The sequence below is a fragment of the Aureimonas ureilytica genome, assembly GCF_001475935.1.
In the GTDB taxonomy this organism is placed as follows: Bacteria; Pseudomonadota; Alphaproteobacteria; order Rhizobiales; family Rhizobiaceae; genus Aureimonas; species Aureimonas ureilytica_A.
This window is the reverse complement of sequence record NZ_LDQA01000019.1, coordinates 56,444-111,698: the sequence shown is the minus strand read 5'-3', so window position 1 is coordinate 111,698 and position 55,255 is coordinate 56,444. Positions and strand designations below refer to the sequence as shown.

The window sequence follows — 55,255 nt, the reverse complement described above, 5'->3', positions numbered from 1 at the left end:
CTGTGCCGGCGGCTCGCCGGAGGCGTGGCACCGGCCGCTCGTCCACGCCGCGCTGCGCCAGGCCGCGAGCGAGGGCGTGCGGCTCGGCGGCATTTCGGGCGGCTCCTTCGTGCTGGCGGCGGCAGGCCTCCTGCGGGGCCGGCGCTTCACCATCCATTGGGAACACACGCCGGCGCTGCGCGAGGCCTTTCCCGACCTCTCGCCCGAGCAGGCGCGCTTCGTGATCGACCGGGATCGGCTGACTTGCGGCGGCGGCGTCGCGCCACTGGACATGACCCATGCGCTGATCGCCGAGCGCATGGGCGCCGATTTCGCGCGGCGTGTCTCGGACTGGTTCCTCCACACCGAGATCGGCGCGGCGGCCGGGCCGCAGCGCGGCTCCCTGCCGGAGCGATACGGCGTGCACCATCCCGCCCTCGTCGCGATCCTCGGCCAGATGGAGGCGAGCGTCGAAGCGCCGCTCAGCCGGCAGGCCATGGCGCGGCTGGTGGGCCTGTCCACGCGGCAGGTGGACCGCCTGTTTCGCGAGCATCGCGGCACGACCTTCGCGGCGGAGTATGGCCGGCTGCGGCTCGACCATGCCGCGCGCTTGCTTCGCGAAAGCCCGCTGTCGGTGGCCGAGATCGCGTTCGCCACCGGCTTTTCCAGCGCGAGCCATTTCTCGCGCCGCTTTCGCGAGGCCTTCGGCCGCAGCCCGGCCGAGGCGCGCGCGGCCCATCGCCCGGCCTGACGCTTTTTCTGGACGCGGCCGCCCATCCCCTCCATGTGGAAAGGGGAACGAGTTGGAAAGGCGGGCGGATGGCGGGGTCGGACAGGCGGGACGAAGGCGGGTCTTCCGAGACGATGCGCGTCGAGGCGGCGCCCGTCCTGGCGCAGGATCCCCATGCCGTGCGCGAGCCCCGGCAGAACAATCTGGAAATGGCGATCGGGCTGGAGGTGCGCGCGCGGCGCAAGGACCTCGGCATCACCGTGGCGGATCTCGCCAGCGCCACGGGCCTCTCACCCGGCATGCTCTCCAAGATCGAGAACGGCAATATCTCGCCCTCGCTGACCAGCCTTCAGGCGCTGGCGCGGGCTCTCGGCCTGCCCATCACCGCCTTTTTCCGCCGCTACGAAGAGGTGCGCAACGCCGTGTTCGTGCGCGCGGGCGAGGGGGTGGAGCTGGAACGGCGCGGCACCCGCGCGGGCCACCAGTACAACCTTCTCGGCCATATCCACGAGAACACGAGCGGCGTCACGGTCGAGCCTTATCTCATCACGCTCACCACCGATTCCGACGTGTTCCCGACCTTCCAGCACGCCGGCATGGAGTTTCTCTACATGCTGGAGGGCGAGGTCGTGTACCGCCATGGCGACCAGCTCTTCCACATGCGTCCGGGCGACAGCCTGTTCTTCGACGCCGATGCACCGCACGGGCCGGAACAGCTCGTCACCCTGCCGAGCCGCTATCTCTCGATCATCGCCTATCCACAAAGCGCCGCCGCGCCCTGACGCCAGCAGGCTGCCTATGAAGAAGGCAATTGCCCAATATTTCTTCTGAGGAATTTTTTATTCTTCTTAGTTGATTCCCGCCCGCGTCTTGGCTTACGTTCCGTCCAACGAAAGACGGAGACCGGCCATGTGCGGCATCGTTGGATTGTTCCTGAAAGACCCGGCCCTGGAGCCCCAGCTCGGCGCTCTCCTGTCGGACATGTTGATCACCATGACCGATCGCGGGCCGGACTCGGCCGGGATCGCCATCTACGGCGGCGAGGCGGAGGGGCAGGCCAAGCTCACCGTGCAGTCGCCCGAGCCCACGAGCGATTTCGCCGGGCTTGAGGAGAAGCTGGCGGAGGTCTCCGGCGGCTCGGCCCGGGTCGCCGTCAAGAGCACCCATGCCGTGATCACGGTGGCGGAAGACAGGCTGGAGGCCGTGCGCGAGGCGCTGGCGGGGATTTCTCCGTCGCTGCGCGTCATGGGCGCGGGCACCAGCGTCGAGATCTACAAGGAAGTCGGCCTGCCCAAGGATGTGGTGGCCCGCTTCGGCGTGTCGGGGATGCGCGGCACCCATGGCATCGGCCACACGCGCATGGCGACGGAATCGGCGGTCACGACCATGGGCGCGCACCCCTTCTCGACCGGGGCCGACCAGTGCCTCGTGCACAATGGCTCGCTCTCCAACCACAACAATCTGCGCCGCGAGCTGGTGAAGAAGGGGATGCGCTTCGAGACGACGAACGATTCCGAGGTCGCCGCCGCCTATCTCACCGCCGAGATGGAGACGGGCAAGGATCTGGGCGAAGCGCTGACCGGCGCGCTCGACGATCTCGACGGGTTCTTCACCTTCGTGGTCGGCACGAAATCGGGCTTCGGCGTGTTGCGCGATCCGATCGCCTGCAAGCCCGCCGTGATGGCCGAAACCGATCAATATGTCGCCTTCGGCTCGGAATACCGCGCGCTCGTGAACCTGCCGGGCATCGAGACGGCCCGCGTCTGGGAGCCCGAGCCCTCCACCGTCTATTTCTGGGATCACGACAAGGCCGCCGCCTAAGGCGCGCCCGTTCCAGGCTTTTGTTTTTCGCATTGTCCGGGCGCGAAAGCCGACCCGGCTTTCGCTGGAAATGCTCTAGCTCCATCGAAGGATCATTCCATGCCCGTCTTCGACTTGGCTGTCACACCGCTGCGTGAGCTGAACCAGGCGCTTCATGCCGTTCCGGCCGGCACCAACGACACGGCGTTCGAGGTGGTGAACCCGCGCGGCGCCCATTCCGTGGCAGTCGGCATTGACAGCCCGCTCGCCGTGCAGGTGAAGGGCTCGGTCGGCTATTACTGCGCCGGCATGAACGACGGCGGCACCGTCACCGTCGAGGGCTCGGCCGGGCCGGGGGTCGCCGAGAACATGATGTCGGGCACGGTCGTGATCGAGGGCGACGCCTCGCAATATGCCGGCGCCACCGGCCGAGGCGGGCTTCTTGTCATCAAGGGCAATGCCGCGTCCCGCTGCGGCATCTCGATGAAGGGCATCGACATCGTGGTGCATGGCTCGATCGGCCACATGTCGGCCTTCATGGCGCAGTCCGGCAATCTCGTGGTGCTGGGCGATGCCGGCGACGCGCTCGGCGACTCTCTCTACGAGGCGCGCCTTTTCGTGCGCGGCTCGGTGAAGAGTCTGGGCGCGGACTGCATCGAGAAGGAGATGCGCCCCGAGCATTTCAGCGCCTTGGGCGAGCTTCTGGCCAAGGCCGGCGTCGAGGGCGTCTCGCCCTCCGAGTTCAAGCGCTACGGCTCGGCCCGCACGCTCTACACGTTCAACATCGACAACGCCGACGCGTATTGAGGCGGGAAGACGGACCGATGAGCTATCAGAACCCTCCCATGCCGCCGAAGAAGTCGGCGACCTTCGACGACCACACGATGGCGGAAATCCGTCGCGCGGCGGCGACCGGCATCTACGACATCCGGGGCGGCGGCACCAAGCGCAAGGTGCCCCATTTCGACGATCTCCTGTTTCTGGGCGCGTCGATCTCGCGCTATCCGCTGGAGGGATACCGTGAGAAGTGCGACACCTCGGTCACGCTCGGCACGCGCTACGCCAAGAAGCCGATCCACCTGAAAATCCCGATCACCATTGCGGGCATGAGCTTCGGCGCGCTGTCCGGCCCCGCCAAGGAGGCGCTCGGGCGCGGCGCGACCATGGCCGGCACCTCGACCACGACGGGCGACGGCGGCATGACGGACGAGGAGCGTGGCCATAGCCAGACGCTGGTCTACCAGTATCTCCCCTCCCGCTACGGCATGAACCCCAAGGACCTGCGCCGGGCCGACGCGATCGAGGTCGTGGTCGGGCAGGGGGCCAAGCCCGGCGGCGGCGGCATGCTGCTCGGCCAGAAGATCAGCCCCCGAGTCGCCAAGATGCGCAACCTGCCCGAAGGGATCGACCAGCGCTCGGCCTGCCGCCACCCGGACTGGACGGGGCCGGACGATCTCGAAATCAAGATCCTGGAACTGCGCGAGATCACCGATTGGGAAAAGCCGATCTACGTCAAGGTCGGCGGCTCGCGGCCCTATTACGACACCGCGCTCGCCGTGAAGGCCGGGGCCGATGTCGTGGTGCTGGACGGCATGCAGGGCGGCACGGCGGCGACGCAGGACGTTTTCATCGAGAATGTCGGGATGCCGACGCTCGCCTGCATCCGCCCCGCCGTGCAGGCGCTTCAGGATTTGGGAATGCACCGCAAGGTGCAGCTCATCGTCTCGGGCGGCATCCGCTCGGGCGCCGATGTCGCCAAGGCCCTGGCGCTCGGGGCCGACGCGGTCGCCATCGGCACGGCGGCGCTGGTCGCGATCGGCGACAACGACCCCAAATGGGAAGCCGAGTATCAGGCGCTCGGCACCACGGCCGGCGCTTATGACGACTGGCACGAGGGCAAGGACCCCGCCGGCATCACCACGCAGGACCCCGAGCTGATGAAGCGGGTGGACCCCGCGCTCGCGGGCCGGCGCCTCGCCAATTACCTCAAGGTCATGACGCTGGAGGCGCAGACCATCGCGCGCGCCTGCGGCCACAACCACCTGCACAATCTCGAACCCGAAGACCTCGTGGCGCTGACCATCGAGGCCGCCGCCATGGCGCAGGTGCCGATCGCCGGCACGGGCTGGATTCCCGGCAAAGGCTTCTGAGAGGTTTTGGGAAGCACGCCGGCGGACCAACCCGACCGGCCTTCCCCACAGGCTCCGACAGTCACGACCACACGACCGGCGCGTCTGGAGGAGAGCGCGCCGGTCCTTCTCCCCAGCATGGCCCCATCCTTTCGATCCGCAACCGCGCAAGGGTTCCGCGATGACCGTCGATCTCTCCGCCTATGCCGCCGAGCGCGGTATCCGCTATTTCATGATCTCCTATACCGATCTCTTCGGCGGGCAGCGGGCCAAGCTGGTGCCGGCGCAGGCCATCGGCGAGATGGCGCGCGACGGCGCGGGCTTTGCGGGTTTCGCCACCTGGCTCGACTTGACGCCCGCCCATCCCGATCTCTTCGCCGTGCCGGACGCCTCGGCGGTCATGCAGCTGCCCTGGAAGCGGGACGTCGCCTGGGTCGCGGCCGATTGCGTGATGGACGACAAGCCCGTCGATCAGGCGCCGCGCGTTCTTCTCAAGCGCCTGATCGAGGAAGCGGCCTCGGAAGGCTTGCGGGTGAAGACCGGCGTCGAGCCGGAATTCTTCCTCGTGACGCCCGACGGCCAGCAGATTTCGGACGCCTATGACGCGGCCGAGAAGCCCTGCTACGACCAGCAGGCGCTGATGCGCCGCTTCGATGCGATCGCCGAAATTTGCGACGGGATGCTGGAACTCGGCTGGAAGCCTTATCAGAACGACCATGAGGACGCGAACGGCCAGTTCGAGATGAACTGGGAATATGACGACGCGCTCAAGACCGCCGACAAGCACTCCTTCTTCAAGTTCATGACCAAGTCGGTGGCCGAGAAGCACGGGCTGCGCGCGACCTTCATGCCCAAGCCCTTCAAGGGCCTGACCGGCAATGGCTGCCATTGCCATATCTCGGTCTGGAACCTCGAGGGCACGCGGAACGCCTTCGCCGACAAGACCATGCCCTTCGCCCTGTCGGAGCAGGGCCGGCACTTCCTCGGCGGCATCATGAAGCACGCCTCGGCGCTGGCGGCGATTACCAATCCGACCGTCAATTCCTACAAGCGCATCAACGCGCCGCGCACCATCTCGGGCGCGACCTGGGCGCCGAACTCGGTCACCTGGACCGGCAACAACCGCACCCATATGGTGCGCGTACCCGGACCGGGGCGCTTCGAGCTGCGCCTGCCGGACGGGGCGGTGAATCCCTATCTGCTCCAGGCGATCATCATCGCCGCCGGGCTCGACGGCATCCGCACCAAGGCCGATCCCGGCCCGCATCGCGACATCGACATGTATCGCGAGGGCCATACGATCACCGACGCGCCCCGCCTGCCGCTCAACCTTCTCGACGCGCTTCGCGAATACGAAAAGGACGACGGTCTGCAAGACGCAATGGGCCGCGAATTCTCCTCGGCTTATCTCACCCTCAAGCGCCGCGAGTGGGACAGCTATTGCAGCCAGCTCACGGCCTGGGAGCACGAGACGACGCTCGACGTCTGAGCCGTTCCGCTCGCCCTGATGGAGACCCGGCGATGAGCCAATATATCCTGACCGTGACCTGCCGCTCCACGCGCGGCATCGTGGCGGCCATCTCGACGCATCTAGCGGCCAAGGGCTGCAATATCGTCGATTCCGCGCAGTTCGACGATCTCGACACCGGCCGCTTCTTCATGCGCGTCGGCTTCAACTCGGAAGAGGGGGCGGACCTCGCCGGCGTCGAGGCGGGCTTTGCCGAGATTGCGGCACCCTTCGCCATGACCTACGCTTTCCATGACGCGGCGCAGCGCATGAAAGTGCTCTTGATGGTCTCGCGCTTCGGCCATTGCCTCAACGACATTCTCTACCGCTGGCGCATCGGCGCGCTGCCGATCGAGATCGTCGGCGTGATCTCCAACCATCTCGATTATCAGAAGCTCGTGGTGAACCACGACATTCCCTTCCACCACGTGCCGGTGACCAAGGCCAACAAGCCGGACGCCGAGGCGCGCATTCTCCAGATCGCGGAGGAGGCGGGGACCGAACTGATCGTGCTCGCGCGCTACATGCAGGTTCTGTCGGACGCGATGTGCCAGCGCATGTCGGGCCGCATCATCAATATCCACCACTCCTTCCTGCCGAGCTTCAAGGGCGCCAATCCCTACAAACAGGCCTATGAGCGCGGCGTGAAGCTGATCGGCGCGACGGCGCATTACGTGACCGCCGATCTCGACGAAGGGCCGATCATCGAGCAGGACGTGGCGCGCATCACCCATGCGCAATCCTCGGCCGATTACGTGACCATCGGCCGGGACGTGGAAGCGCAGGTCCTCTCGCGCGCGATCCACGCCCATATCCACCACCGCGTCTTCCCCAATGGCGACCGCACGGTGGTCTTTCCGGCGTCCCCCGGCGGGTACGCTTCGGAGCGTATGGGCTGAACGCTCGCGGCGAGCCTTCCGATCAGTCGCCCTGCCGTGCCAGAAGCGCCTGGGCGATGCGCGAGGCTTCGGCGACATGGGTGGCAGCGGCATTCGCGGCGCGCTCCTTGTCCCGCGCGCGAATGGCGGCGATCATGCGCGCCATCTGCTCCGGCCCCTCGATATCGCGGCGCTCGGTCTTGATCGTGAGGGAGCGCAGATGGTTGATGCGCGCCGTCAGCGAGCTGACGATGCTCCAGGCGACATCGCAGCCCGCCTCCTCGAAGAGGATGCGGTAGAATTCGCTGGTCTCGGCCAGAACCTGCCGCCCGTCCCGCACGCCATAGGCGGCCTTGATGCGCCCGAGAACGACCTCCAGCCGGTCGGCGGCCTCCGGCCCCTTGCGCTCGGCGCAGGTGCCCGCCGCCAGCGCTTCCAGCGCGCCACGAATGTCGTAGATCTGCCGCGCCTCGTCCAGCGTCGTCTCGGCGACGATCGGCCCCTTCTGCGGCAGGATCGACACCAGCCCTTCCGATTCCAGATGACGCAGCACCTCGCGCACGATGGTGCGGCTGACGCCGAGCTGCTCGCACAGGTCGCGCTCCACCAGCCGCTCGCCGGGCTTGAAATAGCGCTCCAGAATGGATTCGCGCATCTTCTCCAGCGTCAGCTCCCGCAGCGTGCGTTGCGGGCGCTCGACGCGCAGGCGCGTGCGGCGCGGGTCGGGGGCCGTGGAGCTTGCCACTGTCATGATCGTTCCGTTTCCTGTCGATGTCCCGATCTGTCTCTATCAGCAGAAGACATGCGTGGCGTGTGGATCGAAGCCAAGCCACACCGTATCCCCTTTCGACAGGCCGCTGATCGCCTCGTGGCCGAAGGGCAGGCGCACCGACACCGTCTCGCCCCAGCTGGTGCGCGCCGCGACATGGACGTTCGAGCCCAGAAACGTCATGTCGTCCACCCGCACGGGCAGCGTGCGCGCGTTCTCGGGTTGGCGGCGATGGAGGTGCAGGCGCTCGGGGCGCAGGAGCAGAGCGCCCTCGTTCCCCCGATGCCCGCCGCCGTGGACGGGCACGCCCGGCACGACGAGATCGGGGCCGAGGCGGACATCCGCGAGATGCCCGTCGGACGCGAGCACCGCGCAGGACAGGAAATCGCTGTCGCCGATGAACTCGGCGACGAAGCGCGTCGCCGGCTCGGCATAGAGCTGCGAGCCCGTGCCGACCTGATCGATCACGCCTTTCGAGAAAACGGCGATGCGATCGGACATGCGCAGCGCCTCTTCCTGGTCGTGCGTGACATAGAGGATCGTCACTTCCGTTTCCTGGTGGATGCGCCGGATTTCGTGCTGGATTTCCTCGCGCAGCTTCTTGTCGAGCGCCGAGAGCGGCTCGTCCATCAGAAGCACCGGCGGGTCGTAGGCGAGCGCGCGGGCCAGCGCCACGCGCTGCTGCTGGCCGCCCGACATCTGCGCGGGCTTGCGATCCTCGAAGCCTTCGAGCCGGACGAGGCGCAGCATCTCGCGCACCTTGGCGTCGATCTCGGCCTTGGAGCGCCGGCGCACCTTCAGGGGGAAGGCGATGTTCTCGCCGACCGTCAGGTGGGGAAACAGCGTGTAGCGCTGGAACACCATGCCGATCTGGCGCAGATGCGAGGGCGTGGAGAGAAGCGACTGGCCGTTCAGGAGAATGTCGCCCGAGCTGGGCGACTCGAAACCGGCCAGGATGTAGAGCGTCGTGGACTTGCCCGAGCCGGACGGGCCGAGAAAGGTCATGAACTCGCCGCGACGGATATCGAGATCGACATTCTGGACGGCGACCAGCTTGCCATATTCCTTGCGGATGCCACGGATTTGCAGGAACGGATCGCTCACGACTTGAGTCCTTTTCGCACCAGGGCGGCGAGCACCATGAGGGCGATGGTGAAGAGGACGAGCAGCGTCGAGGCGCTGGCGATGACCGGCGTCAGGTCCTGCCGAAGCACGGTCCAGATGCGCACCGGCAGCGTCTGGAGTGTCGGGCTCGCCATGAAGATCGCCAGAACCACTTCGTCCCACGAGGTCAGGAAGGAAAAGATCGCCGCCGAGAAGAGCCCGTGCCCGATCGAGGGAAGCGTGATGCGGATCTTGGCCTCCAGCGGGCTCGCGCCGCAGAGCACGGCCGCATCCTCGATCGACTTGTCGAACCCCTCCAGCGCGTTGGTGATCGCGAGGATCGAGAAGGGCAGGGCGACCACGAGATGGGCGATCACGAAGCCCGTCACCGTGCCGTTCAGCCCGACGCGCAGGAAGAAGGCGTAGAGCGCCACCGCCAGCACCACGACGGGCAGGATCATCGGCGTCAGGAACAGGGCTTTCAGCGCCTCGCGCCCCCGGAACCGGCCGCGCACCAGCGCGAAGGAGGCGCAAAGCCCGATGCCGACCGAGAAGAGCGTGACGAGACAGGCGATCTGGAAGCTGACCCAAGCCGCTTCCAGCCAGCGCGGATCGGCGAAGAACTCGGCGTACCAGCGCAGCGTCCAGGAGGGCGGCGGGAAGATCAGCCATTGCGACGAGCCGAAGGAGAGCGCCGCGATGAAGAGGATCGGCAGGAGCAGGAAGGCCGTCGTCAGAAGCGTGATCGCGATCAGGACATAGCGCCACCAGCCGAGGCGCTCGAAATGCAGAAGCATGTCAGCGCCCTCCCATTTCGGATGTGCCGAAGAGCTTGAGCTGCAGCGCGTAGAGCGCCAGCGTCACGACGAGGAGCACGAAGGCCGCCGCGCTGCCCATGCCCCAGTTGACGAGCGACTGGACGAACTGGGCGACGAGTTCGGCGAGCATCATGTTGGACGTGCCGCCGAGCAGCGCGGGCGTCACGAAATAACCGAGCGACATGACGAAGACCATGAGCGCGCCTGCCGCCATGCCGGGCGCGGCCAGCGGCACGAGAACGCGCCAGAGGCACTGCCAGCGCGTCGCTCCGCACAGCGCGGCCGCCTGGAGAATGGCCGGGTCGATGCGCCGGATGACGCCATAGAGCGGCAGGATGATGAAGGGCAGCATGATATAGACCATGCCGATCGTGACGCCGACGAGATTGTTCACGAGCGTCAGCGGCTGGCTGATGATCCCGAGATTCATCAAGGTCTTGTTGATGATGCCGGTGCGCTGGAGAAGCACCATCCAGGCATAGGTGCGGGCCAGGAGGTTGGTCCACATCGACAGAAGCAGAATGGCGAAGACGATGCGCGACCAGCTCGGCGGCATGATGGCGAGCGACCAGGCCACCGGAAAACCGATCAGGACGGCGAGCGCCGTCACGAGGCCGGACACGGTGAACGTGTTCAGGAATACGCGCAGATAGGTCTGGGAGCCCAGCAGCGTCTCGTAGTTCTGAAGGCCCGGTTGGGGTTCGAGAACGCTGCGCAGAAGCAGCGACACCACGGGTACGACGAAGAAGACGAAGAGAAGCAGCAGCGCCGGGACCGCCGGGCCGAGCCCGGCAGGCAGCCAGCGCCGCCGCTGCGGGCGCGCGATCAGGGCCGGACTGTTGGTGAGATGGGACATGGTCTCTCGCCCTTCTGGGTCAGGGGCAGGGAAGCGGAAGCGCAGGCGAGGCGGCGCGTGGGGCCGCCTCGATCCGCCGCTCCTTACTGGGCCTGCCAGGCGTACCAGCGGGTGCCGATCTCGTCGCGGTGCTGCGCCCAATAGGTCATGTCGGCATTGACCTGGCTCGCCTTCTGCTGGTCCGGCAGGGTCTTGGCGACGGCGGGGTCCATCAGGGCGGGGGAGCCGGTGTTGGTCGGGGCGTATCCCGTCAGCGCCGCCATCTGGGCCTGCGCCTCCGGCGAGGTCGCGAAGGCGATGAACTTCATCGCGTTCTCCTTGTTCTTCGTGCCCTTGGGCACGACGAGGGCGTCGGCGGCGGTGATATTGCCGTCCCAGGAGGTCTCGACGGGCACGCCGTCATGGGCGAGCGCGGTCAGGCGTCCGTTCCAGAAGGAGCCGTAGGGCGCTTCGGCGGAGGCCAGAAGCTGCTGCGACTGCGCGCCGCCCGACCACCAGATGATATCCGACTTGATCGTGTCGAGCTTCTTGAAGGCGCGGTCGAGGTCGAGCGGATAGAGCTTGTCGGCGGGCACGCCGTCGGCCAGAAGCGCCGCCTCGATCACGCCGGGGGCTGACCATTTGTAGAAGGTCCGCTTGCCCGGAAACTTGGCGGTGTCGAAGAGGTCGGCCCAGGTCTTGGGGCAGGCGGCGACCGCGCCCGAATTGCAGCCGATCACGAAGGAATAATAGAAGGAGCCGACCGAATGGTCGGTGACGAAGCGCGGGTCGAGCTTGGTCTTGTCGATCACGCCGAAGTCCAGCGGCTCCAGAAGCCCCTGCTGGCCCGCTTGCACGGCATAGTCGCCCTCGACATCCACCACATCCCAGGTGACGCCCTTGGCCTCCACCATGGCCTTCAGCTTGCCGTAGTCGGTCGGCCCGTCCATCAGGACGTTGACGCCGGCCTTGGCCGCGAAAGGATCGGCCCAGGCCGCCTTCTGCGCGTCCTGCGTCGTGCCGCCCCAGCTGGTGAAGACCATGTCGGCGGCAGACGCCGGCAGGACGACGACGATCGGCGCTGCGGCGGCGAGAAGCGCCGAGAGAAGGAATGCGCGTTTCATGAGATTTGTGCTCCGAGGGTTCGAGGGGCTGTCACGGTCTGCATTCCGCCCGGCGCGCCTTGCTCGCGCGCCGGTCCTCCCTGGCCCCGGTCCGGGGCCGATCCGTTGGAGCCCGTTCGACGACCCGTTCGGGTCGGCCCAGCGGGTCCTTTTCGCCCCCGTTTCGTTGCCAATGTCAGTCGATGCTGACCTAGCGTCGACTGCGTTTGGCTGATCACGGGGACAAAAATTCCCTCGCCGGCCCTCCGCCGACGGGTTGTCGAACGGGCTCTCAGCGCATCACGAACGGGTCCGGGATCGGATCGTCCGAGGTGCGTAGCCAGACGGTTTTCGTCCGTGTGTAGTCGAGCGCGGCGGCGAGCCCGCCTTCGCGCCCGTGGCCGGACCGCTTGAACCCGCCGAAGGGCGCGATGGGCGAGACGGCGCGGTACGTGTTGATCCAAACGACGCCCGAGCGGATGGCGCGGGAGACGCGATGCGCCCGCGTCAGGCTCGTGGTGAAGATGCCGGCCGCGAGGCCGAAGGCCGTGTCGTTGGCGAGCCGGATCGCCTCCGCCTCACTGTCGAAGGACACGACCGACAGGACAGGGCCGAAGAACTCCTCCGCCAGCGAGGGCGAGGCCGCGCCGTCGCAGTCGAGAATGGTCGGCGGGTAGAACCAGCCCGCGCCCTCCGGCACCTGCCCGCCCGTCACCAGCGTCGCGCCGGCCTGGAGCGAGCGATCCACCAGCCCCTGAATATGCTCCCGCTGGCGCCGCGTGCAGAGCGGGCCGACCTCCGTCGCGCGGTCGAGCGGCGCGCCGATGGCGACGCGCTCGGCCTTTTCGCTCAAGAGCGCCAGCATCCGCTCCTTGGCGGCGCGCTCCACCAGAAGGCGCGAGCCCGCGACGCAGCTCTGGCCCGTCGCCGCGAAGATGGCGGCGACCTGCGCATTGGCCGCGCTCTCCAGATCGGCGTCGGCAAAGACGAGGAAGGGCGACTTGCCGCCCAGCTCCAGCGAGGTCGAGGCGAGGTTCTCGGCCGAGCCGCGCACGATATGGCGCGCCGTTTCCGGCCCGCCCGTGAAGGCGACATGGGCGACGAGCGGATGGCGCGTCAGCGCCGAGCCGCAGGCCGGGCCGAAGCCGGTGAGGATATTGACGACGCCCGGCGGAAAGCCGGCCTCATGGACGAGCCGCGCGAATTCCAGAAGCGGGGCCGGCCCGTCCTCGGAGGCCTTGACCACGAGCGTGCAGCCCGCCGCCAGCGCCGGCCCGAGCTTGACGGCGGCCAGGAAGAGCTGGCTGTTCCACGGCACGATGGCGGCGACGACGCCGACCGGCTCGCGCCGCGTCCAGACCTCCATATCTGGCTTGTCGATCGGCAGGACCGCGCCTTCGATCTTGTCGGCCAGCCCCGCATAATAGCGGTAATAATCCGCGACATAGGCGATCTGCGCCGATGTCTCGCGGATGATCTTGCCCGTGTCGCGCGTTTCGAGCTCCGCCAGAACCTGCGCATTCTCAGCCACGAGATCGGCGAGGCGGTAGAGAAGCTTGCCGCGCGCGCTCGGCGTGAGGCGGGGCCATTCGCCTTCCCACAGCGCCCGGTCGGCCGCGCGCACCGCGCGGTCCACATCGCCCTCGCGCGCTTCGGGCATCTCGGCCCAGGGCGCGCCGGTGGCGGGGTCGAGGCTTTCGAACCGCGCCTCGCCATCGGTGAAGGCGCCGTCGATATAGGACTGGAAGCTTCGCATCGGATCAGGCTCCGAAGGCCGGCATGACCTCGGCGATGAAGCGTTCGAGCGAGGCTTTCTTGCGCTCGAAGCTCATGCCGGTGTCGATCCAGAAGGAATATTCGTCATATCCCATGGCCTCGTAGGCCTTGATGCGCTCGATCACCTCGCCGGGTTCGCCCACCACATTGTTGCGCCGCATGGCGTCCGCCGAAATCATCGGATTGGCGGCGAGTTCCTCGGGCGACAGGCGCTCGATCAGGCCCTGATGGACGGGCCGCTCGTTCTTGAACCAGGCGAAGAAGTAGGCGTAGTAGACCGAAAGCTCGCGCGCGGCCTCGGCGACATCGGCTTCGTCCGAGCCGACATAGGTGTGGCGCAGGAGCATGATCTTCGGCCGCGCTTTCTCCGGGTGCGCCGCGCAGGCCGCCTCGAACCGCTCCATCAGAGTCTGCGTTTCGCCATCGTCCTGCCAGAGGGGCGTCACCTGCACGTTGCAATCGTTGGCGACGGCAAATTCGTGGCTGTTGGGATCGCGCGCCGCCACCCAGATCGGCGGCCCCCCGGCCTGCACGGGCTTGGGCGCGGAGGTGGTGGACGGGAAGGTCCAGAACTCGCCCTCATGGGCATAGTCGCCGGCCCAGATGTTCTTCACCGCCGGGATCAGCTCGCGCATCCGCTGGCCCGCGCCCCAGGCGTCGAGGCCGGGGTGCAGCCGCTCGTATTCATAGGAATAGGCCCCGCGCGCGATGCCGAGGTCGAGCCGGCCGCGCGTGATGAGATCGGTCATCGCCGCCTCGCCCGCCAGCTTGATCGGGTGCCAGAAGGGCGCGATCACCGTGCCCGTGCCGAGCCGGGCCTGTTTCACGCGCGAGGCGAGATCGGCGATGGTGACGAACGGGTTCGGCGCGATGGTGAAGTCCATGCCGTGATGCTCGCCGGTCCAGATCGCATGCATTCCGCCCCGGTCGGCGATCTCGCAGAGCTGGAGAAACTCCTCGTAGAGGTCTTCCTGCCGCTGGCCCGCGTCGAGGCGCTCCATATGGACGAAAAGGGAGAACTTCATGGGGTCAGGCCTTTCGTGCCAGCGGATGAACCTGGCCGGCGGTCTCATTGCCGACATAGACGCCGAAATTGCCGAGCGCCCGCTCGGACACGAAGCGCCTGAGAATGTCGGCGGCGTGGGTCGTTGCGAGCCGGTCCATCGGCAATGCGTCCAAGGGGAAGAAGCGGCCCGTCTTCGGCTCGCCCGCTTCCGCGACGGAGCGATAGACGATGTTCTGACGCCGGCCCGCGCGGTCCTCGAACACCGAGAAGAGATAACCGGCCGCGATCTCCAGCCCGAGCCGTTCGGCGAGATCGGCCTCGATCGCCGCCACCGGATCGCGCTCGCCGAGGATCGTGCCGGGCAGGGCGAAACGCCCGTCCGCTTCGGACACCAGCAGGATCTCGCCCGCGCGCTCCACCACGGCCGAGACGATCGTCTCCTCGTTCGTGGCGGCGCGCGCCGCCTTGGCTTCGAGCGAGGGCGTGAAATAGCCGCCCCGGACATAGCCGAGCCCGTTGCGACCGGAATTCTCGAAGCCGCCGACGCGCCCGATCAGGATGGCATGGTCGCCCGCGTCCACGATCCGGTCCGTCGTGCAATCGAACCAAGCCGCCGCCGCCGGGAAGACCGGGGAGCCCACCGGCCCGTCGCGCCAGTCCACCGCCGAGAACCGATCCTCGACCGGCCGCGCGAAGGTGTTGGAGACGTCCTTCTGATCTTCGGCGAGGATATTGACCGCGAAGCCGGACGCGCCCGTGACATGGGCATAGTTGCGCGAGGTCTTGGCGAGGCACACCAGAAGCAGCGGCGGGTCGAGCGACACGGAGGCGAAGGAATTGGCGGTGAAGCCGATCGGGCCGCCCTCAGCGGTTCGGGTGGTGACGACGGTGACGCCGGTGGCGAAAGCGCCGAAGGCGTCGCGCAGGGCGCGGGGGTCGAAAGAGGTCATGCCGTTTCCTCCGGGGAGTTCGTCAGCGTCGCAACCAGTCCGATAAAAGCCGGTTCACCTCGTCCGGCGCGGTGAGGTTCACCATATGGCGGTGGCCCTCGATGATGGCGGCCTCGCCCTTGGGCGCGGCCTCGGCCATGCCCCGGCTCATGGCGGGCGTGGAATTGGGGTCGCCGTCGCCCGTCACGAACAGGGCGGGGCATTCGATCTCGGGCCAGGTATCGGCATAGGTCGCGTCGCCGCCGGCAAAGGCGGCATAGGCCGTGGCGTAGCCGGCCGGGTCCACGCGGCTGAGCCAGCCGCGCGTCAGGCGATAGGCGGGTTCATGCTCCGCGCCTTCGCCGAACCAGCGCCGGAGCGGACCGTCGAAATCGACCGCGCCGCCTCCGGCGATCTCGGCCGCGCGGGCGAGAACGGCGGCCCGCGCTTCAGGCGAGCGGCGATAAACGCCGTTGAGCAGCGCGACGCGGGCGATGCGCGGGCCGAAGCGCGCGGCCGAACCGCCGGCGATCAGCGCGCCCATGGAATGGCCCGCGAGATTGACCCGGTCCAGCGCCAGTTCATCGAGCGTGCGGCCGAGCCAGTCCACGAAGACTTCGAGCGGCGCGCCCGCCGGCAGGGCCTTGCTTTCGCCGTGCCCCGGCATATCCAGCGCGATAACGCGGTGCGTGCGCGACAGGGCCTCGATCTGCGGACCCCAGGCTTCCAGCCGCATCCCCACGCCATGCACGAGGACGAGCGGCTCGCCCGAGCCGGCCTCGTGGAAAGCGGTGCCGCCCGCCGTCCTAGACCGCTGCGGGGTTGGCGACATCGTGGCCCAGATCCTTGAGGTCCTGATAACGGTCGCCGATGCGGTGGTGCGGACGCCCGCCCACGGACGCGCCGAGCGCGACGAGAATTTCGTTCGCCGCCGGTGCGTCGGGCACCGAGGTCTGGATGGTCAGGTAATGGGAGCGGCGGCCCTCGTCGTTCTTGTCCATGAGCGGGATCATGACGGGCGCGTTGGCGGGCCCTCGGGTGTTGCAGAAGGCGAGGTAGGATTTCGCGCCGACCGCCTGCCGGTAATGATTGCCGAAACGCAGCGTGTGGATCAGTGCCGAAGCGTGCTCGATCTCGCCGTCGAGCCCGACCACGGCTGACTTGCCATAGGCTTCCACCGCCTCGCCCGAGCCGACCGCGTCGAGGATCATGCGGGTCAGAAGCTCGCCCAGGATCGGTGCGCCGGCATGGATCTCGGGCTTCAGATCTTCCACGAAGCCGCGCCCGGCCCAAGGGTTCCGCACCACTGCGATGGCGGTGAAGAGCTTGAGCGGAACCGGTGCCGCCTTGCCGCCCTCGACCAGGGTCGTCTCGACCTGCAGCAGCGTTTTGCGAATGTCCATCTCAGGAAGCCCTCTCGACCTTCAAAACGTACCGTATCATGGTATACCAAAATACGATCTGTCAATTGCCCGTTGCAACGTGGTTCGTCGCGATCCGAAGGAAGGTTGCCGGACGTCTTCATTCGACCTCTTGAAGGGACGCGGTCAGCGCGTTGCGAGCCTATGTGCCCTGGGCGGAAGCAGCAGAGGATTGGGGGGCTTCGTCCACAGGAAGCCGACGCCACATGGCACGAGGGAGGCCGACACCGATCATCGACGAGCCCTCGACGTCATCCACGCGGAGGCGCCATCCTGCTGCCAGCCCTGGTACGAGTCGCGCAGCCTCGGAAGCGATATCGCAAGCGGAACCAGAGAGAGCGACGCGAGGACCGTCGCCGACGAGGGCAGCCAGCGTCTGCTCGTCATTCCCGACGTCGGACCGCTCGACGTCACGGCGATGGTCGCGGCCGTGGCTGTTGGCGTTGAGTTCAAGGGGGCGGTGACATCGCTGCCTGGCTCAGCCTTGTTTCACGCCAGCATCCCAAAGGCGGTCCGTCGACCCTGCCCGGCATGTCCAGGCGCGGCAACAGCCATCTGCGGCGTCTGTCTGTTCACGGAGCTAGGTCTGCGAGAGCGACAAGGGAGCTCGGTCCGTGGCTCGATCCGCTCCAGACGCGCGTGCACGAGACCGTCGCCGTCCGGCAGACCATGAAAGCAACCGCCCCTCGTCGGCATCCTCCCAAGACGGACGCAGTCTGCGCCTTCCTTGAAAATCGCCGTCTTCACCGACTTTTCCTCGTCCCGCCGCCGCGATCACAAAAAGAAAATTCCAGCTCGAAGCGGTCCGATCTTCTGAAGACCCGTCGATCGCGAGCCCCACCTCTGTCGGCGGGGCTCACGCATGGCTCCCCGATCAGCCGAACACGGCCGTCAGCGCGCCGTCGATGGCGGCGGTGATGGCGTCGATCTCGGCGGCGCTGACCACCAGCGCCGGGGCAAGGCAGAGCGTGTTGTTGAGGCCGGGGATCGAGCGGTTCGACGCGCCGATCATCACGCCGCGCGCACCCGCTTCCGCGATCACGCGCGCCACGCTCTTCTCGTCCACCGGCTCCTTGGTCGCGCGATCCTTCACCAGCTCCGCGCCCTGGAACAGGCCGAGCCCGCGCACATCCCCGATCACGGCGTGCTTCTCTTTCAGCGCCAGGAGGTTGGCCCGCAGCCGCGCGCCCATGGCGAGGCAATTGTCCAGCAGCCCCTCGTCCTCGATGATGCGCATGTTTTCCAGCGCCGCCGTCGGACCCGCCGTGCAGCCCCCGAAGGTCGAGATGTCCCGGAAATGGGCCATCGGATCGGCGTCGTCCTTGAACTTCTCGAACACCGCCTCCGTCGTCACCGTGCAGGAGATCGCCGCGTAGCCGGACGCCACGCCCTTGGCCATGGTCACGAAATCAGGCTGGACGCCAAAATTCTGGTAGCCGAACCAGGTGCCCGTGCGCCCGAGGCCGCAGACCACCTCATCGATATGGAGAAGGATGTCGTACTTGCGGCAGATCTCCTGCACGCGCGGCCAGTAGCCCTCGGGCGGCACGATGACGCCGCCCCCGGCGGTCACGGGTTCGAGGCACAGAAGGCCGATCGTGTCCGGCCCCTCGCGCAGGATCACCTCCTCGATGGCGTCGGCCGCCCGCTCGCCATAGTTCTCGACATCCCACTGCTTGCGGTATTCCAGGCAGTGCGGAACCATGACGAAGCCGTCCGGGTACGGCCCGTACATGGCGGCGCGCTGCAGCTGGCCGGAGGCGGCGAGCGTGCCGATCGTGGTGCCGTGGTAGTCGCGCTCGCGATAGAGGATCTTCCATTTCTGGCCGCCGTGATGGCGCTCGGCGATCTGCCGGACCATCTTGAAGACCTTCTCGTTGGCCTCCGAGCCGGAATTGTTGAAATAGACGCGCGACAGGCCGGGCATCTTCTCCAGAAGCTTCTGCGCGAAAAGCGAGCCGGGGATGGAGCCGGCGGACTGGGCGAAATAGTTCAGCTTGACGAGCTGGTCGCGCACGGCGTCCGCGATGGAGGTTCGGCCATAGCCGACATTGACGGTCCAGACGCCGCCCGACAGCGCGTCGAGATATTCGCGCCCCGCCGCGTCCCAGACCTTGAGCCCCTTGCCCTCCACGATGATGCGCGGATCGTTGGTTTCCAGCGGCTTGTGCTGGAGCATGTGGTGCCAGACATGCCGGCGGTCCGCCTCGATGATCGGGCGAAGATCGTTGGGATGGGGGATGGCGTTCATGAGGGCGGTCCTGAAACGGGAGGAGAAGGGCGCTGCGTCAGTGCATGAAGTCGGGTTCGGAGCGGGCGAGCTGGCGCTTGACGCTATCGAGATGCAGTCGCGCGCTCTCGGGATCGCCTTCGCGCATCTGGCGATAGGCGCGCTCGGCGATGGCGGGGGCGATGGGCTTGAGCGGGCGGCCGAGCGACATGGCCTTCACCTGCGCTTCGGCGGCGCGTTCCAGATAATAGAGATCGTCGAAGGCCTCGGCGATGGTCGGCCCCAGCACCATCACGCCATGGTTCTTCATGAAGACGATGTCGGCCTCGCCGATCGTGGCCGCGATGCGCTGGCCCTCGGTCTCGTCCAGCGCGAGGCCGTTATAGTCCTCGTCCACGGCGGTGCGGCCGTAGAATTTCAGCGCCGTCTGCCCGGCCCAGACGAGCGGCGGGCCTTCGGTCATGGCGAGCGCCGTGGCGTTGGGCATATGCGTGTGGAAGGCGGCCGTGGCGCGCGGCAGCGCCTTGTGCAGCTGCGCGTGAATATAGAAAGCCGTCGCCTCCGGCTGGCCCTCGCCCGCGATCACATGACCGGCGAAGTCGCAGATCAGGAGCTTGGAGGCGCTGAGCTCCGCAAAGGCCCAACCATAGGGATTGACGAGAAACAGATCGTCATGGCCCGGCACCACCGCCGAAAAATGGTTGCAGATGCCTTCCTGCAGGCCCAGCCGAGCGGCCATGCGAAAGCAGGCCGCCAGATCGATCCGCGCCTGCCGGACGGCGTCCGTATCGAGCGACTGGTTGCGCAACAGCGCCGGCGCGCCGGCCTGGACGGTGAATTCATGGGCCAAGGCGGGTGGTCTCCTGAAATGGCGGGGACACGCGGTGCCCCGCGCCGGACGCAAGGGTCCGGCGGTGATGGAAAGGCGGAAGAAACCGGGCGGCTCGCCCGGCGGCTTGTCAGATGCGGTCCATGGCGGCAGCCAGAAGCTCGACCCCCTTGGGGATGCGCTGCGCCTCGATGGCGTTGAAGCCGAGACGCATGAAATGGGTCGGCGCGGCCCCTTCGAAGAAAAACTGCTCGCCATATTCGAACACGACGCCCTGGCGCGCGGCGGCCCAGGCGAGCTTGCGCGTGTCCACCGCGCCGGGCGCTGCCAGCCAGAAGGCGCTGGCGCTGGGCGAGCCGATCTGCCGGCAGCTGTCGAGATCCTGGGTCAGCGCCTGGCTCAAGGCGTCGCGGCGGCGCGCGTGCTCGGCGCGAAAGGCGCGCAGATGCGCGTCGTAATAGCCCTGCGCCAGAAACTCGGCCATCATGCGCTGGTTGTTCAGCGGCGGGTGGCGATACATCAGGCGGCGCAGCGAGCGAAGCTCGTCCACCAGCTCGGCGTCGGCCACGAGATAGCCGAGCCGCAGGCCGGGCGAAAAGGGCTTGGACAGGCTGCTGAGGTAGATCACGCGCCCGCTCGTGTCGCCCGCCTTGATCGCCGGCAGCGCGTCTCGGTCGAGATTGAGCTCGGCGTCGTAATCGTCTTCGATCAGGATCTGGTCGTGGGCGCGCACGCCCTCCATCAGAAGCGCGCGGCGGGCCGGGCTCATGACGATGCCGGTCGGCACCTGATGGCTGGGCGTGAGATAAAGATAGTCGCAAGCGCCCAGATCAGGCGAGAGCGCCATGCCTTCCTCGTCCATCGGATGCAGCTGCACCTTCGCGCCGTGCAGCTCGAAGATCGACAAAGCGTCGCGAAAGCCCGGCGTTTCCATGGCGACGCGGGTCTGGCCGTTCATCAAAAGCGCGGCGATCAGATAGAGCGCGTTCTGCGAGCCGAGCGTGACGAGGATTTCGCTGGGCTTGGCCCAGATGCCGCGCTTGGGCAGAACGCGCGTGCGCAGCTGCTCCACCAGCATGTCGTCGTCGCGGTCGAAGCGGTCGTGCAGCCAGGAGGACGCCGTTTCCCGGCGCAGCGCCTTGCGCGAGGCCTCGCGCCAGCGCTCCAGCGGAAAGAGATCGCGCATCGGCTGGCCATAGACGAAGGGATAGGGAAAGCGCGCCCAGTCCTGCGGGCGGAAGACGCCCGAGGTCAGGCCCGGCCGCAGCTTGAAGCGCCGGTCCCAATCCGGCTCGTCCGCCTCGCTCGCACGCTCTCCGGCGTTCGTGACGGCTGTCTCGCCAAGGCTTCGCGCGCCGGCAGCTCCTTCGGCATAGGCGGGCGCCAGGAAGAAGCCCCGGCGCGGCTGGCTCACGATATAGCCGCTGTCGAGCAGGCTCTCGTAGACGAGGTTCACCGTGTTGCGCGACACGCGCAGTTGAGTGGCGAGCTTGCGGCACGAGGGGAGCGGTTGGTCGGCCGGAAAGCCGCCGCCGAGGATGGCGGTCACCAGCGCTTCGCGCAGCTGCTCCTGCAACCCGCGCCCTGCGTCGAACCGCACAGGAAGGAAATGGTCGATCATCGCTCGCTCCGCATCGTCTGCGAGGCAGAGCCATGCAAAATGCGCGCCACACGGCCCCGCCCGCCTCGCCATCGCGCCGGATGAGCAGCGAAGGGCGAGGCGACGGCGGCCTCGGGGTCGGTCGAGAAGAGCAGAGCGCGGCGCGAGCGCTCCCGCTGCGGAAGCGCCCATGCCGCCCGCGAACCTGGCAGCACGCATGGCGATGATCCTTGGAGCCCGGCCCTTCGAACGGGTGGGCGATGGGAGGCGGGGATGGGCCGGATGGCACCCGCGCCCCTGCCGGGACCGATCCTAGAGGGCCAATTTGGCCAGTCGATAGAACCAGTTTCGCCGTCACGGCGAGGCAGATGCGGCGGGGGCTGGGCGGCTGGCCGCACGGATCGCCGCAAGATCATGCAGTGCAACCTGACACAAGCGCGCTGCAAAACTGGTCCTATCGCTGACGGAATAGGCATTCCTATGATCCGCTCAATTCGGTGGCAGAGACGACCGAGCCGCCTCCCGCATCCCCTTCGAGGAGTATCCGACATGCGCAGGACACCCATGGCCCAGGCTTTGCGACCGACACACCTTCTGCGTGGCCTCTTGATGGCCGGCGCCGTTCTCTCCTCGCTCTCGGTCGCGCAGGCCGACATGAAGGAGATCAAGGCCAAGGGCGCGATGACGGTCGCCACCGAAGACGACTACGCCCCGTTCAACTTCATTGTGGACGGCCAGCCGGAGGGCTTCCACAAAGAGCTTCTGGAGGATCTGCAGGCCTTTGCCAAGAAGCAGGGCTTCGAGGTGAAACAGGAAATCCTGCCCTGGACGGGCCTTCTGGCGTCAGTTTCGTCGGGCCAGTACGACATGGCATTCACCGGCGCGCTCGTCACCGACGACCGGCTGCGCGTCTTCAACTTCGCCCCGCCCTTCGCCTCGGCCCAGCACTATTACGTCAAGCGCAAGGGCGACGACAGCCTGAGCGACATCGCCAGCCTCTGCGGCAAGACCGTCGGCCTCCAGGCCGGCAGCGCGCTACTCGCCCGCCTGCCCGAACTCAAGAAGATGATGGCCGACAAGAACTGCGAGATCGGCGAAGTCGTCGAATATCAGTCCTATCCGGAAGCCTATGCCGATCTCGCCAACGGGCGGCTGGATTACGTCATCAACGCGCTGATCTCCGTCAACGATCTCGTCAAGAACCGGGGCGATGTCTTCGAAAAGGGCATCGCGGTGTCCGGCCCCGGCTTCGCCGCCTGGCCGATCCCCAAGGAAAGCCCCGAGCTTCTGGAGTTCGCTACCGCCTTCATGAAGGAGGTGCGCGACAACGGCCGCCTCGCCGCCCTTCAGACCAAATGGTTCGGCGAAGCCTTCCCCAACCTTCCGGCCGAGCCGATCAAGGACGTCACGCAGTTCCACACGCTGGCCGGCCTGAACTGATCCACTCGCCGCCCGCATGGCGCACAAGCCGGCGGGCGGCGCCCCCATCGATCCAAGGTCGGACATGACGCAAAAAGCCTGGTTCCTGCTTCTCGAAGGCGCGTGGGTCACTCTCTGGATTTCGGGCACCGCGATTGCCCTGGGTCTGGTGATCGGCCTTGGCATCGCGCTCCTGCGCTCGGCGCGCATTCCGGTGCTGGATACGATCCTGGCGCTCTACACGAGCCTGGCGCGCGCCACGCCGCTCGTCACGCTGGTTCTGTTCCTGTTTCTCGCCGCGCCCCGCTTCGGGTTCCCGCTCGACCGCACCACCGCCGCGATCCTGGCGCTGACGCTCAACACCTCGGCCTTCAACGCCGAGATCTGGCGCACCGCCTTTCTGAACTTCTCGCGCGAGCAGCGCGAGGCGGCGCTGGCCTGCGGCATGACGCCCGTCACCTTCTTTCGCCACATCATGCTGCCGCAGATGATCACCACCAGCCTGCCCGGCCTCGTCAACGAGATGTCCTTTCTCATCAAGAGCAGCCCGGCCATCGCCATTATCGGCCTTGTCGATCTGACGCGCGTCACCAACCGGATCAGCGCCGTGACCTATCAGCCGCTTCCCCCCATTCTGGCCGCCGCCCTTCTCTACATGGCCATCATCGGCGTGCTCATCAAACTCCAGTCCCTGGCCGAGCGGAAGGCCAGCCGGCTGGCCATGTAGGAGCGCGCGCATGACCGAATGGCTCATCCTCTGGGACAATAGCGGCATCATCCTGTCGGGCCTCTGGCTGACGGTCTGGATCTTCGCCCTGTCCTCCGCCGGCGCCTTTCTTCTCGGCTGCCTCCTCGTCTACGGCATGGAGGGGGGCGAACGGCTCGCCTACGCCCTGCGCGGCGGCGTCAACGCCATGCGGGCGCTGCCCTTTCTGGTGCTCGCCTATCTTCTCTATTACGGCCTGCCCCAGCTCGGGCTGCGCCTGTCGGCCGTAACCGCCGGGCTTCTTGCCATGGTGATCTATCACGGCGCCTATTTCGCCGAGATCCTGCGCGGGGCGCGCATGGTCCTGCCGCCCGGCACGGTGGAAGCCGCCAAAGCCTACGGCTTCCTGCCGCGCACGACCTTCCTGCGCATCGTCCTGCCGCAGCTTCTCCTGCGAACACGGCCGCTGATCGGCAACCAGCTGATCTACGCGCTGAAGGACACGTCCTTTCTCGCCATCATCACCGTGCAGGAACTGACGGCCGCGGCCAACGCGCTTCAGGCCCGCTACTTCATTCCCACTGAGGCCTTCGTGGTCGTCATCGCCCTCTACTGGGCCATCACCCTCTGCCTCGAACTCGCCGTGAAAAAAGCGGGCGTGTTCGGCACCCAGCGAGGCTTCGAGAATGTCTGAACGGCCAGCGGTCGAAATCCAAAAACTCTGCAAGAGCTTTTCCGGCATCGAGGTGCTGCGCGACATCGACCTGACGGTGAACCGGGGCGAGGTGGTCAGCGTGCTCGGCTCCTCGGGCTCGGGCAAATCCACCATGCTGCGCTGCATCAACTGGCTGGAGGAACCCGACAGCGGCGCGATCCGCATCGCGGGCGAGCGCATCGGCTTCAACGAGGCCAAGAAGCGCAAGATGACCAATCGCGAGATGGCCGCCATCCGCGCCCGCGCCGGCATGGTGTTCCAGAGCTTCAACCTCTGGCCGCACTTGAGCGTGGTCGAGAACGTCATGATCTCGCCGGTGCAGGTGAAGGGCGTGCCTAAGGCGCAGGCGCGCGAGGAGGCCCTGCGCCTTCTCGAAAAGGTCGGCCTTCTGGAAAAGGCCGCGGTCTATCCTTTCACCCTGTCGGGCGGGCAGAAGCAGCGCGTGGCCATCGCCCGCGCGCTCGCCATGAGTCCGGAGGTGATCCTGTTCGACGAGCCGACCTCGGCGCTCGACCCCGAGCGCGTCGGCGAGGTGCTTCAGGTGATGCGCGATCTCTCGGCCGAAGGCTACACGATGATCGTCGTGACGCACGAAATGGACTTCGCGCGGGCCGTGTCGGATCAGGTCGTCTTTCTCGAAAAGGGCCTCATCATCGAGAAAGCCCCGCCGGAGAAGTTCTTCGGCAACCCGGATTCCGAGCGCGTGCGCAAGTTCCTGGAGCGCATGGACTGAACAAACCCGGCTGAGCGGCCGCCCCAATCCCGTTCGGCCTTCCGCCGTGCTCCCCGCGCGGCCGAGCCTCTTCGACCTTAAGGATACGATCATGACCAACGTCGCCTTCATCACGGGCGCGACCTCCGGCTTCGGCCGGGCGGCCGCCCGCCGCTTCGCCCGCGAGGGCTGGGCGCTCGTTCTGACCGGCCGCCGCTTCGAGCGGCTGGAGGAACTGGCCAGCGAACTGAAAGACCAGGTGCCGGTCCACATCGCCGCGCTCGACGTGCGGGACGCGAGTGCCGTGCAGGCCGTGGTGGACGCGCTGCCGCCCGCGTTTCGGGGCGTCACCGCGCTCGTCAACAATGCGGGCCTGGCGCTCGCGCCCGAGCCCGCGCCTCAGGTGGCACTGGCCGACTGGCACACGATGATCGACACCAACGTCACCGGCCTCGTCAACGTGACCCATGCCGTCCTGCCGCTGCTGATCGAAACGGGGGGTGGCGCCAGCATCATCAATATCGGCTCGGTGGCCGGTGAGTGGCCCTATCCAGGCAGCCATGTCTATGGCGCGACCAAGGCCTTCGTGAAGCAGTTCAGCCTCAACCTGCGCTGCGACCTCCTGAAGACCGGGGTGCGCGTCACCGACATCGCGCCGGGCGCGGCGGAAACCGAGTTCACGCTGGTGCGCACGCGCGGCAACGAAGCCGCCGCCGCCGCTGTCTATCGCGGCACGACGCCGCTGACGGCCGAGGACATCGCCGACCAGATCGTCTACGTCGCCACCTTGCCCCCGCATATCAACATCAACCGTCTGGAGATCATGGCCCAGCGCCAGGCCTGGTCGCCCTTCGCGGTGGATCGCGACGCCTGAGACCTTGAACCACCCGGCAAGCGAGGCGCGGCCATGGACATGATCGGCACCACCATGGGGGCCGGGCGCGCGGCGGTGGAGCTCTCGCTCTTCAGCCTGCTGCCGGTCATGGTGGTGATGCTGTCGATCATGCGGCTGGCGGAAGCCGCCGGGTTTCTGGACTGGGTGACGCGGCTCGTCACCCCGCTCCTGCGCCCGTTTGGCCTTCTCGGCCTCAGCGTCTTCGCGCTTCTGCAGGTGAGCTTTGTCAGCTTCGCCGCGCCGGTGGCGACGCTCACCACCATGGAGCGGCGCGGCGTCTCGGATCGTCATCTGGCCGCGACCTTCGCCATGGTGCTCGCCATGGGACAGGCCAATGTGGTGTTTCCCATGGCCGCGCTCGGGCTGGATGTCGGGCGGTTCGTTCTGGTCTCCGTGCTGGGCGGGCTGGTGGCGGCGGCGGCGACCTATCACCTTCTCGGCCGGCATCTGTCACGCGATGGCCCGCTCGAAAGCAGCGAGATCGATCTTCCGGCGGGAGACGAGGCACGCAGCATTCTCGCGATCATCAACCGGGCGGGGGCGGAGGCGTTCCGGATCGCCACCGGGGCCATTCCCATCATGGCGCTGGCCCTCACCGCCGTCGCCGCGCTCAAGGCGGCGGGCGGGCTGGACGCCTTGAACTGGCTTCTGGCTCCGGTGCTCGGCGCGCTCGGTCTCGACCCGCGCCTCGTCACGCCGACGCTCAGCAAATATCTCGGCGGCGGGCTAGCGGCGCTCGGTGTCCTCGCCGACCAGAAAGCCTCCGGCGAGATCGACGCGCGCTTCGTCAACGCGGCGGCGGGCTGGCTGGTGCATCCGCTGGACCTGCCGGGCATCGCCGTCCTCACCGCCGCCGGCCCCCGCGTCGCCCGACTCTGGGTCGTCGCGGCGTTCGGCGGCCTCACAGGCGTCCTCGTTCGCACCATCCTCCAGGCTTCGATCTACGGATCGTAAGTCGCGCCAACCACAAGATGAGTTTGTCCCGGCCGTATCCGACGGTGGAGGGCGTCACAGGGGATCTGTGGCGAATGGCGATCCAGGGTGCGAGCCTCGGAGCTGAAGGCGGCTTAAGTCCAGCGTCGGCAACATGAGTTCGGCGTTCGCGGGCCGTCATTGCGCGCCCGGCATCATCCCACTCTGCCTGCGCTGGTACTGCCGCTAAGCGCTGACCTACCGAGACCGCGAGCGGATGATGGCCGAGCGCCATCTGTCGGGCGATCACACGACGATCTATCGGTGGATCCTGCATAATGCGCCCGAACTCGACCGCCGTGTCCAGTGGCGCAAACCTTTGCAGACCAAGACCTCGTTCGTGGGCGAGACCTCTGTGAAGGATCGCGGCGAATGGGTGATCTGTATCGGACGCTCGGCGACGGTGGCGAGACAGTTTCTCAGCAAGGCCTTGAACCGTTCGCCGCACCATCGCCCGGTGTGTGGGTTCAAGTCGCACGCGACGGCGCCCAACTTGATCCGAGGGTTCGCGATGATACGCCTGTTCTGCAAGGGACAGTTCCGCTCGATGGTCAACAGCCTGGCTGGTAGATCAGAAGCCCGGTACATCGGAGGGCCGTTTCAAGTCTTCATCGCCGGATGAAAGAACAGAACAGCATTTAACGCGTCCCATTCCGCTATTCGCAACAGAGCCGGTATGAAGGGTCACTGCTTGGCATTGGGTGATGTCAACCTCACCAGTTCGACAGGCCGGATGACGATGAGCGCATCAACGCGGTGGCGGAGTTCGAGCGTGACCTTCTGATTGCGCGCACCCATACGGGCCTGCCCGGGAAGGAACAGGGTAAGGTTCTCGGGCGCCCACGGAGTCTGATGGCTGCCCGGAAGCAGGTGGTGCGTGAGAAGTTGGGGGAGGGGGCTCCGGTGTCGGAGCTTTCAAGCGACCATGGAGTCAGCCGCCATACCATCCAGCGCGCGCGATGAAGCGCGGAAAACGAATGCTGTGCCTCCGGGGGACTTGAACGTCCGACACTCCTCGCTGTGTACCCGGACCATGCTTCGCGCGACCTTCAAAGGTCAATGCGAGCGACATACAGATTGCAAATTATAATTATAACAATTCAAAAGTATAAAATTTTACTTATACAGTTGACTTTCCGTCACGCGGAATTTACCTAGCCAAACCAAAGCGCCTCGATTCTATCGACCAGCATTTCCAGAACTTCGCGCGACCTAAGAAGGGATTTGCCGATGCTATGCTGCCTCTCGGATCTTCGCTCGTTTGCGAACGCGCATCGAACAAGCGGCACGAGACCATTCGTCCCTGGCTCCTAAAGCCCTCACAGCCGTCCCCGACACCGCTAGGCCAGCGCCCGCTTCCTGCTCGGCGAACGCCCGAGCGCGCGCCAGCTGGCCTTCCATTCCAAAGAGAATGGTTCTTCCAGATGTCCAGCGCCTATCTGCATACGCCTGCGGTCCATGTGATCCGGCGAAGCGAACTCTCCGACATCGACATCCCGCCTCGGAGGTCATTGCCTTGGTCGAGGATGCCTCCCGATCCTGTGCCGAAGGCGCGTCCCGCTGCCCCACGAAGATCATGATGCCGCTACCCGATCCCTTGCGGGACGCGGTGTCCCACACCAGGCGCGGCTATGACGGGGCGATCGAACAGGTTGGTTTCACGACATCCTACCGACAGGGCAGCGAAAGCGCCGAGAAATACGATACGACCATCAGCCTCCATGACGACACGACCGGACTGCCCTCGGTCTTCTGGATGGGGCCGGCATGAGCGACTTTCCTGTGCAGGGCTTCAAGCGCAACGACGCGCACGGCATCGTCACCGTGGCGGGGCTCGGCATGAGCCTGTCTGAACACTGGAAGGGCAGCGAATATCTGCCAACGTCGATCGTCGTGCCACGCGACGCGGCGCGCAAGCAGGCGCCCGTCCAGGCGGCGGTCGGCGGATCGAGCTGCATGGAATATCAGGGTGTGACCTGGCGCAAGATCCGCTTCCCGGGCGAGCCCCGCCATGGCGATCTCCTCGTCTATCCCAACACCGCCGGCTACCAGATGGATAAGAACGAAAGTGAATTCCACCAATTCCCTCTGCCGCCCCAGATCGTGCTGACGCAGCGGGAGGGGCTTTTTCTCTGGAGGAAGGACGAGGGATGAGCCTCCTATCCGTGAAGACCGAGCGTATGGCGGACGGGCCCTCCGATCGGAGGAACGGCGGGCGCGGCGATCTTCATCGCCTTGAAGCGGCTGGCCCTGGTGGAGCCGGGCAGCACGTTGGTGGTGCTGGTGTGCGATGCCGGCGAGACGTATCTCGACACGGTCTATGACGATGCCTGGTTGATGGAACGGGGCCTTTTGAACGAGCCGGCGCATCAGCGCCTCCACCGCCTGCTGGCGGTCTTCGAGGAGTCGCAGCGTCTGGCGGCGATCGACCACGCGCGAACGGGAACCTGAGAAATGTCTTCCACCTCTTCGCGCTACCGCGAGATCATCCAGCTTTCCGCGCCCATCGCCGGCATCCAGTTCGCGCAAGTGGCGCTGACCACGGTCGATCTTCTGATGATGGGCCTTCTCGGCCTTGGCGCGGTCGCGGCCGGGGGGCTCGGCCTCCTCCTCTACAACCAGCTCCGCACCATGGGCGTGGGCATGGTGACGGGCGTCGGCAATCTCGTCGCAGGCGCTGCGGGCCGCGCCGAGAAGCGCGGCGGATCGAGCGCCATCGATGCGGCGGGGCGCGAGGACATCCGCGATCTCGTGCGCGCTTCCCTGCTGATCGCGACCGTGACGGGCCTCGTCGCCGGCCTGCTTCTGGTCGCGCTAGGCCATCTCCTGCCTTTTCTCGGGCAGGATGCGGGCGTCGTCGCCCTGGCGCGGCCGATCATGTGGGCGCTCGCGCCTGGGCTCCTGCCGATGCTCTGGATGAACGTCTTGCGCCAGTTCGCCGTCGGGCTGCGCAGGCCGGGCTCGCTTCTAGCGGTGACTCTGGTCTCGATTGGCGTCAACGCGCTCCTCAACGCCGTCTTCATCTACGGCTGGCTTGGCCTGCCGAAGCTTGGGCTCGCGGGCATCGGCCTGTCCACCACGCTGGTCCAGCTCTGGACCTTCGCGGTCTATCTGCGGATGATCCGGCGCGACGCGGCGATGCGGGAGTTTCTGGCGCTCGACGCTTGGCGCGCGCGTCGCGAAACGGTGACGCGCATCGTACGCATGGGGACGCCGATCTCGCTGACCTATGGATCGGAAGCGGCGATCACCTCCATCGCCTCGCTCTTCATGGGCACGTTCGGCCCGGTCGCCCTAGCGGCGTCCAACGTCGTCAACCAGCTCGCCTATATCGTGTATCAGGCCAATATCGGCCTCTCGCAGGGCACGTCCATCCTTGTCAGCCGGGCGCTCGCGCGCGGCGAGCGGAACGAGATCGGCCGCATCGCTCTCCAGGCGCTGACGATCAGCCTGTCGCTGATGAGTGCGATCGGCCTCGTCTACATCCTCGTACCGGAAGTCGTACTTCTGCCCTTCCTGGGCGAGCGCGGCGACGGTGCGGTTCTGGCGGTCGCCTCGACGCTTCTTTGGTTCGCGGTCGCGCACCAGATCTTCAAAGGCTCGCAGAACATCTGCGTCGGACTGTTGCGCGGCGTCGGCAACACCAAGGCGGGCCTTACCAACACGCTGATCGGCTATTGGCTGATCGGAATCCCGGCCATGGCCCTGTGCGCGCATGGAACGGGCTGGGGCGCCTATGGCGTCTGGTTCGGCCTATGCCTCGGCTTTGCCGCGACGAGCCTCCTCCTGTGGCTGCGCTTCACGGTGGAACTGCGTCGTCTCGCCGTCGCTCACGCGAGGGGAGAGGGCGTCCCGACCGCCTGAGGCATAACGCCGACGGGGCCTTGCCGCCGAAGCAGATCGACATCGAAATGCGGGGGCGCGTCGGGGGCGAGATCCACGAAGCGCCCGTGCACCCGGAACACGCGCTCGATCAACCCGCTCGACGCCAGCGCCTCCGGCTCGCCGTCGAAGACGCAGCGCCCCGTTTCCAGGACGCTGATGCGATCGGCCACCGACATGGCCTGATTGAGGTCGTGGATTGCCATGACCACCGACACGCCACGCTCGCGGCTGAGGCGATAAACGAGATCCAGAAGCTCGACCTGATAGCCGATGTCGAGAAAGGTCGTCGGCTCGTCCAGAAACAGGATGCGTGCTTCCTGCGCTAGTGCGGCGGAAATCCAGGCCCGCTGGCGCTCGCCGCCCGACAGGGCGTTCAAGGGGCGTTCGGAAAAAGGCCCGAGGCCGGTGCATTCGAGCGCCCAGTCGATCGCCGCCTCGTCGTCCGGCCCATAGCTCTTGAACAGGCCGACATGGGCAAAGCGCCCTTGGCGGACGAGCTGGCCGACCGTCATCTCATCGGGCGCCACCGGCTGCTGCGGCAGGAAGGCTAGATGACGCGCCAGTTCGCGCCGCCCCATGGAGAAGACCGATCGTCCCTCGATCTCCACCGCGCCAGCCGCAACCCGAACAAGGCCAGCCAGCGCCTGAAGCGCCGTGCTTTTGCCCGAGCCGTTGGGGCCGATCAGCGCGCGGACCTCTCCGGGTTCGAGTTTGAGAGCGAAACCGGAAAGGGCCGTTCTCTGGCCGTAGCGGATCGTCAGGTCGTGAGCGCGAAGACACATCGGTTGATGACGCATGGGTTCCTCATGGCGTTCGACGCAGGAGTGCAATCAGCGCCGGTACGCCGCACAGCGCGGTGACGACGCCGATCGGAATTTCATCGGCTCCTCCGAGGAGCCGGCCCAGAAGGTCGCAGACCGTCACGGTGATGGCGCCGAGTGAGACCGTCAGCGGCAGAACGAGCGGGAAATGCCCGCGCGCCAGCCTGCGCGCGAGATGAGGCACGATGAGACCGACAAAGACGATCGGCCCGACCGCGCCGACCGCGCTGGCGGCGAGCGCGCAGGACACGAGCAGAACGGCCGAGAAGTCGCGGGCGTAGGCGAGGCCGAAGGAGCGCGCGACGCTGGATTCGAAGCGCAGGAGTTCGAGCGGCCGCCGGATGAGCGGCAGCACGGCCAACCCTATGAGCGTGAAGGGCGCGAGAAACACGGCATGTTCCCACCGTCTGGCATAAAGACTGCCCGACAGCCATTCGAGCAGCACCTCCAGGCGCGTCGAGCCCCAGCCCGCCACGATCCCGAGGGCCAAGGCCTGGAGCAGCGCGCCCATCGCGACGCCGCACAGCGTCAGCCGGAGGGGGCCGAGATCATGGCGCAGCGTCATGAGATAGATGAGGCTACCGGCGGCCAGGCCGCCCAGCATTCCGACGGTTGGAAGCCAGGACGAGGGAAGCTCGACCAGCGTGTTGGAGCCGGGATCGTGGCTATAGACGACGATCATCAGAAACAAGGTGACGGCGAGGGTCGCGCCCTGCGACACGCCCATGAGCGAGGGGTCGGCGAGCGGATTGCGCGTGATGGTCTGGAGCAGGAAACCGGCCGTCGCCAGCTGCATTCCCGCCAGCATCCCGGTGACGATCCGGGGCAGGCGGATGTCGAGGATGATCGAGCGCGCTTCGGCGCTTCCGCCCCCTGTCAGAACCGAGGCGACGTCGCCGAGCGGCAGGTCCGCGACGCCGAAGAAAACCGCGACGAGGGGCGCGAGGAGCGTCATGCCGATCAGCGCCGGCAGGAGCCAGCGCTTCGGCGGCCGAGCAACGGACGAGGACACCGAAATCGTCATCGCTTTCCCTCGACGGCCAAAGTGCGCGGGCGTTGAACGAGATAGAGAAAGACCGGCCCGCCGATCAGCGCCGTGACGAGGCCCACCGGCAGTTCACGCGGGGCCGCCAGACTGCGTGCGATCAGGTCTGCAATCACCGTCGTCAGGCCGCCGATGGACGCAGTGAGCGCGATCGCCCATCCCGATCCGGGTGGTCGAAGCAGGCGGGCGATATGGGGGGCGGCGAGGCCGATAAAGGCGATCGGCCCCGCCACGGGCACGATGCCGGCGACCGGCAGCACGGAGAGAAGCAGCACGAGGGGTCGCCACAGGGCCAGCCGCAGCCCCATGCCCATGGCCGCCCCGTCGCTCAACGACAGAAGGTCCACGACGCGATGGATCGAAAACGCACCGGCCAGCGCCAGCACGACGAAGGGCGCCATGGAGGCCAGATGCGGCCAGGATCGCCCCTGCAACCCGCCGGACAGCCAGAACAGAAGCGAGGGCACCTGTGGTCCGCTGAGAAGCAGAATATAGGTCGTCACGGCATGGAGGAAGAGCGACACACTGATGCCGCCCAGCGCCAGATGAAGCGGGCTCGCCATCCGCCCCGAGGCGATCAGGAAGGTGGCGCCGGCCGCCGCCATGCCGCCGACGAAGCCGACCAGCGGATACCAGACCGAGGACAGGGAGGGGAGGAACACGAAAGCGGCGACGATCGGAGTGACCGCCCCTGCCGTCACGCCCGTCAGGCCCGGCCCCGCCAGCGGGTTGCGCGTCAGCGATTGCAAGAGAAAACCCGCCAGAGCCAGCCCCGCTCCCGCCAGACAGGCGGCAAGGCTTCGGGGCAGGCGCAACGTCCAGACCAGGATCGTATCGACGCGGCCCGCTCTCGACAGGAGCGCGTCGATCACGGTACCGGGCGGCAGCGTGCGGTCGCCCAGCATCAGGCCGCCGAGGATCGCGAGCGCCGCGAGGGCGAGGAGGAGGCCGGTCAGGACCGGCATTCGAAGGAGATCGCCGCGCGGCGGCGAAGCGGCGCGGGAGACGGTCATTTCTGCAGGGCGGCGGGGATGATCTTGCCCGCTTCAGCCCGGACATCCACGGCGGGGAACGTGTCGGGGTAAAGGAAATGCGCGGCCTCGCGCAGAACGATCTCGCGCGCGATCGGGCCGTTCGTCTCCACCCACTGATCGCCGACATAGTGGACGCGCCCGTTTTTCACGGCCGACAGCTGGCTCCAGATCGGGTTGTTTTCCTGCGGCCGGTCCGGGCCGCTGTCGTAAACGAAGATGACCTCGGGGTCCTTCTCCAGCATGGCCTCCAGGCTCATCTCCATGCCGAACCGGCCGCCTTGCGTCATCGGCCCGACGATATTGTCGCCGCCGAGCGCCGCGACGATCGAGGCTGCCGTGTTCTCCGTGTGGAAGGAGAAGGGCGTGTCGCCTGCCCACATGATCTGGAAGCGGGGATGGACGTCTTTGGGCGCCTTCGCGAGATAATCTGCCAAATGCTGCTTGAAGGAGGCGTTCAGCGCTTCGCCGCGCTCGGGCTGGCCGAAGATCTTGGCGAGGTCGGAGACTTCCCGGAAGCTCTCGTCGTATCGCTCGATGTCATAGGCGAGGTAGGGCGCGATCTGCTCGTAGGAGGCCGCGTTTCCGATCGTGTAGCGCTTCATGGCGACGATCAGATCGGGCTTGGCTTCGCTCACCAGTTCGAGATTGGGCTTGGCGCGCTGGCCGAGCGATTTCATCTCTTTGGTCAGGCCCAGCAGGAAATCCGGATTGCGGCCCTTGGTCATGTAAGTCACGGCGAAATGGTCGGGAGGGACACCCAGGGCCAGCCCCACATCCACAGCGAGGTAGGAAATGGCGGCAACGCTGTGCGGTTCCAAAGGAACTTCGACATTCACGCCGCGATCGTCAGTAATGGGAATAGTCTTGTCGCCTGCCGATGCAGGACAGTAGAAGGACAGGAAAAGGATCGAAGCGGATAATACCTTAGAATACTTCCACATACGCTGCGACTTTCTCTCGCGATGTCGATACCCCCGACCCTTAGCCGCATAACATGACAATCGCAATCATGTTTTTGACGACTTCAATCCGTGTTCGCAGGCCAGATTGGTCCGCCTCAGAAAGTTGGTCGTCCGATGGTCCTCCCCTATTAGATGCCCCGGTTCAGATCAAAAGCATGGATGGTTTGTCGGCGACATTTGAGTTCGCCTGCGAAGCGGGTTTGGGTTGCGCAGCCAGGCCCGGCACGGCGGCTGGAGCGGGTAGACGATAGCCCAGGCTCGAGTGTGGACGCTCAGTCTTGTCGTGCGGACACCAGCTCTTGATGGTGCGGGCCTCGGCATGGCTGTAGAAGATTTCGCCGTTCAGGCGTTCGTCCCGAAGCTTGGAGATGACGCTCTTGCAATAGTCATTCCCCAAGGGAAGCCTGGCTCGGTGAAGACAATCATGGCACCGACCGCCGTGACCCAGTCGCGGACTGCCTTGGCAATGAACTCGGGACCATTGTCGGAGCGGATATGTCCTGGCGCGCCGCGCTGGATCAGGAGGTCGGATAGAACATTGGTGGTCGGTGGACTTCAGCTTCCCGTCGATCCGGATGGTGAGGCACTCATGGGTGAACTCGTCGATGACGTCGGCGAGAAACGCGCAGCGTTCGTCGCCCGGCATGCGGAACTTGCGCCGTTGTGGGAGCAGTGATCCATAAACCCATAGGCGAATGCCCTTCGAAGCGCTCCATCGACAACCAGCGGACTGTGTGACACCTTCTGCCGTCGGGGGTGGATTCGGCCCGGTGTGCTCGGGCACGAACCGTGCCCGCCACCTTCCATCCAATATCGGCGTCACGGCTGGCTGCGGATAGGCTCTTTGGGGGCCGGGTCGAAGCCGATGAGGTCGCTCGTCAGCTTGGCATACGTGCCATCCGCCACCATCTCGGCGAGCGCCTTGTCGATGGCGGCCGTGAGTTCCGGCTTGCCCCTCTTGATCGCGAAACCCTTCTGGACGCGGCTGACATAGTCGTCGGTCATGACAATCGGCAGCTTGGCTTCCTTGATGGCCCAGGCACCGGCGATCGAGTCCGTGATGACGGCGTCGACATTGCCGTTAACGAGATCCTGGATCGCGTCGGCGTCGGCCTTGTAGCCCTTCACGCTCGCGCCTTTCTCCTCGGCGATCTTGGAGAAGGTGGATGAGACGAGCGCGCCCACCGTCTTTCCCTTGAGGTCTTCGGCGCTCTTGATGGGCGAGGATTTCGGCGTGAGAATGCGACCGCCCGATTCCAGCCAGCCGTCCGCGAAGGTCACGCGCTTCTGCCGCTCGGGGGTGATGTCCATGGCGGCGGAGATGACGTCGAACTGGTCGGCTTCGAGGCCGATGAGGAGCGAGTCCCATTTGATGAGGACCGGGGCGTACTCTACCCCCATGCGGCGGGCGACCTCCTTCATGACGCGGATCTCCAGACCGTCCAGCGTGCCGTCGGGCGCGCGCATGCTGAAGGGCGAGAAGGTGCCCTCGGTCGCGGCCTGCAGCTTGCCCGGAACGAGGAGTTCGGGCCCCGCCGCCAGCGCGGGCGCCGCGAAGGCGAGGGTGGAGAGCGTGGCGAGCGCGAATGCGATGGTCTTCAACGGCATAGCACTGTCCTTCGTGGGGAGGGTCCGGGGAGAGTTCATGTCCGGCCGGTCAGGCGGCCAGGGCGTAGCGGCGCTCCAGGACAGCCGCGAGCTGGGAAAGGATCGTGGTGAGCGCGAGATAGATCAGCGCGACTGCGATGTAGAATTCGAAGGGGCGGAAGGTCGAGGCGATCAGCGTCTGGGCGTAGAGCGTCAGCTCGATGACCGTGATCGTCGAAAGCAGTGAGGTGTTCTTCAGCGTCGAGATCGCCTCGTTGGTGATCGAGGGCAGGATGATACGGAAGACCTGGGGCAGGATGATGCCGCGCATCGTCTCGGCCGGACTGAAGCCCATGGCGAGGGCCGACTCCATCTGGCCGCGCGGGATGGCCGAGAGGCCGCCGCGTATGATCTCGGCGACATAGGCGCCGCTGTTGATGCCGAGCGCCAGGACGCCCGCCGTGAACGGGGACAAGCGGATGCCGAAGGGCGGCAGGCTGAAATAGACGATGAAGACCTGGATCAGCGTCGGCGTGCCACGGATGAACCAGATGTAGAACCGCGCCGCGCCCCGCACGAGGGGAAAGCGGGAGCGCTGGGCGAGCGCCACCGCCAGCCCGCAGGCCCAGCTCACAACGATGGTGAGGATGGTCAGCCAGAACACCGTCCAGGCGGCGAGCGCGAAACCAGGCCCGTAAAGGCGAATGTCGGAAAGGAAGGCGTCCATCGCGCTCAGGCTCCCTGCCGCCCCGCGCGGGGCAGATCGTCGTGCAGAATGCGGTGAAGGAACTGGCGCAGCCGGTCGCTTTCCGGGTGGCGCAGGATGTCGGGCGGCCCCTGTTCGGCCATCACGCCCTTGTCGAAGAAGACGACGCGCGAGGAGACGTCGCGCGCGAACGCGATCTCGTGGGTGACGAGCAGCATGGTCATGCCCTCGGCGGCGAGAGACGCCATCAGCCCGAGCACCTCGTGGACGAGTTCGGGATCGAGCGCGGAGGTCACCTCGTCGAACAGCATGAGGCGCGGCTTCATGGCCAGCGCGCGGGCGATGGCGACCCGCTGCTGCTGCCCGCCCGAGAGGCGGGCGGGGTAGCTGTCGCGCTTCTCGAAGAGGCCGATGCGCGACAGAAGCGCCTCCGCTTCCTCCACCGCCCGCGCGCGCGGAACTTTCAGAAGGCGGATCGGGGCGTAGACGACGTTTTCGAGGACGCTCTTGTGCGGCCAGAGATTGTAGCTCTGGAACACCATGCCCGCCCGCCGGCGCAGCGCCTGGAACTGCGCCGGCGTCGGATAGAAGCGGGACTCGGGGTCGAAGTCGAAGCGAAGCTCTTCGAAGTCGAGATAGCCGGATTGGGGAACCTCCAGCCCGTTGATCGAGCGCAGAAACGTACTTTTGCCCGATCCGCTCGCGCCGATGATGGAGACAACTTCGCCGGGCTGGACGCTCAAGGAGACGCCCTTCAGCACCTCGTTCTCGCCGAAGCTCTTGCGGATATCGCGAAGGGTGAGGATCGGAGCCGTCATAGGCGCCCCAGGCGGGCGGCGCCGTCCTGCGCCCGGATCGTCCGTCCGCCGGCGCGGCTCGCAAGGTCTGGGTGACGTCGTATCATAGGGACTCGGTCTCTCGGGTCGGGAGAGGGGAGGGCCGAAACGGGGAGAAGCGGCACGAGAGACGCTATTCGGTATACCAATGGAATTCAACAAGGAAAACCATTGATTTACGGCGGAATTTTTGGGCGGGTCGATGAATTCCTGGGCGCTTCGAGCCAAGAGTTTGGGCGGATCGGATTTCCGACCCCACTTCGCTCGACCGCCGGTTGACCGGAAGAATACCTTCGGTATACTGAAAAGAGCCGCGCTACGGCCGAAGGGCGCCGCGCGGCCGTCCGACAGCGCGCCCCCATGCGCCGATGCCAGGTGCCCGCCCGCCTGCCCGCGTACCCTGGGCGCACGCGAACCTTGAGCGATGGAGCCGCATCCCATGAGCCCCTATTTCCCGATCGACGAATACGAGACCCGCTGGGAGCGCGTTCTGTCGGAGATGCGCCGACGTGGGCTGGAAACCGCCGTGGTCTTCGGACGGGGCGGGGGTACGATGGATTCCTGCGGGGACGTTCTCTATCTGTCGAACCACTACGCGATCAGCGGCGGCATGGACTCGGCGATCTGGAGCGCGCGCTCCTTCGCCGCCGTGATCCTGCGCCAGGGCCATGCGCCGCAGCTGCATATCGACGAGCCCGAGGTGCGCTCCGACCTCGTTTCCGTGTCCGACGTGCGCGCCTCGACCCATCCGTTCCGCAGCGTCGCGAAATCGCTCGTCGAGGCCGGCGTGAGCGGGCCTGTGGCGCTGGTCGGAACGCACTTCATCCCGGTGAAATATTACGGCCAGCTTCTGGAGGAGGCGCCCGCCATCGAATGGGTGCCGACGGACGACCTCGTGCGTTCGGTGCGCCGCTACAAGAGCGCGCGCGAACTCGACGCCTATCGTATCGGCGGCGAGGGGGCGACGGTTGGGCTGAACCGACTGATGGAGGGGCTGATCTCCGGCCTGTCCGAAGAGGAAGCGGCGGGCGAGGCAGCGCGCGAGGTGGTGCGGCGCGGCGGCCGGCTCCAGATGATCGGCTGCAATCACGGGGCCACGCTCGGCTTCGACCAGCGGTTTCCGCTGACCGGTTACAGCGCCGACACGCCGCAGCCCGGCGACATGGTGACCGGCACGATCCACGCGGCCTTCTTCCAGGGCTACTATATGGACCCCGGCCGCACCGGTGTGCGGGGCCGCCCGACGCCCGACCAGCGGCGACTGATCGAGGCGGCGGCCGATATCGTCCAACGCCTTTCGGACATGACCCGGCCGGGCACCCGGTTCCTCGACGTCGCGGCGGAGGGCGACCGGTTGACCGCCGCCTTCGGCGGATCGGTCTCAGCCATCATGAAGAATTTCCCGTTCTTCGGCCACAGCATCGGCCTCGGCTTCGAGCTGCCGCGCATCTCCACCAGCATGTCGGACGCCGACGACATGGCTCATGCGGGCATGGTGGTCGGTATCGAGGCGTTCTTGTCGCTGGAGGGCGTCGGCGCGGCCTTCTACGAAGACATTCTGATCATCGGGCGGGACGGCAACGAGTTGCTGACGCGCTCGCCGCCGCACTGGTGGGCGTAAGAACCGACCCGGCGGAGTTTTCGGACGGGCTCTCGGAGCGCCTGACAAGCGCCGAGACGAAAGGGGCGGTCCGCGGCGTCCGCCCCGTTTCCTTCATCAGTGGGCGAAGACGCCCTCGAAATCCTTGAAGCCCTTGACCTCGATCGGGTTGCCGCTCGGGTCGAAGAAGAACATCGTGCGCTGCTCGCCCGGCTCGCCGGCGAAACGCACCACGGGCGGAATGTCGAAGGCGACGCCCGCTTCCTCGATCCGCCGGCTGAGCGCCAGCCAGTCCTCCAGCGGCAGGACGACGCCCAGATGCGGCATCATCACCATATGGTCGCCGACCCGACCGGTGCGCGTCACCTCGAAGGGCTTGCCGAGATGGAGCGAAATCTGATGGCCGAAGAAGTCGAAATCGACCCAAGTGTCGGTCGATCGGCCTTCCGCGCAGCCGAGGACGCCGCCGTAGAACCGGCGGGCCTCGTCGAGGTCGGTGACGTGATAGGCGAGGTGGAAGAGAGACCGCATACGGATTGGCTCCTGGGTTGGGTGAGAACGAGGGTTCAAAGGATTGCGCAGGCGCGCGGCAGGGACGAAAGGGGCTCGGCGCCCGTCGGCGTCACCACCACCGTCTCGGAGGCGCCGACGGTCCAGACGCCGTAGCTGCGCAAGGTGGCGGGCAGGTGGAACACCATGCCGGGCTCGATCGGGCGGTCAACGCCGGAAAACAGGCTGAGAAGAGCGCCTTCCCCCCAATCGGGCGCGAAGGCGATGCCCATGGAATAGCCGATGCGCTTGCGGAAGGCGGCCGTGTAGCCATCCGCGTCGATCACGCGTTGGGCTGCCTCGTGCGGGGCGGAACAGGGCGCGCCGGGGCGGATCGCGTCCAGCGCGGCATCCAGCGCGCGCAGCGCGCAATCCATCATGCGGCGTGCCTCGGCCGGCGGCGGGCCGATCCAGGCCGAGCGCATCAGGGCGGCGTGGTAGCGGGCGTGGCTTCCCGCCAGTTCCAGGAAGATCGGGTCTCCCGCCTCCAGTTGTCGCCGCCGCCAGGTCATGTGCGGCAAGCCGCTGCGAGGGCCGGAGGAGACGAGCGGCTCCATGGCCATCGCCTCCGAGCCGGCGCGCGTCGCCTCGCCCAGCATGGCGGCGGCGACCGCGTTTTCGTCGCTGCCGGCGCGGCAGGCTTCCAGGCCCGCCCGCATTCCGGCTTCGGCATAGGTCGCCGCGCGGCGGATCGCGTCGATCTCGGCGGGTGACTTCACCGCGCGCAGCGGCGGCAGCAGGGTCGAGCCGTCCGGCAGCGCTTCGAGCTTCAGACTCGCCGCGATCCGGGCGGCCAGCAGCGGCGAGACGAACCAGCCGCCCAGCTCCATCGCGGGACACGCGATGCCGAGCGCGCCGAGGAGCCTTGCCAGCGCCTCGGCCGGGTCTTCGCCGTCCTCATACGCGGCGATGTCGGCGAGCCATGTGTTGGCGACGGCCCCCGGCTTTTCGAGGCGGCGCACCAGAAGATGCGGCGCGCCATCGGTCGGGAGGATCAGCGCCTGAAAGGCGAAATAGCCGGCGGTCTGGCGTCCGGTCAGCCAGTAGATCGTCTCGGGGCTAGTGACGATCAGCGCCTCGAAGCCGGCCTCGCGCACGGCCCGTCCGGCTCGCGTCTGGCGCTCGGCGAACTCCGCTTGGCGAAAGGCCGCCTCCGAGCCCTGCATATGGGCAAATTCGTGCATGGTTCTCTCTGATAGATCGGGTGTCAGGCGCGTGCGAGCCACCCGAGGAAGCGGCTCTTGACGCTGTCGAAATGGCGCTCCATCGCGCTCGCCGCGCCCGGCGCGTCCCCCGCCTCCACCGCGTCGATGACGGCCAGATGCTCGCGCGCCTGCTCGGCGAAGCGATCGTGGGTGCGCGTGATGGTGCAGCGGCGCGCGATGGCGCGCATTTCGGTCAGCATGTCGGGCAGGAGCGTCAGGCCCGCCGCCTCGGCCACCGCGTCGTGGAAGCGGTCGTCGTCCAGCCAGAACTGGTCGAAGGCGGTGTCCCGCCCCTCGGCATAGGTCCGCATCACCTCGCGCGAGGCCGCCAGCGCCGGCGTGAAAGGCCGCCCGGCCGCCCGGGCAGCGGCCGCGCTTTCCAAAATGCGGCGGACCTGGACGATCTCCAGCAGCTGTTCCAGCGTGACGGGCTGAACCATCAGAACGCCGTTCGGCAGGCGGGTGATGACGCTTTCCTTCTCGAGGCGCGAGATCGCCGCACGCAAGGGCGTGCGCGAGATGCCGGAGGCCAGCGCGAGCGTGCGCTCGGTGAGAACCTCCCCGGTCGAGAACGCCCCTTCGAGGATGCGTTGCTTGATGTCGCGATAGGCCTGCTGGGCCAAGGTTTCCCGTTCGCTCATGCCCGGAACCTCAACATGCGCCGACCGCGCGGTGGAGCCCTTGGACGGCTTGCGCCGGATCGGCCGGGTCCATGCCCTCGTCCAGGGTGTGGCTTGCGTTCCCCTTCCGCCGACAGATCATCACCGCCTCCCGACCCGCCTGCGCCAACAGCGCCGCCGCGCGCACCCCTCCGGCCAGCCCGTCATCGACGCTGCCCATCGGCACGGTGTCGAGATGCGAGCCGACATGGATCGGCGGAGCCGAACGGTCGCAGCCGGGCAGGCGGGCGTCGAGATGGAGCGCCGCGTCGCGCGTCACCTCTAGGCCCAGCGCCGCGCATTCGTCGGCGATGACCGCATGCGCCTCGCTTTCGGCCGGGCTGTCGGAGCGGCGGGTGAAGCCGGAACCGCCCGCCCCGAGGGCGTTGACGTCCCAGAGGGCGCGCTCGACCGTTGTCGCGGCCCCATCGCCCGTCATGCCGACACCCCTTCTTCGAGATTCAGCGCCGTCGCGGGGCGGCGGCCCGACAGGGCTTCGAGGACGTTGCGCGCGGCGCCGAGCGCCACGCGCTCCAGCGCCTCGCCGGTGGTGCCGCCGAGATGGGGGGTGAAGATGACGCGCCCGCAGCGCCCGAGCGGGCCTGCCGGCGCGCCGTGCGAATAGACGTCGAGCCCCGCCGCGAAGACGCGCCCCGCGTCCAGCGCCCGCGCCAGCGCCGCCTCGTCTACAAGCCCCGCCCGCGCCGTGTTGACGAGGATCGCGCCCGGCTTGAGGGCGGCGAGCGCTTGCGCGTCGATCAGGTGATGCGTTTGCGGGCGGAGCGGGGTGTGCAGCGAGACGAGATAGGCTTGAGCCAGCCCCTCCTGGAGGCTTGCGCAGCGTTCGAAGCCGCCGAGATCGGCGACGCGCGGCGAGTGAACGAGGACGCGCATACCGAGCGCGGCCCTCAGCATCGCGCCGAGCCCCCGGCCCGTCGCCCCCCACCCGACGATCAGGGCGGTCTTCCCGGACAGCTCCACGAAGCGCTCGCGCTCGCGAAAGCCCGCCATGCCGTCCCGCTCGGCCCGGTCCGCCGCCGGAATACGACGCGCGGCGGCGAGCGCCAGACCCAGCGCCAGTTCGGAGACCGAGCGCGCATTGGCCCCCGGCGTGTTGCAGACGAGGACGCCGCGCTCGGTGGCCGCCGCCTTGTCCACCGCATCGTGGCCCGTTCCGTGCACGACGACGACCCGCAGCCGGTCGCCCGCCCGCATCGCTGAACCGGAGAAACCCGCATCGCGCGTGATCGCGGCCTCGCATCCCGCCACCAGACGCGCCACCGTTTCCATGTCGGGCGCGGGGCAGGGGATCGGCTCGACGCCGTTGTCGCGCAGCAGCGACAGGCCCGCCTCGTGGATCGGCTGGACGATCAGACACTTCATGCGGCCGCTCCCTCGGAGCCCGGCGCCTTTTCCAACCGAAGCAGGATCGCGTCCCGGGCGTGGTCGATATGCGCGCCCATCAGTTGCCCTGCGCGCTCGCCGTCGCCCGCCCGCAGGGCTGCGATAAGGCCGAGATGCTCCTCGCAGCTCAGGCGGAAACGTTCGGGAACCTGGGTATGATCGAACATGCAGGTGCGCCGGCGCAAATCCTCGATCGTCGCCAGCATGGTGCGGCTGCCCGACGCGAGGGCCACGGCGCGGTGGAGGTCGTCGTCCACCCGGCGCTGCTCGTCCTCCTCGCCGGGGCCTTGGCCGAGCAGCCGCTCGACGCGCGCGGCCAAGGCGTCGAGGACTTGCGGTGCCAGCGACACGGCCTGCCGGGCACATGCCGCCTCCAGCGCGGCGCGCAGGAAGAAGATTTCCTCGACCTGAGGGCGGGTCAGCCTGCGTACCTTGAGGAAGCGCCCTTCCTGCGCGGCGAGCCCTTCCGCCTCGATCCGCTTGATCGCCTCGCGCACGGGGGTCCGCGACATGGCGAGAGCATCGCCGAGCTTGGCTTCCTGCAGCGTGTCGCCCGGCGCGAGAGCGCCGGACAGGATCATGTCGAGAATCTTCCCATAGGCCTGCTGGGTCAGCCGCTGGCTCATCGCATGCCTCCTTTCGCTCGGGGCGGCCGTTTTTCCTCCAGCGCGTCGAGACAGTGGCCCAGTTCGGCGCGCGCGACGATCAGGGCGTCCTCCGCCTCGGCCTGCGAGACCGCGCGGAAGCGAACATGGCGTCCTGTCGGACGCTGCGCCAGGCCAGGCAGGTCGACTGATGCGAGGGTGGCGATCTTGGGATAGCCGCCGGTCGTCTGCCGCTCGGCCATCAGCACGAGCGGGCGGCCGGAGGCCGGCACCTGGATCGATCCGGCGCAGGTGCCGTCCGAGACGATGTCGTGTCCGCCCCCGGCTGCGAGCACCGGTCCGTCGAGCACCTGGGCCATCCGGTCCCGGGCGCTCGAAAGGATGAAGGGCGCGGACAGGAAGAGGCGCAGCACCTCGGCGCCGAAGCGATCGTCCTGCGGCCCCGGCACGACGCGCAGAGTGCCGGCTGGGCGCTGGCGGAGGGGACGGCGCAGGGCCAAGAGAGGGGCCGGGGCGGCGCGCCCGAGTGGCAGGCGGTCCCCGGCCTGGAGCCGGCGCCCGGCGTGACCGCCGATGCCGCTGCGCAGATGGGTCGATCGCGAGCCCATGACGGGAGGAACGTCGATACCGCCCGAAAGGGCGAGATAGCCCCAGACGCAGCCGCGCAAGGCTCCGATGGTCAGGACTTCGCCGGGACACAGGTCGTGGCTTTCCCAGGCGTGAAGCCGTTCCTCGCCCCTGCGGATGTCCATGTCGCCGCCCGTCACCGCGAAGCGCACGGGGCCGGAGACCTGGAACCGTCCACCAATCCCGGCGAATTCCAGCGCTGCGGCGTTCGGCTCGTTGCCGACGAGCGCGTTGGCGATGCGAAAGCTCGGCGGGTCCATCGGCCCCGCGCCCGAGACGCCGGCCTGAAGCCAACCCTTGCGGCCGAGGTCTTGAACCGAGGCCATCGGACCGACCTGCAGGATGTCGAGCGCGCTCACAGCGGCACTCCGGCGATCGGCTCGCCCTTCGCCACGGCCCGCTCCAACGCCGCGCCCTCCTCCGGCCCGATGGGGCGGAAGCGGACGCGATCGCCCGCCCGCAAGAGGCAGGGCTCCGGGCGGGCGGGGTCGAAGAGGCGCAGCGGCGTGCGGCCGATGAAGCGCCAGCCACTCGGGCCGGCGACGGAATTCACGCTGGCCTGCCGCCCGCCGATGCCGATCGAGCCGGCCTCGACGCGCTGGCGCGGCACCGACAGACGCGGCGTGTGCAACGCCTCCGGCAGCCCCCCGAGATAAGCGAAACCCGGGGCGAAGCCGATCATGTGCACGCGGTAGTGCGATCCGGCGTGCAGGGTGATCAGCGCGTCCGTCGTCATGCCCTTCATCGCGGCGAGATCGTCGAGGTCCACCCCGGCAGAGCCACCGTAGACCACGGGCACCTCGAACTGCCGCCCTCCATCGGGGGCGGGCGCGAGCCTTTCGAGGCGATCCAACAGAAGAGGCGCGAGATCCCCGCCACGTCGTACCGCCGGATCGTAGTGGACGAGAAGCGCGCGATAGGTCGGAACGACGTCCTCGACGCCCGCAATCGGATCGACGGCCAGGCTGTCGGCCAACGCGATGACGCGCGCGTTGACGCCCTCGTCGATCGTGTCCGAGAGTTCCACTGACAGGGCGCTGTCGCCGCAGGCCAGGATGCGTGGAAATCGGTGAGGCATGCCGCGAGCGTCGTCTCCCTGATCGGCCGTCGGCCACCGCCATGGGCCGTGCTTGGCCCTTGCTCTTTCAGTATACCAATCGTATGTCGGAGGCAAGGATGCTGGGCCGCAAGCTTCGGACGCGGCGGTGGGGCGGGACCGGGATATGCGCACGATCGATCTCAACTGCGACATGGGCGAGAGCTTCGGTGCATGGACGATCGGCGACGATGAGGCGATGCTCGACCTCGTGACCAGCGCCAACGTCGCCTGCGGCTTCCATGCGGGCGATCCGTCGGTAATGCGTCGAACCATCCTGTCCGCCAAGGCGCGGGGCGTGTCGGTCGGCGCACACCCCTCCTTCATGGACCTCTACGGGTTCGGACGCCGGCGCATCGCGGGCGAGCGGTCGGAGGATCTGGAGGCGCAGGTCGTCTATCAGATTGCGGCCATGCAGGGCATGGCGGCGGCCCTGTCCTGGCCGATGACCCACGTCAAGACGCACGGGGCGCTCGGCAACATGGCCGCCGAAGACGCCGAGCTCGCCGCGCTCTGCGTGCGCGCGATCATGGCCGTGGACCCCGATCTCGTCTTCGTCACCCTGCCTTACTCCAAGACCATGGAGGCCGCGCAGAAAGCGGGCCTGCGCACGGCCTGCGAGGTCTATGCCGACCGCACCTATGACGAGACCGGCATGCTCACCTCGCGCCAGCGCGAGGGGGCGGTGATCCATGAGGTCGAACGCAGCGTCGATCAGGTTCTCGCCATGGTCGAGGGAGGCTTCATTCCGACGCTCGGCGGCGGGCGTCTGCCCGTCGAGGCCGACACGATCTGCATCCATGGCGACACGCCGGGCGCGGTCGGCACCGCGCGCGCGCTTCGGGCAGCGCTGGCGGGTCATGGCCTGTCCTTCGCCCCCTTCGCCGCCCCGCGCCGCTGACGCCCGCGCTTCCCGGAGATCATCATGACACGCACGGTCTACCTCAACGGCGACTGGCTGCCCGAAACCGAGGCCAAGGTCTCCGTCTTCGATCGCGGTTTTCTTTTCGCCGATGCGATCTACGAGGTGACGGCGGTGATCGGCGGCAAGCTGATCGACTATGCCGGCCACGGCGCGCGGTTGCGTCGCTCGCTGGAGGAACTCGCCATCCCCTGTCCCTTGTCGCAGGAGGCGCTGCTCGCCGTCCATCGCGAAATCGTTCGGCGCAACGCGCTCGAGGAAGGGCTGATCTATCTCCAGATCTCGCGCGGCGTGGCCGACCGGGATTTCGCCTTTCCCAAGGGCGCCGAACCGACGCTCGTTCTGTTCACGCAGGCCAAGCCCGTCCTCGACAATCCGCGCACGAAAACCGGCCTGTCGATCGCCACGATGCCGGACTGGCGTTGGGAGCGCCGCGACATCAAGACCGTCCAACTCCTCTATCCTTCCATGGCCAAGATGGAGGCGATGCGGAGAGGGGCGGACGACGCCTGGCTCGTCGAGGACGGGTTCGTCACCGAGGGCAGCGCGGCGACCGCCCATATCGTCACGAAGGACGGCGTCCTCGTCACGCGGCCCCTGTCGAACGCGATCCTGCACGGGATCACCCGCGCCAGCATCCTCGACCTTGCCCGCGCCGAAGGGATCGCGGTGGACGAGCGGCCCTTCACCGTGGCCCAGGCCAAGGAGGCGGCCGAGGCCTTCATCACCTCCGCCACCAATTTCGCCATGCCCGTCGTGTCGATCGACGAAGCGCCGATCGGCTCCGGCCGCCCCGGTCCGATAGCCGCCCGGCTGAGGGACCTCTACATCGCGGATCGGCTGGCGACGGCCCTTTGACTGCACGCTGGCCGTGAATTCGGCCGGCCGATCCTCGCCGCGCTTGCGCGCTTCGGAGCGTCGACCGGCCGAGGCCGAGATGATCGATCCCCGGCTCAGGCCCGGATGGCGCTCGGGACTTTGTCTCGGCTGATGATGAGGGCGACGGTCGTTGCTCCGCAGAGCGCGGCGATCGGCAGCAGCGCGTAGAGGAGTTGCTGCGGGCCCATGCCGCTCGCCAGCAGCCAGCCGGCAAAGAGCGGGCCGGCGATCGACCCGAAGCGCCCGACCGAGACGGCCAGTCCGACGCCGACGCCGCGCACTTCGAGCGGGTAGCATTGCGGCGCAATGCCATAGAGCAGCGCCTGTACGCCAATCAGCGTCGCGCCGACAAAGGCCCCGGTCACGAGCGCCGCCGCGACATTGCCCGCCGGAACCATGGCGAGAAGCGCGATCGCCAGCATCAGCCCGCCGAAGCAGAGGGCGGCTGACAGGGCGGGCCGTCGGCTGTCGAGGAAGCGGCCACCGAGGATCGCGCCCAGGGATCCGCCGATATTGAAGACGATCTGGACCAGCGAGGCCGTGCCCCGGGTAAAACCGAGCGAGACGAGGATCTGCGGCAGCCAGTTGAGCAGAAGATAGACGACCACGAGGCCGAAGAAGAAGGCGGTCCAGAGCAGCAGCGTCTGCGCCAGCGCGCCGCTGCCCAGAAGCACGTCGCGGCGGCGGGCCGATCCCTTGGCGGTGCGCGTCACGCGGAACGGCGCCATCCATGCCAGGAGCGGCACGATCAGGAGAAGCGGCAGGATGCCGCCCACCACGAAGATCGACCGCCAGTCGTCATGCAGGCCCACCATGGCGACGAGGCTCGCCAGCGCACCGCCCAGCGGCACGCCCGCATACATGAAGGCGACGGCCCGGCCGCGCCGCTCGGGCGAGACGGATTCGGCCGCGATGGCGATGAGATTGGGGAGCGCGCCGCCGAGGCCGACGCCCGTCAGGAAGCGCATGAGAACGAGATGTTCGAACGTGCCGGCAAAGGCGGTGCCGATCGAGAACAGGCCGAACACGGCAAGCGACAGCGCAAGGCCGGTGCGCCGCCCCCAGCGATCGGCGATCACGCCGCCGCCGAGCGCGCCGAAGACGAGGCCGAAGGTCGCGGCCGAAAAGAACAGCCCCATCTGATCGGGCACCAGCCCGAAGGCGGGCACGAGCTTGGGCGCGGCGACGCCCGCGGCCTGAAGGTCGAAGCCTTCGATGATCGCGGCGAGAAACACGAGCGTGAGCGCGCGCGTCCCTCCACGGGCATGAGTGGCTGATGTCATGATCGTCTCCTCCCAGAGGCCGCTTGTGCGGCTGTCATGCGTTCGCTCGGCCCGCTCCCGGCATCGCTCCCAAGCGAATGCCGCCTCCATGGGCGGGCCGAAGCCTCGTGAACCGTTTCCTCCGGCGGCTGGGCGTCTCGGCCTCGTCAGGCCGCGCCCGCTCGCGTCAGACGTCTTTCCAGATGCGCGACAGGAGGCCGCGAAGCGTCTCGCGCTCGTTCGATGTCAACGCGCCGAACGTGCGCTCTTCCTGTGCGAGTGCGCGCTCGCGCCAGTCGGCCACGGCCCGAGCACCCAACGGGCTGAGATGCAGGCGCTGGATGCGCTGGTCCTCGGCATCGGCGCGCCGTTCGATCAGGCCGCGTCCGTCGAATTCCGCCAGCATGGGCGCGAGATTGGCCCGCTGGAGCCGCGCCTGACGCCCGATCTCGGCGGCCGTGATGCCCGGTGTCTCCTCGATCAGGCAGAGCACCGTAAAGGAGACCGGCTTGATCTCGTCGCCCAGCGCTTCGGCAAAGCCCGCCAGATCGAGGATCGAAGCGCGGCGCAGATGATAGCCGAGAAGATCGTCCAGCACGGGACGCGCCATCAGATCGATCTTGCCGGCCTTCGTTCCCATTCCCGCTCCCGCTCCGATTTTCGAAATCGACCGCCGCGACCTCTTGCCAGATCAATACCGTTATGAAATATAGCAGTCAATCGCTATTTCAGATAGCAATATCCGAGGACTTCGGGAGCCTCGGATGTCTGGGGAGGAGACCAGATGAGTGCCACCGGAAACCTGTTTCGCCGGATGAATCCGATCAGCGGCGAGGTTGCGAGCCAAGCGCCCGCGCAGACGCCGGACGAAGCGCGCGCCGCCGTCGATATGGCCGCCAAGGCCATGCCCGCCTGGGTCGCGCTTGGGCCGAACGCGCGCCGCGCCGCGCTCCTGAAGGCCGCCGACGCGCTCGCCGCCAAGGGCGACGCCTTCGTGGCCGCCATGATGGCCGAGATCGGCGCGACGGAGGGCTGGGCGCGCTTCAACGTGATGCTCGCCGCCTCCATGCTGCGTGAGGCCGCCTCGCTCACCACGCAGGTTTCGGGCGAGGTCATCCCGTCCGACAAGCCGGGATGTCTCGCCATGGCCATCCGCGAGCCGGCGGGCGTCGTGCTCGGCATCGCGCCCTGGAACGCGCCGGTGATCCTCGGCGTGCGGGCGCTCGCGACCCCGCTCGCCTGCGGCAATGCCGTGGTGTTCAAGGCCAGCGAGCTGTGCCCGCGCACGCATGGGCTGATCGTGGAGGCGCTGGCCGAGGCAGGCCTGCCGGACGGGCTGGTGCAGCTCGTCACCAACGCGCCCGAGGATGCGAGCGAGGTCGTCGGCGCGCTGATCGACCATCCGGCCGTGCGCCGCGTCAACTTCACCGGCTCCACCGCTGTCGGGCGCATCGTGGCCGTGCGGGCCGCGCAGAACCTCAAGCCCTGCGTGCTCGAACTCGGCGGCAAGGCGCCACTCCTTGTTCTGGAAGATGCCGATCTCGACGAGGCGGTGAAGGCCGCCGCCTTCGGCGCCTTCTTCAACCAGGGCCAGATCTGTATGTCGACCGAGCGGCTCATCGTGGTCGATACCGTGGCCGACGCCTTTGTCGAGAAGTTCACCGCCAAGGTGCGAACGCTCGCAGCCGGGAACCCGAGCGCGGGCAAGACCCCGCTCGGCGCGGTGGTGGACCTCAAGACGGCCGACAAGCTGAAAGCGCTGGTCGAGGACGCCGTGTCCAAGGGCGCGCGCGTGGTTGCGGCCGGGGAGGCGGAGGGCGTGCTGGTGCCCGCCCATGTCGTGACGGGCGTCACGTCAGATATGCGCCTCTATTCCGAGGAAAGTTTCGGCCCGGTGGTCGCGGTGATCCGGGCGCGGGACGAGGCGGACGCGATCCGCATCGCCAACGACAGCGAATACGGCCTGTCGGCCTCCGTCTTCACCCGCGACGCCGCGCGGGGCTTGCGTGTCGCCCGGCAGATCCGCTCCGGCATCTGCCATGTGAACGGTGCGACGGTGCATGACGAGGCGCAGATGCCCTTCGGCGGCACCGGGGCGTCGGGCTACGGCCGCTTCGGCGGCAAGGCGGGCATCGCCGAATTCACCGAGCTGCGCTGGATCACGGTGGAGACCGAGCCTGGCCACTTCCCGATCTAAGAGACTGTTTCGAAAGTCCGCCGGGTCGGCTCGACGGTTCTTTTCGTCCAGGCCGTCGTTGCCAATGTCAGCCGATGCCGACCTAGCATCGACTGCGTTTGGCGCCTTGGCCTGAACCGAAAATCTTGCGCCGATCCTCCGCCGGGAACTTCCGAAACAGTCTCTAGGCTGCCCCGCGCGCACTCTTCCGAAATTCCGACAGTCACGAAGGACACGACGCTCATGAGCGAGACCGTGAACACCACCGACATCGTCACCGCCGAGATCGCTGATGGCATCGCCTGGGTGCGCTTCAATCGGCCTGAAAAGCGCAACGCGATGAGCCCCGCGCTCAATCGGCGCATGATGGAGGTGCTGGACGAGCTGGAGTTCCGGCAGGATGTCGGCGTGCTCGTCCTCACCGGCGAGGGCAGCGCCTTCACGGCGGGGATGGACCTGAAAGAATATTTCCGCGAGACGGAGGCCAAGGGTCTGGCCGGCGTGCGCCAGAGCCAGCGCGAGAGCTATGGCTGGTGGCGGCGGCTGCGCTGGTATCAGAAGCCGACCATCGCCATGGTCAATGGCTGGTGCTTCGGCGGCGGCTACGGCCCGCTCTTCGCCTGCGACCTCGCCTTCGCGGCCGACGAGGCGAAGTTCGGTCTGTCGGAAATCAACTGGGGCATCCTGCCGGGCGGCGGGGCCACCAAGGTCGCCGTGGAACTCATGCCCTTCCGGCAGGCCATGTATCACGCGATGCTGGGCGAGCCGATCGATGGGCAGAAGGCCGCCGCCTGGGGCCTCGTCAACGAGAGCCTGCCGCTGGAACGCCTGAAGGAGCGGGTGACGGAGGTAGCCAAGGTGCTGCTCGCCAAGAACCCGGTCGCGCTGAAAGCCACCAAGGACGCCGTGCGCCGCGTCGGCATCATGGCCTATGACGAGGCCGAGGATTACCTCGTGCGCGCCCAGGAGGCGGCCAACTCCTTCGACAATGAAGGCCGCAAGGAAGGCATCCGCCAGTTCATCGACGAGAAGGCCTACAAGCCGGGTCTGGGCGCCTACGACAAGACCAAGATGCAGGGCTGACGACGGTTCGCTGTTCGTCGGTTCGCTCTTCGACGGTTCGACTGGGAGGGAGAACCCAAATCATGCAAGACTGGATTGCCCCCGATCCGGTGGGCCTGCACGCGCAGGCGCGCCCGGAGAAGACCGCCCTGGTCGATCTGGCGACCGGGCGGCGCTGGACCTATTGGGCTTTGGACGAGGCGATCGGGAAGGCTTGCGCCGCGCTGGACGCGCTCGGCCTGCGGCCGGGCGACCGGCTCGCCGCCATCGCCCGCAACTCGGCCGATCTCGCGATCGCGCTCAAGGCGTGTCTGCGCTCGGGCGTCATCTTCACGCCGCTGAACTGGCGTCTCGCCCCCGCCGAGCTGGACGCGATCCTCGCCGACTGCACCCCGACGCTGATCCTCACGGACGGCACGGCCGTGGGGTTCACTCCGCCGGAGAGCGCTGGGGTGCTGGAGGTCAGCGCCTTCACTGCGCGGTGCGAGGCGGCGGCGCCGGCCGTGCGCGGCCCGGCGCGCGATGCCGGCGAGCCCTGCGTCATTCTCTACACATCCGGCACGTCGGGAACGCCCAAGGGCGTCATTCTGACGCCGCAGACGCTGTTCTTCACCGGCGTCAATTTTGGCGTGCTCGGCCATGTCACGTCGGACTCGGTCTTTCTCGCCGAGTCCCCGATGTTCCACGTGATCGGGCTCGTCACCTCCTTTTGGCCGCCGCTCCTTCAGGGCGGCACGGTGCTGGTCTCGCCGGGCTTCGACCCCGCCACCACCAATGCAAGGCTCGCCGATCGCGCGCTGGGCATCACGCATTACTTCTGCGTCCCTCAAATGGCGGCGGCGTTGCGCGATGCTGATGGATTCGCCCCCGAGAACTGGTCGCTCAAGGCGCTCTTCACCGGCGGCGGGCCGAACCCGCCCGCCAACATTCGATGGTGGCTGGACCGGGGCGTCGCGATGGTGGACGGCTACGGCATGACCGAGGCCGGCACCATCCTCGGAATGCCGCTCGACCCCGCGCTGATCTCGGCCCATGCCGGGGCGGTCGGGCAGGCGGGACCGGCAACCGCGATCCGCATCGTGGATGCCGGAGGGCGGGACGCACCGGACGGTACGGCCGGGGAAATCCTCGTGAAGGGCCTGCACGTGACGCCGGGCTACTGGAACCGGCCAACTGAGCGCGAGAGCGCCTTCACGCCGGACGGCTGGCTGCGCACCGGCGACATCGCGGTGCGCGACGCGGACGGGTTCGTCACGATCGTCGATCGGCGCAAGGACATGTTCATTTCGGGGGGCGAGAACGTCTATCCCGCCGAGGTCGAGTTCGCCCTTACCGAGCATCCCGGCGTGTCCGCCGCCGCCGTGCTCGGCGTGCCGGACACCAGATGGGGCGAGGTCGGGCACGCCTTCGTCATCCTGGAGCCGGGCTTCGCGGGCGGCGGTGACGAGCTGCGCGCCCATTGCGAAGCGCGGCTCGCCCGCTTCAAAGTGCCCAAGACGTTCCAGATCGTGAACGAACTGCCCCGCACCGCGACGGGCAAGATCCGCAAGAACCGGCTCCGCGAGAGCCTCGTGCCCTGACCGGCGCGCCGAACCCGCCCGAAGACGCACCGCGCCGCCGCAGCCCGTTGGGAGACACCATGCGCACACAAGTCGCCATCGTAGGAGCCGGCCCCGCCGGTCTCATTCTCGCCCATCTCCTCCATGCCAGCGGCATCGAGGCCGTCGTGATCGAGCGCCAGACCCGCGCCTATGTCGAAGGCCGGGTGCGGGCCGGCGTCCTCGAACAGGGCACGGTGGACTGCCTCACCAAGCTCGGATTGGATGAGAGGCTGCGCCGGGAGGGGCTGCGCCATTCCGGCACGCACCTCTCCAGCGACGGCGAGGACTTCCGCATCGATCTCGAAGCGGCTTCCGGCGGTTCCTGCGTCACGGTCTATGGCCAGCAGGAGGTGACGCACGATCTCTTCGAGGCGGCCGAGGCGCGCGGGCTCACGATCCTGTTCGAGGCGGATGAGGTGCGCCTCCACGATATTGAAACGGACAGGCCCGCCGTCACCTGCCGCACGCCGGCCGGCGAGCATCGCCTCGATTGCGACTTCGTCGTGGGCTGCGACGGGTTTCACGGCGTCTGCCGCGCGGCCATCCCGGCCGACATCCTGCGCCATTTCGAGCGGGTCTATCCGTTCGGCTGGCTCGGCATCCTGACCGAGCGCCCGCCGGTCGCCGAAGAACTGGTCTATGCCAGCCACGAGCGCGGCTTCGCGCTCGCCTCCATGCGCTCTCTGATGCGCAGCCGCTATTACATCCAGTGCGACATGGACCAGCGGCTGGAGGACTGGCCGGACGAGCGGATCTGGGACGAACTGGCGCTCCGCCTCGGACCGAGCCTCGGCGAGCGGCTCCAGCGCGGGCCGTCCTTCGAGAAGAGCATCGCGCCGCTGCGCAGCTATGTCGCCGAACCCATGCGCTTTGGCCGCCTGTTCCTCGCGGGCGACGCGGCGCATATCGTGCCCCCGACGGGCGCCAAGGGGCTCAATCTCGCGGTGTCGGACGTTTCGATGCTGGGCGAGGCGCTGGCGGAGTATTACGCCGAGCGCTCGGTGGCGGGGATCGACGCCTATTCGACGCGGGCGTTGGCGCGCGTCTGGAAGGCCGAGCGCTTCTCCTGGTGGTTCACCTCGCTCACCCATCGCTTCCCGCAGACGGGCGCCTTCGAGCGGCGCATGCAGGTGGCAGAGCTCGACTATCTCCGCACCTCGCCGCGCGCGCAGGCGGCGTTCGCCGAAAACTACGTCGGCCTCCCGCTCATCTGAACCCGCTCGCCGGTTCGTGGGTTCAGCCGGGTATCGAAACCCGCTCGCCCTCTCGCGAACAGGCCGCGCCCGGCCTCTATCGACCCCAAAAGGTGAGCGACCATGAAAGTGATCTGTCTTTTGACGAGCTTGAGCTTGGGACTTGCCGCACAGCCCGCGCTGGCCGCTTCCGCCGACACCACCTTGCCCGGCTATACCGAGGGCGCGGAGGTGATCCGCGTCACGGGCGATAGTCCGCAGATCGACGAGATCGGCGGCGTGGTCTATGCGCAGGTGCGCACGATGCGCGCCAACCGGGCGCTGCGCATGACGCTTCTCGTGCCGCGCACCCCCGATCTGAAGCCCGCCATCCTCTATGTGCCCGGCGGGGGCTTCACGACGGCGGATTACGAGAAGTTCTTCGAAATGCGCTCGAAGCTGGCCGAGGCCGGTTTCGTCGTGGCGGCGGCCGAATATCGCGTGGTGCCGAGCGTCTTCCCCGCGCCTTTGGAAGACGGCAAGGCGGCGGTGCGGTATCTGCGCGCCCATGCGGCCGACTATGGCATCGACCCCCAGCGGATCGGCGTCCTCGGCGATTCCGCCGGCGGCTGGCTGGCGGAGCTTCTCGCCACGACCGGCGGCGAGACAGCCTATGACACGGGCGATTTCCTCGATCA

General features: G+C 67.4%; 56 protein-coding genes and 1 pseudogene (2 of these 57 cut by a window edge). 26 read left to right on the top strand and 31 right to left on the bottom strand.

Features of this window, described 5'->3' with window-relative positions; all coding sequences use genetic code 11:
- The 7 genes from NS365_RS08000 to purU all read left to right on the top strand — a co-directional run.
- Positions 1-730: the 3' portion of a GlxA family transcriptional regulator gene (locus NS365_RS08000; protein WP_058599755.1), read on the top strand. 257 nt of this gene lie to the left of the window's left edge; only the last 730 of its 987 coding nucleotides appear in the window; its start codon lies beyond the left edge, outside the window; it ends in the stop codon at positions 728-730.
- A gap of 113 nt (positions 731-843) precedes the next feature.
- Positions 844-1,491, top strand: a complete 648-nt coding sequence (locus NS365_RS07995; RefSeq protein WP_082684503.1) for a helix-turn-helix domain-containing protein — start codon at positions 844-846, stop codon at positions 1,489-1,491.
- Between the two features lie 127 nt (positions 1,492-1,618).
- Positions 1,619-2,530 carry a class II glutamine amidotransferase gene (locus NS365_RS07990; protein ID WP_058599753.1) on the top strand — a complete coding sequence of 304 codons (912 nt, stop codon included), beginning with the start codon at positions 1,619-1,621 and terminating at the stop codon, positions 2,528-2,530.
- A 99-nt stretch (positions 2,531-2,629) separates the two neighbouring features.
- Positions 2,630-3,316, top strand: a complete 687-nt coding sequence (locus NS365_RS07985; protein ID WP_058599752.1) for a GXGXG domain-containing protein — start codon at positions 2,630-2,632, stop codon at positions 3,314-3,316.
- A gap of 17 nt (positions 3,317-3,333) precedes the next feature.
- A complete protein-coding gene (locus NS365_RS07980) occupies positions 3,334-4,659 on the top strand; it encodes an FMN-binding glutamate synthase family protein (RefSeq protein WP_058599751.1) in 1,326 nt (441 codons plus the stop codon).
- A gap of 160 nt (positions 4,660-4,819) precedes the next feature.
- Entirely contained in the window at positions 4,820-6,127 is a 1,308-nt protein-coding gene (gene glnT, locus NS365_RS07975; protein ID WP_058599750.1) for a type III glutamate--ammonia ligase, read from the top strand.
- Between the two features lie 32 nt (positions 6,128-6,159).
- Positions 6,160-7,044: a formyltetrahydrofolate deformylase gene (gene purU / locus NS365_RS07970; protein ID WP_058599749.1), complete on the top strand. Its 885-nt coding sequence runs from the start codon at positions 6,160-6,162 to the stop codon at positions 7,042-7,044.
- Between the two features lie 22 nt (positions 7,045-7,066).
- Here purU and NS365_RS07965 read toward each other — a convergent pair whose 3' ends face one another.
- From NS365_RS07965 to NS365_RS07905, 13 genes are all read right to left on the bottom strand, one after another.
- Entirely contained in the window at positions 7,067-7,774 is a 708-nt protein-coding gene (locus NS365_RS07965) for a GntR family transcriptional regulator (protein WP_058599748.1), read from the bottom strand.
- 39 nt (positions 7,775-7,813) lie between these two features.
- Positions 7,814-8,896: an ABC transporter ATP-binding protein gene (locus NS365_RS07960; RefSeq protein ID WP_058599747.1), complete on the bottom strand. Its 1,083-nt coding sequence runs from the start codon at positions 8,894-8,896 to the stop codon at positions 7,814-7,816.
- The gene (locus tag NS365_RS07955; protein ID WP_058599746.1) at positions 8,893-9,693 is read right to left on the bottom strand and encodes an ABC transporter permease; all 801 of its coding nucleotides are present in this window, start codon (positions 9,691-9,693) and stop codon (positions 8,893-8,895) included. Before NS365_RS07955 ends, NS365_RS07960 begins: the two co-directional genes overlap by 4 nt.
- Position 9,694: 1 nt before the next feature.
- Positions 9,695-10,570, bottom strand: coding sequence for an ABC transporter permease (locus tag NS365_RS07950; RefSeq protein ID WP_058599745.1), 876 nt, complete (start codon positions 10,568-10,570; stop codon positions 9,695-9,697).
- Positions 10,571-10,653: 83 nt separating this feature from the next.
- Positions 10,654-11,673, bottom strand: coding sequence for an ABC transporter substrate-binding protein (locus NS365_RS07945; protein ID WP_058599744.1), 1,020 nt, complete (start codon positions 11,671-11,673; stop codon positions 10,654-10,656).
- A gap of 271 nt (positions 11,674-11,944) precedes the next feature.
- The gene (locus NS365_RS07940; protein WP_058599743.1) at positions 11,945-13,408 is read right to left on the bottom strand and encodes an aldehyde dehydrogenase; all 1,464 of its coding nucleotides are present in this window, start codon (positions 13,406-13,408) and stop codon (positions 11,945-11,947) included.
- Between the two features lie 4 nt (positions 13,409-13,412).
- Positions 13,413-14,453 (bottom strand): LLM class flavin-dependent oxidoreductase, encoded by a 1,041-nt coding sequence (locus tag NS365_RS07935; protein ID WP_058599742.1) that lies wholly within the window; start codon positions 14,451-14,453, stop codon positions 13,413-13,415.
- 4 nt (positions 14,454-14,457) lie between these two features.
- Positions 14,458-15,384: a flavin reductase gene (locus NS365_RS07930; RefSeq protein ID WP_058599741.1), complete on the bottom strand. Its 927-nt coding sequence runs from the start codon at positions 15,382-15,384 to the stop codon at positions 14,458-14,460.
- Between the two features lie 22 nt (positions 15,385-15,406).
- Complete coding sequence (locus NS365_RS07925) at positions 15,407-16,195, bottom strand: alpha/beta fold hydrolase (RefSeq protein WP_058599740.1); 789 nt, start codon at positions 16,193-16,195, stop codon at positions 15,407-15,409.
- On the bottom strand, positions 16,170-16,766 hold the full coding sequence (locus tag NS365_RS07920) for an amino acid synthesis family protein (protein WP_058599739.1): 597 nt from the start codon (positions 16,764-16,766) through the stop codon (positions 16,170-16,172). Before NS365_RS07920 ends, NS365_RS07925 begins: the two co-directional genes overlap by 26 nt.
- Before the next feature lie 892 nt (positions 16,767-17,658).
- Positions 17,659-19,035 carry an aspartate aminotransferase family protein gene (locus NS365_RS07915; RefSeq protein ID WP_058599738.1) on the bottom strand — a complete coding sequence of 459 codons (1,377 nt, stop codon included), beginning with the start codon at positions 19,033-19,035 and terminating at the stop codon, positions 17,659-17,661.
- Between the two features lie 37 nt (positions 19,036-19,072).
- Entirely contained in the window at positions 19,073-19,864 is a 792-nt protein-coding gene (locus NS365_RS07910) for an aldolase (protein ID WP_058599737.1), read from the bottom strand.
- Positions 19,865-19,973: 109 nt separating this feature from the next.
- A complete protein-coding gene (locus NS365_RS07905) occupies positions 19,974-21,464 on the bottom strand; it encodes a PLP-dependent aminotransferase family protein (RefSeq protein WP_058599736.1) in 1,491 nt (496 codons plus the stop codon).
- A 543-nt stretch (positions 21,465-22,007) separates the two neighbouring features.
- Here NS365_RS07905 and NS365_RS07895 point away from each other — a divergent pair.
- The 11 genes from NS365_RS07895 to NS365_RS07845 all read left to right on the top strand — a co-directional run bounded on the left by NS365_RS07895 (position 22,008) and on the right by NS365_RS07845 (position 30,726).
- Positions 22,008-22,883 (top strand): transporter substrate-binding domain-containing protein, encoded by an 876-nt coding sequence (locus NS365_RS07895; protein ID WP_058599734.1) that lies wholly within the window; start codon positions 22,008-22,010, stop codon positions 22,881-22,883.
- Between the two features lie 64 nt (positions 22,884-22,947).
- Positions 22,948-23,589, top strand: coding sequence for an amino acid ABC transporter permease (locus NS365_RS07890; protein ID WP_058599733.1), 642 nt, complete (start codon positions 22,948-22,950; stop codon positions 23,587-23,589).
- A gap of 10 nt (positions 23,590-23,599) precedes the next feature.
- On the top strand, positions 23,600-24,262 hold the full coding sequence (locus NS365_RS07885; RefSeq protein WP_058599732.1) for an amino acid ABC transporter permease: 663 nt from the start codon (positions 23,600-23,602) through the stop codon (positions 24,260-24,262).
- Positions 24,255-25,016, top strand: a complete 762-nt coding sequence (locus NS365_RS07880) for an amino acid ABC transporter ATP-binding protein (RefSeq protein WP_058599731.1) — start codon at positions 24,255-24,257, stop codon at positions 25,014-25,016. Before NS365_RS07885 ends, NS365_RS07880 begins: the two co-directional genes overlap by 8 nt.
- A gap of 91 nt (positions 25,017-25,107) precedes the next feature.
- Positions 25,108-25,869 (top strand): SDR family NAD(P)-dependent oxidoreductase, encoded by a 762-nt coding sequence (locus NS365_RS07875; RefSeq protein ID WP_058599730.1) that lies wholly within the window; start codon positions 25,108-25,110, stop codon positions 25,867-25,869.
- A 33-nt stretch (positions 25,870-25,902) separates the two neighbouring features.
- The gene (locus NS365_RS07870; protein WP_058599729.1) at positions 25,903-26,844 is read left to right on the top strand and encodes a nucleoside recognition domain-containing protein; all 942 of its coding nucleotides are present in this window, start codon (positions 25,903-25,905) and stop codon (positions 26,842-26,844) included.
- A gap of 235 nt (positions 26,845-27,079) precedes the next feature.
- Positions 27,080-27,484 carry an IS6 family transposase gene (locus tag NS365_RS07865; RefSeq protein ID WP_058599728.1) on the top strand — a complete coding sequence of 135 codons (405 nt, stop codon included), beginning with the start codon at positions 27,080-27,082 and terminating at the stop codon, positions 27,482-27,484.
- Positions 27,485-28,438: 954 nt separating this feature from the next.
- Positions 28,439-28,633 (top strand): hypothetical protein, encoded by a 195-nt coding sequence (locus tag NS365_RS07860; protein ID WP_058599727.1) that lies wholly within the window; start codon positions 28,439-28,441, stop codon positions 28,631-28,633.
- Positions 28,630-29,016, top strand: a complete 387-nt coding sequence (locus NS365_RS07855; RefSeq protein WP_058599726.1) for a hypothetical protein — start codon at positions 28,630-28,632, stop codon at positions 29,014-29,016. The genes NS365_RS07860 and NS365_RS07855 overlap by 4 nt, the downstream gene beginning before the upstream one ends.
- 81 nt (positions 29,017-29,097) lie before the next feature.
- A complete protein-coding gene (locus NS365_RS07850; protein WP_058599725.1) occupies positions 29,098-29,313 on the top strand; it encodes a hypothetical protein in 216 nt (71 codons plus the stop codon).
- Between the two features lie 3 nt (positions 29,314-29,316).
- Positions 29,317-30,726, top strand: a complete 1,410-nt coding sequence (locus tag NS365_RS07845; protein WP_058599724.1) for an MATE family efflux transporter — start codon at positions 29,317-29,319, stop codon at positions 30,724-30,726.
- Here NS365_RS07845 and NS365_RS07840 read toward each other — a convergent pair.
- The 8 genes and pseudogenes from NS365_RS07840 to NS365_RS07805 form a co-directional block, all read right to left on the bottom strand.
- Positions 30,693-31,529, bottom strand: coding sequence for an ABC transporter ATP-binding protein (locus tag NS365_RS07840; protein ID WP_058599723.1), 837 nt, complete (start codon positions 31,527-31,529; stop codon positions 30,693-30,695). The two genes, NS365_RS07845 and NS365_RS07840, sit on opposite strands and share 34 nt — an antisense overlap.
- A 22-nt stretch (positions 31,530-31,551) precedes the next feature.
- The gene (locus NS365_RS07835; protein WP_430515415.1) at positions 31,552-32,523 is read right to left on the bottom strand and encodes a FecCD family ABC transporter permease; all 972 of its coding nucleotides are present in this window, start codon (positions 32,521-32,523) and stop codon (positions 31,552-31,554) included.
- A 65-nt stretch (positions 32,524-32,588) separates the two neighbouring features.
- Complete coding sequence (locus tag NS365_RS07830; RefSeq protein WP_082684498.1) at positions 32,589-33,626, bottom strand: FecCD family ABC transporter permease; 1,038 nt, start codon at positions 33,624-33,626, stop codon at positions 32,589-32,591.
- Positions 33,623-34,588: an ABC transporter substrate-binding protein gene (locus NS365_RS07825; protein WP_058599721.1), complete on the bottom strand. Its 966-nt coding sequence runs from the start codon at positions 34,586-34,588 to the stop codon at positions 33,623-33,625. The genes NS365_RS07830 and NS365_RS07825 overlap by 4 nt, the downstream gene beginning before the upstream one ends.
- Positions 34,589-34,751: 163 nt before the next feature.
- Positions 34,752-35,267: pseudogene (locus NS365_RS24940) on the bottom strand (integrase core domain-containing protein); the annotation flags it as partial.
- Positions 35,268-35,428: 161 nt separating this feature from the next.
- Complete coding sequence (locus NS365_RS07815) at positions 35,429-36,217, bottom strand: transporter substrate-binding domain-containing protein (RefSeq protein WP_058599719.1); 789 nt, start codon at positions 36,215-36,217, stop codon at positions 35,429-35,431.
- Between the two features lie 49 nt (positions 36,218-36,266).
- A complete protein-coding gene (locus NS365_RS07810) occupies positions 36,267-36,923 on the bottom strand; it encodes an amino acid ABC transporter permease (protein ID WP_058599718.1) in 657 nt (218 codons plus the stop codon).
- Positions 36,924-36,928: 5 nt separating this feature from the next.
- On the bottom strand, positions 36,929-37,720 hold the full coding sequence (locus tag NS365_RS07805) for an amino acid ABC transporter ATP-binding protein (protein ID WP_058599717.1): 792 nt from the start codon (positions 37,718-37,720) through the stop codon (positions 36,929-36,931).
- 457 nt (positions 37,721-38,177) lie between these two features.
- Between NS365_RS07805 and NS365_RS07800 the strand changes: the two genes are divergently transcribed.
- Positions 38,178-39,359 carry a M24 family metallopeptidase gene (locus NS365_RS07800; protein WP_058599780.1) on the top strand — a complete coding sequence of 394 codons (1,182 nt, stop codon included), beginning with the start codon at positions 38,178-38,180 and terminating at the stop codon, positions 39,357-39,359.
- A gap of 96 nt (positions 39,360-39,455) precedes the next feature.
- On the opposite strand, the gene NS365_RS07795 is transcribed toward NS365_RS07800, so the two are convergent.
- Genes NS365_RS07795 through pxpB form a run of 8 tightly spaced genes read right to left on the bottom strand, consistent with a single transcriptional unit; the run spans position 39,456 to position 45,465 of the window.
- Positions 39,456-39,869 carry a VOC family protein gene (locus tag NS365_RS07795; protein WP_058599716.1) on the bottom strand — a complete coding sequence of 138 codons (414 nt, stop codon included), beginning with the start codon at positions 39,867-39,869 and terminating at the stop codon, positions 39,456-39,458.
- Between the two features lie 35 nt (positions 39,870-39,904).
- Positions 39,905-41,071, bottom strand: coding sequence for a M24 family metallopeptidase (locus NS365_RS07790; RefSeq protein WP_058599715.1), 1,167 nt, complete (start codon positions 41,069-41,071; stop codon positions 39,905-39,907).
- Between the two features lie 23 nt (positions 41,072-41,094).
- Positions 41,095-41,733 carry a GntR family transcriptional regulator gene (locus NS365_RS07785; protein ID WP_058599714.1) on the bottom strand — a complete coding sequence of 213 codons (639 nt, stop codon included), beginning with the start codon at positions 41,731-41,733 and terminating at the stop codon, positions 41,095-41,097.
- A gap of 10 nt (positions 41,734-41,743) precedes the next feature.
- Positions 41,744-42,190 (bottom strand): hypothetical protein, encoded by a 447-nt coding sequence (locus NS365_RS07780; protein WP_058599713.1) that lies wholly within the window; start codon positions 42,188-42,190, stop codon positions 41,744-41,746.
- Positions 42,187-43,134, bottom strand: a complete 948-nt coding sequence (locus tag NS365_RS07775) for an NAD(P)-dependent oxidoreductase (protein ID WP_058599712.1) — start codon at positions 43,132-43,134, stop codon at positions 42,187-42,189. The genes NS365_RS07780 and NS365_RS07775 overlap by 4 nt, the downstream gene beginning before the upstream one ends.
- A complete protein-coding gene (locus NS365_RS07770) occupies positions 43,131-43,781 on the bottom strand; it encodes a GntR family transcriptional regulator (protein ID WP_058599711.1) in 651 nt (216 codons plus the stop codon). Before NS365_RS07770 ends, NS365_RS07775 begins: the two co-directional genes overlap by 4 nt.
- Positions 43,778-44,746, bottom strand: coding sequence for a biotin-dependent carboxyltransferase family protein (locus tag NS365_RS07765; protein ID WP_058599710.1), 969 nt, complete (start codon positions 44,744-44,746; stop codon positions 43,778-43,780). The genes NS365_RS07770 and NS365_RS07765 overlap by 4 nt, the downstream gene beginning before the upstream one ends.
- The gene (pxpB, locus tag NS365_RS07760) at positions 44,743-45,465 is read right to left on the bottom strand and encodes a 5-oxoprolinase subunit PxpB (protein WP_058599709.1); all 723 of its coding nucleotides are present in this window, start codon (positions 45,463-45,465) and stop codon (positions 44,743-44,745) included. The genes NS365_RS07765 and pxpB overlap by 4 nt, the downstream gene beginning before the upstream one ends.
- A gap of 145 nt (positions 45,466-45,610) precedes the next feature.
- Between pxpB and NS365_RS07755 the strand changes: the two genes are divergently transcribed.
- Both NS365_RS07755 and NS365_RS07750 read left to right on the top strand, forming a co-directional pair.
- Positions 45,611-46,384: a 5-oxoprolinase subunit PxpA gene (locus NS365_RS07755; RefSeq protein ID WP_058599708.1), complete on the top strand. Its 774-nt coding sequence runs from the start codon at positions 45,611-45,613 to the stop codon at positions 46,382-46,384.
- Positions 46,385-46,408: 24 nt separating this feature from the next.
- Complete coding sequence (locus NS365_RS07750) at positions 46,409-47,263, top strand: D-amino-acid transaminase (RefSeq protein ID WP_058599707.1); 855 nt, start codon at positions 46,409-46,411, stop codon at positions 47,261-47,263.
- 95 nt (positions 47,264-47,358) lie between these two features.
- On the opposite strand, the gene mhpT is transcribed toward NS365_RS07750, so the two are convergent.
- Both mhpT and NS365_RS07740 read right to left on the bottom strand, forming a co-directional pair.
- Complete coding sequence (gene mhpT, locus NS365_RS07745; protein WP_058599779.1) at positions 47,359-48,567, bottom strand: 3-(3-hydroxy-phenyl)propionate transporter MhpT; 1,209 nt, start codon at positions 48,565-48,567, stop codon at positions 47,359-47,361.
- A 166-nt stretch (positions 48,568-48,733) separates the two neighbouring features.
- Positions 48,734-49,186: a MarR family winged helix-turn-helix transcriptional regulator gene (locus tag NS365_RS07740; protein ID WP_058599706.1), complete on the bottom strand. Its 453-nt coding sequence runs from the start codon at positions 49,184-49,186 to the stop codon at positions 48,734-48,736.
- Positions 49,187-49,330: 144 nt separating this feature from the next.
- Between NS365_RS07740 and NS365_RS07735 the strand changes: the two genes are divergently transcribed.
- From NS365_RS07735 to NS365_RS07715, 5 genes are all read left to right on the top strand, one after another.
- The gene (locus NS365_RS07735) at positions 49,331-50,743 is read left to right on the top strand and encodes an aldehyde dehydrogenase (protein WP_058599705.1); all 1,413 of its coding nucleotides are present in this window, start codon (positions 49,331-49,333) and stop codon (positions 50,741-50,743) included.
- Positions 50,744-50,965: 222 nt separating this feature from the next.
- Positions 50,966-51,805, top strand: coding sequence for a p-hydroxycinnamoyl CoA hydratase/lyase (locus NS365_RS07730; RefSeq protein ID WP_058599704.1), 840 nt, complete (start codon positions 50,966-50,968; stop codon positions 51,803-51,805).
- Between the two features lie 62 nt (positions 51,806-51,867).
- Positions 51,868-53,364: an AMP-binding protein gene (locus tag NS365_RS07725; RefSeq protein ID WP_082684495.1), complete on the top strand. Its 1,497-nt coding sequence runs from the start codon at positions 51,868-51,870 to the stop codon at positions 53,362-53,364.
- Between the two features lie 59 nt (positions 53,365-53,423).
- A complete protein-coding gene (gene pobA / locus NS365_RS07720) occupies positions 53,424-54,599 on the top strand; it encodes a 4-hydroxybenzoate 3-monooxygenase (RefSeq protein WP_058599703.1) in 1,176 nt (391 codons plus the stop codon).
- 102 nt (positions 54,600-54,701) lie between these two features.
- Positions 54,702-55,255: the 5' portion of an alpha/beta hydrolase gene (locus tag NS365_RS07715; RefSeq protein WP_058599702.1), read on the top strand. The gene runs 475 nt beyond the window's last position; 554 of the gene's 1,029 nt are visible here — the first part of the coding sequence; its start codon is at positions 54,702-54,704; its stop codon lies beyond the right edge, outside the window.

Coding starts and splice junctions, on each gene's coding strand:
- NS365_RS07845 (WP_058599724.1), top strand. CDS start 29,317: ATGTCTTCCACCTCTTCGCGCTACCGCGAGATCATCCAGCTTTCCGCG.
- NS365_RS07870 (WP_058599729.1), top strand. CDS start 25,903: ATGGACATGATCGGCACCACCATGGGGGCCGGGCGCGCGGCGGTGGAG.
- NS365_RS07755 (WP_058599708.1), top strand. CDS start 45,611: ATGCGCACGATCGATCTCAACTGCGACATGGGCGAGAGCTTCGGTGCA.
- NS365_RS07915 (WP_058599738.1), bottom strand. CDS start 19,035: ATGAACGCCATCCCCCATCCCAACGATCTTCGCCCGATCATCGAGGCG.
- NS365_RS07770 (WP_058599711.1), bottom strand. CDS start 43,781: ATGAGCCAGCGGCTGACCCAGCAGGCCTATGGGAAGATTCTCGACATG.
- NS365_RS07935 (WP_058599742.1), bottom strand. CDS start 14,453: ATGAAGTTCTCCCTTTTCGTCCATATGGAGCGCCTCGACGCGGGCCAG.
- NS365_RS07890 (WP_058599733.1), top strand. CDS start 22,948: ATGACGCAAAAAGCCTGGTTCCTGCTTCTCGAAGGCGCGTGGGTCACT.
- NS365_RS07880 (WP_058599731.1), top strand. CDS start 24,255: ATGTCTGAACGGCCAGCGGTCGAAATCCAAAAACTCTGCAAGAGCTTT.
- NS365_RS07920 (WP_058599739.1), bottom strand. CDS start 16,766: ATGGACATTCGCAAAACGCTGCTGCAGGTCGAGACGACCCTGGTCGAG.
- NS365_RS07995 (WP_082684503.1), top strand. CDS start 844: ATGCGCGTCGAGGCGGCGCCCGTCCTGGCGCAGGATCCCCATGCCGTG.
- NS365_RS07825 (WP_058599721.1), bottom strand. CDS start 34,588: ATGTGGAAGTATTCTAAGGTATTATCCGCTTCGATCCTTTTCCTGTCC.
- NS365_RS07875 (WP_058599730.1), top strand. CDS start 25,108: ATGACCAACGTCGCCTTCATCACGGGCGCGACCTCCGGCTTCGGCCGG.
- NS365_RS07980 (WP_058599751.1), top strand. CDS start 3,334: ATGAGCTATCAGAACCCTCCCATGCCGCCGAAGAAGTCGGCGACCTTC.
- NS365_RS07750 (WP_058599707.1), top strand. CDS start 46,409: ATGACACGCACGGTCTACCTCAACGGCGACTGGCTGCCCGAAACCGAG.
- NS365_RS07930 (WP_058599741.1), bottom strand. CDS start 15,384: ATGACCTCTTTCGACCCCCGCGCCCTGCGCGACGCCTTCGGCGCTTTC.
- NS365_RS07865 (WP_058599728.1), top strand. CDS start 27,080: ATGATGGCCGAGCGCCATCTGTCGGGCGATCACACGACGATCTATCGG.
- NS365_RS07985 (WP_058599752.1), top strand. CDS start 2,630: ATGCCCGTCTTCGACTTGGCTGTCACACCGCTGCGTGAGCTGAACCAG.
- NS365_RS07810 (WP_058599718.1), bottom strand. CDS start 36,923: ATGGACGCCTTCCTTTCCGACATTCGCCTTTACGGGCCTGGTTTCGCG.
- NS365_RS07905 (WP_058599736.1), bottom strand. CDS start 21,464: ATGATCGACCATTTCCTTCCTGTGCGGTTCGACGCAGGGCGCGGGTTG.
- NS365_RS07790 (WP_058599715.1), bottom strand. CDS start 41,071: ATGCACGAATTTGCCCATATGCAGGGCTCGGAGGCGGCCTTTCGCCAA.
- NS365_RS07815 (WP_058599719.1), bottom strand. CDS start 36,217: ATGCCGTTGAAGACCATCGCATTCGCGCTCGCCACGCTCTCCACCCTC.
- NS365_RS07895 (WP_058599734.1), top strand. CDS start 22,008: ATGGCCCAGGCTTTGCGACCGACACACCTTCTGCGTGGCCTCTTGATG.
- NS365_RS07835 (WP_430515415.1), bottom strand. CDS start 32,523: ATGACGCTCCTCGCGCCCCTCGTCGCGGTTTTCTTCGGCGTCGCGGAC.
- NS365_RS07860 (WP_058599727.1), top strand. CDS start 28,439: ATGATGCCGCTACCCGATCCCTTGCGGGACGCGGTGTCCCACACCAGG.
- NS365_RS07805 (WP_058599717.1), bottom strand. CDS start 37,720: ATGACGGCTCCGATCCTCACCCTTCGCGATATCCGCAAGAGCTTCGGC.
- NS365_RS07800 (WP_058599780.1), top strand. CDS start 38,178: ATGAGCCCCTATTTCCCGATCGACGAATACGAGACCCGCTGGGAGCGC.
- NS365_RS07775 (WP_058599712.1), bottom strand. CDS start 43,134: ATGAAGTGTCTGATCGTCCAGCCGATCCACGAGGCGGGCCTGTCGCTG.
- NS365_RS07855 (WP_058599726.1), top strand. CDS start 28,630: ATGAGCGACTTTCCTGTGCAGGGCTTCAAGCGCAACGACGCGCACGGC.
- NS365_RS07885 (WP_058599732.1), top strand. CDS start 23,600: ATGACCGAATGGCTCATCCTCTGGGACAATAGCGGCATCATCCTGTCG.
- NS365_RS07725 (WP_082684495.1), top strand. CDS start 51,868: ATGCAAGACTGGATTGCCCCCGATCCGGTGGGCCTGCACGCGCAGGCG.
- mhpT (WP_058599779.1), bottom strand. CDS start 48,567: ATGACATCAGCCACTCATGCCCGTGGAGGGACGCGCGCGCTCACGCTC.
- NS365_RS07735 (WP_058599705.1), top strand. CDS start 49,331: ATGAGTGCCACCGGAAACCTGTTTCGCCGGATGAATCCGATCAGCGGC.
- NS365_RS07990 (WP_058599753.1), top strand. CDS start 1,619: ATGTGCGGCATCGTTGGATTGTTCCTGAAAGACCCGGCCCTGGAGCCC.
- NS365_RS07950 (WP_058599745.1), bottom strand. CDS start 10,570: ATGTCCCATCTCACCAACAGTCCGGCCCTGATCGCGCGCCCGCAGCGG.
- NS365_RS07955 (WP_058599746.1), bottom strand. CDS start 9,693: ATGCTTCTGCATTTCGAGCGCCTCGGCTGGTGGCGCTATGTCCTGATC.
- NS365_RS07730 (WP_058599704.1), top strand. CDS start 50,966: ATGAGCGAGACCGTGAACACCACCGACATCGTCACCGCCGAGATCGCT.
- glnT (WP_058599750.1), top strand. CDS start 4,820: ATGACCGTCGATCTCTCCGCCTATGCCGCCGAGCGCGGTATCCGCTAT.
- NS365_RS07740 (WP_058599706.1), bottom strand. CDS start 49,186: ATGGGAACGAAGGCCGGCAAGATCGATCTGATGGCGCGTCCCGTGCTG.
- NS365_RS07940 (WP_058599743.1), bottom strand. CDS start 13,408: ATGCGAAGCTTCCAGTCCTATATCGACGGCGCCTTCACCGATGGCGAG.
- NS365_RS07780 (WP_058599713.1), bottom strand. CDS start 42,190: ATGACGGGCGATGGGGCCGCGACAACGGTCGAGCGCGCCCTCTGGGAC.
- NS365_RS07785 (WP_058599714.1), bottom strand. CDS start 41,733: ATGAGCGAACGGGAAACCTTGGCCCAGCAGGCCTATCGCGACATCAAG.
- NS365_RS07945 (WP_058599744.1), bottom strand. CDS start 11,673: ATGAAACGCGCATTCCTTCTCTCGGCGCTTCTCGCCGCCGCAGCGCCG.
- NS365_RS07795 (WP_058599716.1), bottom strand. CDS start 39,869: ATGCGGTCTCTCTTCCACCTCGCCTATCACGTCACCGACCTCGACGAG.
- pxpB (WP_058599709.1), bottom strand. CDS start 45,465: ATGCCTCACCGATTTCCACGCATCCTGGCCTGCGGCGACAGCGCCCTG.
- NS365_RS07965 (WP_058599748.1), bottom strand. CDS start 7,774: ATGACAGTGGCAAGCTCCACGGCCCCCGACCCGCGCCGCACGCGCCTG.
- pobA (WP_058599703.1), top strand. CDS start 53,424: ATGCGCACACAAGTCGCCATCGTAGGAGCCGGCCCCGCCGGTCTCATT.
- NS365_RS07925 (WP_058599740.1), bottom strand. CDS start 16,195: ATGTCGCCAACCCCGCAGCGGTCTAGGACGGCGGGCGGCACCGCTTTC.
- purU (WP_058599749.1), top strand. CDS start 6,160: ATGAGCCAATATATCCTGACCGTGACCTGCCGCTCCACGCGCGGCATC.
- NS365_RS07830 (WP_082684498.1), bottom strand. CDS start 33,626: ATGACCGTCTCCCGCGCCGCTTCGCCGCCGCGCGGCGATCTCCTTCGA.
- NS365_RS07840 (WP_058599723.1), bottom strand. CDS start 31,529: ATGTGTCTTCGCGCTCACGACCTGACGATCCGCTACGGCCAGAGAACG.